Genomic DNA, 55,642 nt, shown 5'->3' with positions numbered 1-55,642 from the left:
CGTAGCCCTTGTGCTGGTCGCCGGTCCGGGCCACCACCGCTTCGCGGGAGCAGTCGCAGTAGTAGGCCCGGCCGGCGTCCTTCAGCGTGTGGACGGCCTCGGCGTGCTTGTCGGCGTTGGCTGACTGGAAGTAGGGGCCTTCATACTGCCCGCCGTCCATCCCGAGCCATGCCAGGGCGCGGATGATGCCCTCGGTCCATTCGGGGCTGTTGCGGGAGGCGTCGGTGTCCTCGATCCGCAGCACGAGCGTCCCGCCCGACTGCGCGGCCATCGCCCAGTTGAACAGCGCCGAGCGGGCGCCGCCGACATGGAACATGCCGGTCGGTGACGGGGCGAAACGTACGCGGATCGAAGAGGTCGAAGACATGCCTCCCAGCGTAGAGCGCGCGGGCACCCGCTCGCGCCGGGATAATCAGGGCTTCCAGGACGGATCGCGCCCGGACATCCCGAGGACGCGGTCGAGCAGCGGCGCGTCGTCCGGCACGGCGACCTCCGGACCGAGCGCGCCGTACTGGCGGCTGATCTCCGCGGTGGAGGCGACCTGCTGCCAGGCGGCCTGGAGCACCGGCTCCGGGAAGGCGGGCCCGCGGCCGGTGGCGACGGCGAGGTCCCAGCCGTGCAGGACGCACTCGCCGAGCACGATCCCGGCGATGAATCCGGCGGGCATGCCCTCCTTGTTGCCGGTGAGGCTGGTGTTCCCCTCCCAGGCGGCGGGGTCCTGCCATGCCTGTGCGGTCCGGCCGGCCTGCTCCGCGAACCGCTCGGCCCAGCCGGGCTCGGCGGTGAAGTCGTGGTCCTCCCCCGGCCCGGTGGGCGGCGTCCTGCGCGCGGCGCTCTCGCCCCGCGCGCTCCAGAAGATCAGATGGTTGAGAAGCGCCCGCACGTCCCAGTCCGGGCAGGGAGTGGGCGCGTCCAGCCTCTCTTCGGGGACCTCCAGGACGATCCGTGCCGCGGCCTGCGCGGCGGGGACCATCTGGCTCCGGATATCCATGATCTCTTCCTCGCTCATCCGTTCGAACACATCTGCACGCTAGAGCGGGTCCGCGGCGCGGGTCTTGAACAAACGCGACACCGATTAGCCTGAGCCGGTGGAACGATCCCTACCCGGCGGGACGCGGGGCATCCTGCACGCGCGGACGGGGCTGGAGCGCTTCCGGATCGAGCGGCTCGAACCGCCCGCCGCGCTCGCGCCGTTCGTCGCGAACTTCTGGGTGCTGCACTGGGATCTGCGGGGGCGCCCGCCGCACCGCCAGCGGGTCCTCACGCGCCCGTCGGTCCACCTGACGTTCACCAGCTACCTGACCGCCGGGACGACGCGGGCGCGCATCGCGGGAGTCGTGCGGGACGGTTTCGTCGAGGAGATCCACGGCGAGGGGCGCGTCGTGGGGGCCGCCTTCCGGCCGGGCGGGTTCAGGCCGTTCATGGACGCGCCGGTGTCCACGCTGACCGGCCGGTTCCCTGGAGTGGACGAGGTCTTCGGCGAGGAGGGCCTGACGCTCGCCGAGGAGGTCTTCGCGATCGCCGACGCCTACGAGGCGGTCGGGCGGCTCGCGGCGTTCCTGTCCGGGCTGCGTCCCGAGCCCGATCCGTCCGCCGCCAAGGCCGCCGCGGTCGTCGAGCGGATCGCGGCGCGGCCGGGCCTGGTGCGGGTCGGCGAGCTGGCCGCGGACGTCGGGCTGAGCACGCGGAGCCTGCAGCGCCTGTTCCACGAGTACGTGGGCATCGGCCCCAAATGGGTGATCCGGCGGTTCCGCATGCAGGAGGCCGCCGAGCGGGCCGCGTCCGGAACGGGGGTCGACTGGGCGGACCTGGCGGCCGAGCTCGGCTATGCCGACCAGGCGCATTTCACCCGCGACTTCACCGCCGCCGTGGGGACCCCGCCCGGCCGCTACGCGCGGGAGGCGGGCCCGGACGCGGAGACCGGGCCTGGCAGTATCGACGCATGAGCGCCCCCACCCCCGGCCCCTTCGACGACCTCGCCGCGTTCCGGGCGCTCGCCGCCGAGCGGCTCGGCTCCTTCGCGCACACGACGGTCCCCGACGCGCCCGGTCTGTACCGCGCCGGCGTCGTGCTGTGCGCGGTCGAGCACGACGGCGTCCCGTCGGTGATCGTCATCAGGCGCGCCTACCAGGGACGGAACGCGGGCCAGTGGGGGCTGCCGGGCGGCCGCATGGAGGACGGCGAGAGCCCCGAGCAGGCGGCGCTGCGCGAGCTGCACGAGGAACTCGGCCTGACCGCGGGCCCCGCGGACGTGCTCGGCAGGCTCGACGACTTCCCCGCCGCCTCCGGCTTCGCGATCACACCGGTCGTGGTGGTGCTGGACGACCCGGGGCCGCTCGCACCGAGCCCGGACGAGGTCCACTCCGTCCACCACACGAGCCTGCGCCGGCTCGCCGCCGACGACACCCCGGTCTGGGTCCCGCAGCCGGGCGGCGGGCGCCTGCTGCAGATGTGGCTCGGCCCCGAGTGGCGCGTCCACGCGCCGACCGGCGCGATGCTGTGGCAGTTCCGCGAGGTGGTGCTGCTCGGCCGGCCCGCCAGGGTCGCCGGCTTCGCCCAGCCCGACTGGACGCGCCACTGAGCGTCAGAACGTCCCGCCGTCCACGACGACGCGCTGCCCGGTGACGTAGGACGCGGCGTCCGAGACGAGGAACCGGACCACGTCGGCGACCTCCTCGGGCGTGCACACGTGCCCGTAGGGGGACGCGGCGTCCTGCTGCCGGATGTCCTCGATCCCGGCCGTGGCGCGGACCAGCCGGCGCCCCATCTCGGTGTCCACCAGGCCGGGCGCGACCACGTTGACGTGCATGCCGTTGCCGCGCTCCTCCTTGGCGACCACCTGGGCGAGCGCCTCCATCGCGGCCTTGCCCATCGCGTAGGGGCCGCCGAACGCCGGCATCAGGTCCGTGGCGACGCTCGACACGAAGACCAGGTCGCTGCGCTCGGCGCGCCGCATCAGCGGGATCAGCGCCTGGCTGAGGTGGTGCGGGCCGAACGCGTGCACGCGCATGACCCGCTCCAGCTCGGCCGGGTCGGTGTCGGCGACGCTGTTGCCGCGGCTGGCTATCCCGGCGCTGTGCACGAGGATGTCCAGCCCGCCCAGCTCCGCCTCCACCTGAGCGGCCAGGGAACGGCACTGGGCGAGGTCGTCGACCGAGGCGCGGAACGCGCGGCCCCGCGCCCCGGCCGCCTCGATGTCGGCGACCGTCTTGCGCGCGGCCTCGTCGTCGCGCCGGTAGGCGACGGCGACCCGGGCGCCGTCCGCGGCCAGCGCCAGGGCGATGGCCCGGCCGATCCCCCGGCTTCCTCCGGTGACCAGGGCCGTACGGCCGTCGAGAGAACTCACGCGACACTCCTTCGTCGGGCTGCTTGCGGCGGTCCCATCCTGCACGGCCGCGCGCCCCCGCCGTAAGCGGCCCCTGACACAACCTAGTCCGCGATCTTCGCCTCGATGACGTGGTAGGCGGTCTCGCGCAGCGGCCCGGTCAGGGAGACGGCCGTGAGTCCCGCGCTGTCCAGCAGTTCCCGGAACTCGGCCTCGGTGCGTTCCCGGCCGCCGGTCGCCACGAGCATGTTGAGATCGTTGTTCACGATCCCTCCCGACCCAGGCGTGACCATCTCCGGCATGACCTGCTCCAGAAGGAGCACCCGGTCGCCGGGGCCCATCGCGGCCCGGCAGTTCCGCAGGATCGCCGCGGCCTTCTCGTCGTCCCAGTCGTGGATGACGCTCTTGAGCACGTAGGCGTCGGCGCGTTCGGGGACGGCCTCGAAGAAGTCGCCCGGCACGATCTCGGCCCGTTCGGCCACGTCGGCCAGGGTGCCGGAAGCGTCGGCCAGTCCCGACGGCAGGTCGAACAGGACGCCGCGCAGGCCGGGCACGGCCAGCAGGATCGCGGCGAGCAGCGTGCCGTCCCCGCCGCCGAGGTCGGCGACCGTCCCGTAGCGGCCGAAGTCGTGCGCCTCGATGACCGCCGGCGCGACGTCGCGGGTGTGCTCGGCCATCGCCCGGTTGAACGTCACCGAAAGCTCCGCGTCCGAGGCGAAGTACTCGAACGGCGTGCTGCCGGTCACCCGTTCCCATGCGTACTCGCCCGTGCGGACCGTTTCCGCCATGTCGCCCCACGTCCGCCATACCTGCGGGCCGCAGAAGAGCCTGATCAGCGAGCGGATCGAGTCGGGGGCGTCCGCGCGCAGCCGCCGCCCCTCCTCGGTCAGCGCGAACAGGTCCGGCTCCTTCTGCTCGACGACGCCGAGGCCGGTGAGCCCGCGCAGCAGCCGGTGCAGGGACGGCGCGTGGGTGCCGGTCGCCTCCGCCAGTTCGGTGCTCGACCTCGGCCTGTCATCGGTGAAGGCGTCCGCCACCCCGATCTCGGTGGCCACGTGAATCATCTGCGCCGGCATGAACCCGAAGGCCAGGTCCATCAGTGGTGATCTCGGCATGGTCGACTCCCTTCCTCGCCCTCCCCACGCTAGGAGGCCCTCGGAAGGGGCGTCTTGGACGAATGGAACCTCGGGCCGCCCGGCCCCCGGCTCACCCGGAGCGAGCGCGCAGCCAGGCCGCGGCGGCCCCGAGGTGGTCGTCGGTCAGGCCGGTGAGCGGGTCGATCTCCACGAGCAGGTGGTCGGCGACGTCCGGCTCCCCCGCGATGCAGTCGGTCGCGTCCGGCTCGTCCTCGAACCAGACGAACGGCCGGCCCTCCGCCCACCTGGCCACGTGCCGGGCCTTCCACGCGCCCAGCGTGCGCCCCTCGGTGATACCGGGGAACCGCGGGATCGGCACGAACGGCAGCTCCGGAAGCCCGACCCGGGGGGCGATCCACACGTTGGCCTGGTGGCCCCAGTAGCTCGCCCATGCCAGTTCGGCGCCCGTGGACTCGGCCAGGTCGAGCAGCGCCGCGCCATGCCCGGGATGGAGCCACAGTTTGTACGTCACACCGTTCGGGGAGCACTCATGCCGCTGGAAGCCGCGGTGCGGCCGCTCGAACGGGTTGAGCACTCCGTCAACGTCCAGCAGAACCACCGGCGACGACCCCATACACGGACCGTACGACATCAGGGGCCGCGCGTCGAAGGCCATTTGCCCCGCGCATTACCGCGCGTGGTCTTACGCCGCCGTCAGGCGGGCATCCTCCCCGCATGTGCCGCCTGTTCGGGATGACCACGGGAGGGCCCCGCGTCCGCGCCACCTTCTGGCTGCTGGACGCCCCCGACAGCCTGCGCGCCCAGAGCCGCCGCATGCCCGACGGGACGGGCCTCGGCTGGTTCTCGCTCGGCGAGGAGCCCGTCCGCGACCGCGCCCCCGTCGCCGCGTTCCGGGACGCCGACTTCAACGCCGAGGCGCGGCACGTCGTGTCGCACACCTTCATCTCCCACGTCCGGTACGCCTCTACCGGCGCCCCCGACGTCCACAACTCCCATCCCTTCGTCATGGACGACCGGCTGTTCGCCCACAACGGGGTGGTGCGGGGCGTCGACGTCCTCGACTCGTGGCTCACGGACGTGGACCGGGCGCTGATCCAGGGGCAGACGGACTCGGAGTTCATGTTCGCCTACATCACCGCGGAGATCCGGCGGCGGGGCGACACCGCGTCCGGGCTGATCGCGGCCGTCCGGCGCATCGCCGCCGAGTTGCCGATCTTCGCGTTGAACATCCTGCTGGCCGAGTCGGGGCGGCTGTGGGCGCTGCGCTATCCGGACACCCACGAGCTGTGGGTGACCACGCCGCACCTGACCGAGCCGGGCGCGGAGCACCATCTCGGCGCCGGCCGCGAGCAGGGGCGGGTGAAGGTGGCCGCGCACCGGGAGCCGACGCCCGCGTGCGTCCTCGCCAGCGAGCGTCTGGACGACGACCCCGGCTGGCGGCTGCTCGACGCCGGCGAGTTGCTCCTGGTGGACGGGATGGAGGCGTCCTCGCTGTTCCCGTTCGACGCGCCCGCGCACCCGCTGACGGCCGCCGACCTGTCGGGGGCGGAGTCCACCTCGCAGGCATGATCGACTGTCACACCCGGGACATAGAGTGGACGGCCGAACCTGCTGAGGAGTCCCTGATGACGCAAGAGCTCACGCTGATGGCCGTCCATGCCCACCCTGACGACGAGGTGCTGGGAACCGGCGGCCTGCTCGCCCGCAGTGCGGCCGAGGGCGTCCGCACGGTCCTGGTCACCTGCACCAACGGGGAGCAGGGCGACGACTCCGGCGGTGTGAAGCCCGGCGAGCCCGGGCACGACGCCGAGGGGGTGGCGCGGCGCCGCCTCGCCGAGCTCCGCGAGTCGGCCTCCCTTCTCGACATCGGCCACCTGGAGCTGCTCGGCTACCGCGACTCCGGTATGGACGGCTGGTCCACCAACGACGACCCGGCGGCGTTCGCCAACATCCCGCTGGAGGAGTCCGCCGGGCGGCTCGCCGCCCTGATGGAGCGCTACCGGCCGCAGGTGGTCGTGACCTATGACGAGAACGGCGGCTACGGGCACCCCGACCACATCCAGGCCCACCGGATCGCGCTCGCCGCCGCCGAGCAGACCGGCATTCCCGACAAGCTCTACTACACGGCCATTCCACGGTCGGGGATCAAGCAGATGTTCGAGGCCGCCCGGGCGGCGGGCATGGACCTCGGCTTCGAGCCGCCCGAGGACTTCGGCACCCCGGACGAGCTGATCACCAGCGCGCTCGACGTCTCCGCCCATTTCGAGGCCAAGCGCGACGCGCTGCTGGCGCACGCCAGCCAGGGCGAGAACATCTTCCTGCTGAAGCTGCCGGAGGAGATGCAGAAGGCGGCGTTCTCGTCGGAGGCGTTCATCCGCCACCTCAGCCGGGTCGAGGCGCCGGGCCGGGAGGACGACCTGTTCGCGGGCCTCAGGTAGCGCGGCGCCGCGCCCGGAAGTGGTCGCGGACGTCCTGCCGCAGCAGGTAGCCGAAACCGGCCCGCTCCAGGCGCAGCGCCAGCCCCGCCTCGTCGGCGCCGAGAGCGGCCGCGGCGGCACCCAGCCGCCAGTCGTGCTCGGCCAGCCGCCTGAGCAGGTACCCGCGCCTGACCTGCGCTTCCGAGAGGCGGAACGTCTTGAGGTAGGCGACCTGGCCGTCCCCGCCGGTGATGACCTCCCCGATGTGGTTCTCCCTGCCCAGCGCGAACGAGGGCAGGAACCTCGCCAGTTCGAACCCGTGCAGCGACTGCACCGCCTGGCGCGACCCGTCCTCGTCGAACAGGCGCCCGGCCATGACCTCGTCGTGGAAGGCGGCCCACTCCGCCTCGCGCATCTCCGCCGCGGCGCGCAGGTCGCCCAGCGTCCGGACTCCCGCGGCGTCGATCGGCGCGGACAGGTCGCCCGCGGGCGCCCCCAGCAGGCCGTACATGTAGATCAGCTCGCCGAAGAGATCCTCGACCAGCGTCGGGTGCAGCGCGCGGTAGTCGTCGGGGTGCGGCACGACGAACGCGCTGGCCAGGGCGTCGGCGACGTACACCAGCACGCCGCATTGCCCGGGATGGATCTCGAAGATCCGCAGCGCGTCCTCCAGGCCGCGCACCCGCCAGCCGAGGTAGGTCTCCTCGCAGCGCGGCGACAGCCCGTGCGCGACCGCCCTGCGCGACCACTCCTCCCACGCGATCTCCGGGCCCCCGAAATGCAGCGCCAGATAGCCCTCGACCGCCAGGTGCAAAGGGAGGAACCGCAGCCTGTCCTTGCCCGCCTTCCTGGCCATCCGCCGCGTGAACCGGACGGGCATGCGCGGCGGGGCCGCCCGGGTGTCGCGCTCCAGGAGGCGCGCCCCGTACGAGGCCGCCTGCGTCTGGTCGCCGTCGCTCCACGTCGCGACGAAGGCGTGGGGGACGAATGACACGTAGGCGGCGTCGCCCACGTCCACGACCGTCACCGGCTCCTCGAACACCTTCCGGTGCAGCCGCAGGTAGGGCACGGGCTCGTCCCGCACGAGCGGGACGAGCCTGATCGAGCCCCACACCTGCGCGGGCCTGGTCCTCAGCCCGTCCAGCGTGATCGTCATGCGCGCTCCCCGAGGAAGCGGGCGGTCCGGTCGGCCAGGTGCGCCCGCAGCTTCGGCAGGCCGACCCGCCCCTCGGCGAACCGGGCCAGCTCGACCAGTGCCGGAAGGTCCTCGGCGTCCCGCACGCCCGCGGTCGGCACGCCCGGCGCCAGCCGCCGCACGTCGAAGTCGTCCGCGTCGTACACCGGGTTGAGGTGCACGATCATGACCCGCTGCCCCGGGGCGCGCCGGTGGCCGGGGTCGAGGCGCGTCCGCCAGACGCGCAGGACGTCCGCGGCCAGCCCCGGCGGCGCGTTGTCCCAGCCGTCGGAGACGATGAGGAGCCGCTCGGGTCCCGTCTCCAGCGCGTCGATGATCCGGTGGCCGAGTGGCGTCGGTCCGGACGGGTACACCAGCAGCTCATCGGTGCGTCCCGACGTCCACAGCGGCGTGTACTCCTTGGCGAGCGCCTCCAGCAGGTAGTGCGCGGCGAGCGCGACCGCCAGCGGGCGCCTGCGCTTCTCCCCCGAGCCCAGCGAGGAGTAGCTGTCGTCCAGCACGGCCGTGACCCGTCCCCACGAGCCCCGCGCGGCCCCGGCCACGCGCCGCGCGGCGGTGCGCAGGGCCTGGGACACCTCGGCCCGCCGCCGGGCCCGGTCGTCCAGCGGCAAGGCCAGCACGTACGACGCGAGCCTCGTCAGCGGCATCTCGCCAAGGTCGGCCCGCACGGCCTCGACCTTCGCCTCCCGCGCGCTCTCCTGGAGGCGCAGCCGCTCCAGCCGCGTCATCCGGTGCTGGATCCGCTCGAGGAAGACCTCGCGCGGGATCTTGTGCTTGGCGGCGAACCCCTCCGCGACCGTGTACGGGAGCTCGTAGATCGCGGCCTGCTCGTAGTGCGCCCGCCGCCACTGCTCGTAGAGGGGCGTCTGGAACGCCTTGACGCCCGACGGCGCGAACAGGAACGCGGGCTGCTCGCCGTGGAGCCGCAGGTGCGCGTGGCGCACCACGTCCTTCACCGCCGTCCGGTACTTGACGGAGTCGAACGCCGGGTCGCGACGTCCGGCCATCCAGTCGCGGATGACGGCGCGCGTCCGCCGGTTGTTCACACCGAGCCTGCGAAGGTCACGAAACAGCCTGTACACCCGCTGCGGCGGCATCCCCTCCAGCCGCCGGGCAATCAGCCGACCCTCGCCGCGCCGCCGCTCGACCTCCACGTCGCCCGCCCGCACCAGCAGGTTGCGGATGATGATCGCCGCATTGTGGTCGTTGACGTCCAGCGCGAGCACCGCCGCGTACATGTCGCGGTAGTTCTCCAGCATGTACTCGTGCAGGAACTCCAGGCTGAGCCGCTGCTCGCCCGAGTCATGGTGGAACTCCCGCTGCCCCGTGGACGTGATCGCCGCGTTCACGAACATCAGCACGTCCTCGCACGCGACGAGGTCGGCGAACGTCTCGCTCATCACTCCCCCGGTCCGTCAAAGGCGCCGGCCGGGGAATGGGGGCACGAACAGCGAAGCATCGCTTAATAGGCAAGTTCCGGAAGTCGCACCGGAGTCCCGCGGCCGGCACCCGCACCGTAGCACCGCATTTCTCGCGAAGCCCTCCATTAACGGCGAGTGCCCGGGGCCGGGTCAGGGCCGGTAGGTGCCGAAGTACCACTCGTTGCCGTCGGGGTCGCGCGCCGCGTAGTCGCGGGAGCCGTAGTCCTGGTCGGTCAACTCGCGGAAGACCTCGGCGCCGGCGGCCTTGGCGCGGTCGTGGTGGGCGTCGGGGTCGTCGATGGCGACGTAGACGGCGGCCTTCGCGGTCGCGGCGGCCCCGAACATGATGAGGCCGGTGTCGTAGCGCATCTCGGCGTGGACGATGGTGCCCTCGTCGTCCTCGTGGACGTTCACGGGTTCGAAGCCGAACGCCTTCTCCAGCCACGCGAGCGTCCTGGCCGGGTCGGCCGACCGGATCAGCGGGTAGAAGGTGCGGCGGATCTCGCTGGTCATCTCATCCCTCCCTGAAGTCTGGGATGCCCAGTCTGCGGGGAGCGGATCCGCCCGTCTTGGACGAATGTGACCTCGGCCTCCGGCGTCAGCGGCGGGCGGCGTCGCGTTCGGCGGCCAGGCGGCGGGTCTCCGGGGAGACGGGGGCGCCGAGGATCGCCGCGACGACGTCGATCAGGTAGCTGGTGAACAGGCGGTCGTCGGTGCGGGGGCCGGAGCGGGCGCGGCGGGCCAGTTCGATCGCGGCGTACAGGATGGCGGTGAACCGGCGGTGCAGCCGGGCCGCGTCCTCCTCCAGGAGGGGTTCCACCAGGGTCCGCCAGCGGCACAGGCTGTCGCGGGGATCGTCCAGGACCGCCACGGGCACGACGGGGTCGGGACGGTTCAGCACGTCCGCCCAGATCTGCAGGTAAGCGCGGCCCGACGCGTCGGCCAGGCACGCCGCCACGGGCCGGACGAGGGCCGCGGCCAGGGGGCGGACGCCCTGCTCGCCGTCCTCGTAGGCGTCGAGCAGGGCGTGGCGGCGGGCCTCGATCTCGGGGGCGTGCCGGGCGAAGATCGCGCGCAGGATCCCGGCGCGGTCGCCGAAGTGGTACTGGACGGCCGTGGCGTTGCGCGCGCCGGCCTCCTGGAGGATCTCCCGGAGGCTGACGGCGTCCACGCCGCGGGCGGCGTAGAGGGTCTCCGCGGCGTCCAGCAGTCGTTCCCGTGTGTCACTCATTGCCGATCGCATGCTCCAGGGCCTCGGCGAACCGCTCGCGCGCGGCCTCCCGGCGGGTGGGCAGGTGGCCGGACGGCCACAGTCCCTCGACGGGCTCGACGTCGCGCAGCAGCTGCCGGGCCACGGTGATCTTGTGGACCTCGGTGGGGCCGTCGGCGATGCCCATCGCCTCGGCCCCCATCATCATGGCGGCGAACGGCATCTCGTTCGACACGCCGAGCGCGCCGTGCAGGTGCATCGCGCGCTGGACGACGTCGTGGTAGACCTTCGGCATCGCGGCCTTCACCGCGGCGATGTCCTTGCGGACGGCCCTGTAGTCGCGGTGCTTGTCGATCAGCCAGGCGGTGCGCAGCACGAGCAGCCGGAACTGCTCGATCTCGATCCAGCTGTCGGCGATCTTCTCCTGGGTCATCTGCAGCTTCGCCAGCGGCCCGAAGCGGGTCCGCCGCGAGACCGCGCGCTCGCACATCATGTCGAACGCCTTGCGGACCTGTGCGATCGTCCGCATCGCGTGGTGGATGCGGCCGCCGCCGAGGCGGGTCTGGGCGATGGCGAACGCGCCGCCCTCGTCGCCGAGGAGGTTCTCGGCCGGCACCCGGACGTCCTCGTAGCGCAGGTAGCCGTGGGAGCCTTCGCGCTCGCCGCCGACGCCCACGTTCCGGACGGTGACCAGCCCGGGCGCGTCGGCAGGCACGAGGAACATCGACATCCCCTCGTAGGCCGACACGTCGGGGTTCGTCACGGCCATCACGATCAGGAAGGTCGCGTGGCGGGCGTTGGAGGAGAACCACTTCTCGCCGTTGAGGACCCAGCCGTCCCCGTCGCGGACGGCGCGCGTGGTGAACAGGGTCGGGTCGGCTCCCCCGTGCGGCTCGGTCATCGAGTACGAGGAGGAGATCTCGCCGTCCAGGAGGGGACGCAGGTAGCGCTCCTTCTGCTCGGGCGTGCCGAAATGGGCGATGATCTCGGCGTTGCCGGAGTCGGGCGCCTGGCAGCCGAACACCGACGGTGCCCAGCGGGAACGGCCGAGGATCTCGTTCAGCAGCGCGAGCCTCACCTGCCCGTACCCCTGGCCGCCCAGTTCGGGACCCAGGTGACACGCCCACAGGCCCTTCTCGCGCACCTGGTCCTGAAGGGGGCGCACGAGCCGCTTGTAGCGGGGGTCGGCCTTGTCGTAGGGGTCGCCGAGCACCAGGTCGAGGGGTTCCACCTCGTCCCGGACGAAGGCGTCCGCCCAGTCGAGAAGTTCCTGGTAGGCGGGGTCGGTCTCGAAGTCCCAAGCCATGGCGAGCCTCCTCGGTCGTGTTCCTCGATAATTGATGCACCTCAGTAAGTAATGCAAGTGCATGACTGTTACTCTCCGGTACATCGAGCGTCGGAAAGGGACCCGCCGTGCAGCCTGAGCAGATCGACCGCGCCCTCGTGGACTTCGACGTCCTGGCCGGTTGGATGGAGGCCCGGGGCCTGCCGGGCGGCCCGTTCGAGGACGTCGAGCGGCTGGCGGGCGGCACCCAGAACACGCTGGTCCGGTTCCGGCGGGGCGGCCGCGACTACGTGCTCCGGCGCGGTCCCGGCCACCTGCGCGCGAAGACGAACGAGGTGCTGCGGCGCGAGGCCCGCGTGCTGGGGGCGCTCGACGGGACCGACGTCCCCGCGCCGCGCCTGATCGCGGCCTGCCCGGACGAGACCGTCATGGGCGGCGCGGTCTTCTATCTGATGACCCCGGTGGACGGCTTCAACGCGTCGGTCACGCTGCCCGAGCTGCACGCGCGCGACGCGTCCGTCCGGCGCGAGATGGGGCTGAACGCGGCGAGGGCGCTCGCCGCGCTGGGAGCCGTGGACCACGAGGCGGTCGGGCTCGGCGACTTCGGCAAACCCGAGGGCTTCCTGGAGCGGCAGGTGGGCCGCTGGATGTCCGAACTCGACTCCTACGGCACGCTGGACGGCTATCCCGGACCGGACATCCCCGGCCTCCACGACGTCGCGCGGTGGCTGGAGGAGCGCCGTCCCAGGACGTGGCGCCCGGGGATCATGCACGGCGACTACCATCTGGCCAACCTGATGTACTCCTTCGACGGGCCGGAGGTCGCCGCGATCGTCGACTGGGAGATGAGCACGATCGGCGACCCGCTGCTCGACCTCGGCTGGCTGCTGGCCACGTGGCCCGACCGCGCCGACCAGAGCGCCGCCCTGGCCGGACCGCTCGGCGCCGCGGGCGGCCTGCCCACCGCCGAGGAGCTGGTCGAGGTCTACGCCGAGCGCGCGGACGCCGTCGACGGGCGCGACCTGTCGTCCATCACCTGGTACGCGGTGCTGGCCTGCTTCAAGCTCGGCATCGTCCTGGAGGGCACGCACGCCCGCGCGTTCGCGGGCAAGGCGCCCAGGGAGACCGGCGACCTCCTCCACTCGATCACGCTCGGCCTCTTCACCCGCGCGCACGGCTTCATCGGCTCCTGAGCCCCTCGCGCCGGAGACCGGGAACTGCCAGGATCTCTCGCACGAGGAGGTGCGATGGAGATCCGTGAGGGCGGGCTCGGCGACGCGCCGGCGATGCTGGCGATGCTGGACGGGGCGGTGGCATGGCTCGCCGCCAACGGCCGGACCGGGCAGTGGGGCAGCGAGCCGTGGTCGCGGGACCCGCGCCGCGTCGAGCGCATCACCGGCATCGCCCGCGACGACGAGATCTGGGTGGCGGAGGTCGGCGGGCGGCCCGCCGGCGTCATGGCGGTCGCGCCCGGGCCCCCGCACTACGTCGCCCCGGCCGAGGAGCCGGAGCTGTACATCACCCTCCTGGTCACCGATCGCGCGTTCGCCGGGCACGGGGTGGGCGGCGCGCTGATCGCCAAGGCGAGGGACGAGGCCGAGGCGAAGGGCGTCGGCCTGCTGCGCGTCGACTGCTACGGCGGCGACGACGGGAGGCTCGTGGAGTACTACCGCGGCAACGGGTTCGAGACCGACGCCGCCTTCACCGTGGGCGACTGGCCGGGACGGGTTCTGTCCCAACGTATCGCCAGGTAGACGGCCTGCTGCTTGCAAATCCGCACGACGCGTCGCAGCCTGGAAGCGACCGGTGCGAACGGGGCAGTCGGTGACGCCCTTACGCCGCACGGACGGCGACCGAGCCGCTCGCCTCGTTCCGCCGGTCGAAACCCTCATGTCGCATTCCCGCCAGCCAGACGGCCCTGCCACTGGGCATGCTCGGGACATGCACAGGAACTTCCGCTTCGGCGTGGTGGGCGAGTCGATCCGCTCGGGCGCGGACCTGGCCGACACGGCCCGCCGCGCCGAAGAGCTGGGATACGACGTCCTGACCTTGCGGGACCACTTCGTCACCGAGCCGTTCGGCGACCAGCTCGCTCCCATGGTGGCGCTGGCGTCCGCCGCGTCCGCGACGAGCACGCTGCGGCTGGGCACGATGGTGCTCTCCAACGACTTCCGGCACCCGGTGATGCTCGCCAAGGAGGCCGCGACGCTCGACCACCTGTCGGCCGGGCGGTTCGAGCTGGGCCTCGGCGCCGGCTGGCTGCGCGAGGAGTACGAGGCCGCGGGAATGCCGTTCGACCGGCCCGGGACGCGGGTCGGGCGGCTGGCGGAGTCGCTGCGGATCCTGCGCGCCCTGCTGAGCGGTGAGAAGACCACGTTCGCCGGTGAGCACTACACGGTCGACGGCCTGACGGTCTTCCCGCGCCCGGAGCGGCGCCCGCCGCTCGTCGTGGGCGCGGGCAGCCGGCGCATGCTCGGCATCGCCGGCCGCTACGCCAACACGGTCGGGATCCTCCCCCGCGCCCTGCCCGAAGGGGCGATCTCGGACGAGGTCTCCGAGCGCCTCCCGGACACCATCGCCCGCAAGGTCGACTGGGTCCGCGAGGCCGCCGAAGGGCGGGACGTCGAGCTGAGCATGATGGTGACGCCCGCGTTCGGACCCGACCCCCGCCGCGCGGCCGCGAAGGTCGCGGTGACGCGCGGCTGGGGCACGTCGTCGGCCGAGCTCGTCCTCGGCATGCCGTCCCAGTTCGTGGGCCCGCCCGAGCACATCGCCGAGCAGATGCTGTCCCGCCGCGACCGCTTCGGCTTCACCTACTACCAGGTCTCGGACGCGGTCATGGAAGCGTTCGCCCCCGTCATCCCCCTTCTGACCTCATAGAGGGATCGGCGAAGCCGGCGTTCATGGCAAGGCTCAGCTCCGGTTCGGTGAGCCGCTCGCCCTCCAGGGCGTCGACGATGCGGCCGCGCTGGAAGACCACGACGCGGTGGCACAGCTCCACCAGCTCCGCCAGGTCGCTGGAGGCGATCAGGACCACCTTCCCGCCGGCGGCGAGGCCGCGGAGGATGCCGTGCAGCTCCGTGCGGGCGCCGACGTCCACGCCGCGCGTCGGATCGTCCAGGGCGAGGACGGCCGGGTCGGCATCCAGCCATTTGGCGAGGACGGCCTTCTGCTGGTTTCCGCCGGACAGGTTCCCCGCCCGGTCGTGGACGTCCCCGCGCACCCGCAGCCGCTCCATGTGGCCACGGGTCCGCTCGACGAGGCGGGACCGGCGCGGCATGACCCCGCCGCGGCCCTGCCCGAGCCAGCTCACGGACGTGATGTTCTGCCAGAGCGCCCTGTCGAGCATCAGCCCGCCGCCCTTGCGGTCGCCGGAGATGTAGGCGACCCCCGCGGTGACGGCGTGCCGGGCGGAGCGGGGCGTCCGCCCGTCCGGCAGCCGGACCGTGCCCGACGTTGGCCGGGCCCGTCCGCACACCGCGTCCAGCACGGCCAGGTGGCCGGAGCCCTGCAGGCCCGTCAGTCCGACGATCTCGCCGCCCTCGGCGGTGAGGGAGACCTCGCGCAGCCGGCCGGGCACCTTCACGCCGGTCAGGACGACCGCCGCCCCGCCGGGGCGGCGCGGGGCGGCGGTCGCGGCCGCCGCGGGCCGGGCGGGCTGCCCGAGCATCGCGGTGACCAGCGAGTCCAGGCCGACGTCGGCCGAGGGCTCGCCCGGCAGTACGACCCGGCCGTCCCGCAGGACGGTGACCCGGGTCGCCACCCGCATGACCTCCTCCAGGAAGTGCGAGATGTACAGGACGGCGAGGCCCCGTTCGGCCAGCCGCCGGGTGACGGCGGCGAGCCGCGCGGCGGCGTCGCGCGGCAGCGCCGAGGTGGGCTCGTCCAGGATCAGGACGCGCGGGTCCTGCAGCAGCGCACGGCAGATCTCCAGGAGCTGCCGGTCGGCGAGGGGCAGCTCGCCCACCCTGGCGTGCGGCGGCGGGTCCAGGCCCAGCTCGGCCAGGACGGGCCCGGCCAGGCGCCGCATCTCCCGCTTGCTGACCAGGCCCCCGCGCCGCGGCGCCCCGTAGGGGAAGAGGTTCTCCAGCACGGTCAGGTCGTCGTAGGTCATCAGCTCCTGCGACACGATCGCGACGCCCTGCGCCGCGGCCTGCCGCGCGTCGGCGAACCTCACGGGGGCGCCGTCCAGCTCGACGGTGCCGCCCTCGGGCCGCACCACCCCAGAGATGACCTTCACGAGGGTGGACTTGCCGGCGCCGTTCTCGCCGACGAGCGCGTGCACCTCCCCCGCATCCAGGGTGATGCCGACGCCGTCGAGGGCGGTGACCCCGCCGTAGTGCTTGACCAGGCCGGAGGCGACCAGCATCTCAGCGGGCCTCCTTGAGGGGGCGCATGCCGGCGCCGGGGCTCGCGAGGAGCCGGTCCAGCTGCGGCTTGTACCACTGGTAGGCGTTCCGCACCGACTGCTGCCGCTTGATGATCTCGTCGATGTTGGAGGAGTCCATGACGAGGCCCGGCGTCTTGAACCAGCCGTCCGGCAGCTTGCCGTCCTTCTCCCGCACCGACGTGATCAGCGTCGCGGTCGCGACGTAGCCCTTGAGGTAGTGCTCGGGGTCGACGCCGGCGAAGTTGGTGCCCTTCTTGATGTAGTCCAGGGTCTTCGGGTCGACGTCGAAGCCCGCGGTGAGGTACGTGCCCTTCTTCTGCTCCTTGAGGCGGCCGAGGTTGTAGCTGTCGGCGTCGCCCACGCCGAGGAACGCCAGCGCGGCCGGGTTCGCGTTCACCTGCGACTGCCAGGCGCCGTAGTTCTGAGCCGGGTCGCTGTAGGTCTGGAACGGGCCGAGGACGCGGACGCCCGGCGCGAGCTTCGCGAACGTGTCCTTGATGCCCCTGGCCCGGCTGTCGAGGACGGGCGTCCCGGGGTTCGGCACCCCGACGACCACGGTGCCCTTGGCGTCCTTGCCGAGCTTCTTGACCGTCGCCTCGGCGAGCAGCCCGCCGAGCTCGTAGTTGTCGTTGCCGACGTAGTAGCCGACCCTGCTTCCGTCGGTCGGCGCCGTGTCGAGCGCGACGATCGGGATGCCCTTGGCGACGGCCTGGGCCGCGGGCCTGGTGAAGATCGGCGGGTCGAGGTTCTCCAGGACGATGCCGTCCGGGTGGGTGACGGTGAGGTTCTGGAACAGCTGCTGCTCGGCGGGCCCGTCGGTGTTGGGCGGGCCGACGACCTTGAAGTCGATGTTCCCGGCCTGCTGGGACGCCTCCGTCGCGCCCTCGTACATCTCCCGGCGAAGTTGAGGCTGTAGTTGGCGACGGCGATGCCCATCCTGAGCCGCTCGCCCTTGCCGGAGCCGCCGCCGTCACCGCAGGACGCGGTGGCGAGGGCGGTGCCGAGCACGAGGGCGAGGGCCGCCGCGACGGGCCCGCGGGGACGCGGGGTCATGGGGTCCTCCCTGATGAGCGCAGGTCACGGACGCGGCGCAGCAGCGGCGCGGCGCCGACGGCGACGAGGATCACGCCGCCGGTCGCGAAGGTCGTCCAGTTGATGGGGACCTCGAAGAACACCAGCGCCGCGGTGACGACGCCGAGGATGAGGGTGCCGGCCGCGGCGCCGAGGACGGAGCCGGTTCCGCCCTTCAGCGGGGTGCCGCCGATGATGGCCGCGGCGATGGCCGTGAGCTCGTAGCCCTGGCCGATGGTCGGGTCCCCGGCGATGAAGAACGCCAGGGCGAGGACCGCCGCGACGCCCGCCATGAGTCCCGAGAGGGCCAGCGCGGCGACGCGGGTCCGGGTGACGGGCAGCCCGCCGAACTCGGCGGCCTCGGGGTTGGAGCCGATGGCCCGTACCCGCGCGCCGAACCTCGTCCGGGTGAACACGACCGTCAGGACCACGACGGCGAGCGCGAACACCAACACCGCGTTCGGGACGCCGAGCGACTCGCCGTCGCCCAGCACGGTGAAGAACGCGTGGTCCTGCGGGAGATCGGTGATCTGCTTGCCCTCGGCCAGCGCCAGTCCCACGCCGCGCAGCAGCATCGACGTGGCGAGCGTGACGATGAACGAGGGCAGCCGCAGATACGTGGTGACGGCGCCGTTCAGGGCGCCGACGAGCGCGGTCAGCGCGAGCACCGCGAGAGCGGCGGCCCACGGGTTCCAGCCGTCCCGGATGAGCAGGGCGCCGGCGACGACGCCCATCGCGTACATCCCGCCGACCGACAGGTCGACCTCCCGCATCGCCAGCGCGAACACCATCCCGCAGGCCATAAGCCCGACGTAGACGGAGTTGTGCGCGGTCGTCAGCAGGTTTCCGGTGCGCAGGAAGTCCGGCTGGAGCAGCCCGACACCGAGCACCAGCACGATGAGCACGCCGACGACGCCTGCCTCGTCGGGGATGGGCCGGCGGGCCCGGGGGCGCCGCGCCGGGGACGCGTCCTTGTCGTTCTCCGAGGCCGGCTCGGCCACGGGCTTTCGTACGGACATGCGGCGAGCATGTGACCCGCGCCACGCCGCCACAAGGAAGCCGTTTCATCCAGTGAAAACGGTGCCTTGCCCGGCGCCCGGGCGTGGCGCACGCTGCCGTTCATGAGCGAGACGCCGTCAAGCGACGGACCACAGCGGATCGCACTCGTGACCGGCGCGGCGGGCGGGCTCGGGCGGGAGTTCGCGATCGCCCTGGCCGAGCGCGGGCACCGGGTCGCGGGCCTCGACCTCGCCGACCTGTCGGGCACCGCGGACGCGGTCGGCGACCGCTTCCACCCCGTGCGGGCGGACGTGACCGACCCCGACGAGGTCGAGGCCGCCGTGGAGGAGACCGCCGCCCGCTTCGGCGGCCTGCACATCGTCGTGAACAACGCCGGGATCTACCCGCCGCTGGAGTTCGAGGAGACGACGCTGGAGGACTGGCGGCGCGTCATGCGCGTCAACCTCGACGGCCCGTTCCTGGTGTCGCGGGCGGCGCTGCCCCACCTGAAGGCGGCCGGCTGGGGGCGGATCGTCAACATCGCCTCCGCTGTGGTGTTCCTCGGGCCGCCCGACCTGGTCGCCTACACCACGTCCAAGGCCGGCCTCGTCGGGTTCACCCGGGCCCTGGCGAGCGCGGTCGGCCCCCACGGGATCACGGTGAACGCGATCGCGCCGGGCCTCACCCGGACCGTGACGGCGGCGCGCACGACGGGCGCGGACGGCGGGTTCGAGCGCGTCCGCAATCTGCAGGTCGTGCGGGCCGTGGAGGAGCCGCGGGACCTGCTGTCCACGCTGCTGTACGTGTGCGACGAGGGCAGCGGCTTCCTCACCGGCCAGACGATCAACGTCGACGGCGGCTCCGCCAAGCACTGAACCGCCGAGGAACGAGAAAGGCACCGTATGAGGCCGATCGAGGCGCTGCTGGAGATCGTCCGCGACGAGGACGTGACGCGGATCTTCGGCAACCCCGGCACCACCGAGCTCCCCCTGATGGACGCGCTGGTGGGCGCCCCCGACCTGCGGTACGTGCTGGGCCTGCAGGAGGGGTCGGTGGTGGCGATGGCCGACGGCTACGCGCGGGCGTCCCGCCGCACGTCGATGGTCAGCCTGCACATCGCCGCGGGCGTCGCGAACGGGCTGATCGGGATGCTGAACGCGCTGCGGTCCCGGACCCCGATGGTGATCGTGGCGGGCCAGCAGGACCGGCGCCACCTCCTCCAGGACCCCATGCTGTCGGGCGACCTGGTCGGGCTCGCGTCCGCGGCGACCAAGCAGGCGGTCGAGGTGCAGCACGCCCGCGACCTCCCGGTCGTGCTCCGGCGCGCCTTCGCCCTCGCGGCCCGGCCCCCGGCGGGGCCCGTGCTCGTGTCGGTTCCCATGGACCTGCTGGAGGAGGACGCCGACGTCGCGGTGCCCGCCCGCTCCCCCGTGACCGGCCCGGGAGCGGCCGAGGCGGGCGACGCGGCGGCACTGCTGGCCCGCGCCGAGCACCCGGTGATCATCGCGGGGGACGGGGTGGGCCGGGCGGGCGCGGTGGCCGAGCTGGTCGCGGTGGCCGAACGGCTCGGCGCGGCCGTCCACCACCAGCCGATGAACGACGGCATCGCCTTCCCCACCGGGCATCCGCTCTACGCCGGGATGCTGGCCCCCCGCAACGCGGCCATCCGCGAGACGCTCGCCGGATACGACGCGGCCCTGATCGCCGGATGCCACGCGTTCATGCCGCACCACTACACTCCCGGCCCGGCCGTCCCCGACGGGCTCGCCATCGTGCAGGTGGACGAGGACCCCGCGGAGCTCGGCCGGAACTTCGCCGTCCGGCACGGCCTGACGGGCGATCTGGCCGGGACGCTCCGGGCGCTGGCCGGCCATCTCGACGGGCTCGTCCCGCCCGCGCGGGAGCGCGCCGAGCGGCTCGGAGCCCGGCACGCGCGGGCGAGGCGGGAGGTGGAGGAGACCTCCCGCGCGGCGTACGGACCGTCCCCGATGGACCCGCGCGCCGCCGCCCACGCCGTCGCGGCCGGCCTGCCCGACGAGGCGGTGGTGGTCGAGGAGGCCATCACCGTCGGGCTGAGGCTGCGTGCGGTGCTCCGCCAGAACATCCCCGGCTCCTACGTGCACACGGTCGGCGGCGGCCTCGGCTGGGGCATCGGCGCGGCGGTCGGCACCCGGATGGCCGAACCGGACCGGCCCGTGGTGGCGGTGCTAGGCGACGGATGCGCGATGTTCGGCCTGCAGGGGCTCTGGAGCGCCGCCCGGTACGAGGTGCCCGTGGCGTTCGTGGTCATGAACAACGGCGAGTACCGCACCCTCAAGGACACCCTCGACCAGGGCGGCGGCGCCTCCGCCGAGCACGGCCGGTACGTCGGCATGGACCTCGCCCCGCCCGCGCTCGACTGGCAGAGCGCCGCGCCGCTGTTCGGCATCGACGCGGTGCGGGCGGGATCGGCGGACGAGCTGCGCGACGCGGTCGCCTCCGTCAAGGACCTGGCCGCGCCGCTGCTGATCGAGGCGCCCGTCACGGGGCACGGGGCGGACCGGTGACCGGGGTCGCCGCGCGCTTCCCCGCCCTTGCCGGCGGGACCGATCGCGGACACCATCGGGGCATGGACGTGCGGGCGACGGGCGGGGAGCCGCCACGATCGGTGCTGGCGCGCGGGCTCAGCCTGCTGGACGCCTTCGGCTCCGCCGACACCGAGCTGAACCTGACCGAGCTGGCGGCCCGCACCGGGCTGCCGAAGCCGACGGCGCACCGGCTGCTGGGCGAACTCGTCCGGTGGGGCGGGGTCGAGCGCACCGCGTCCGGCTACCGGCTGAGCATGCGGCTGTTCGTCCTCGGACAGCGGGCGCCCCGCCCGCGCGGGCTCCGCGAGGCCGCGCTGCCCTACCTGGAGGACCTGTACGAGGCGACCCACGAGAACATCCACCTGGCCGTCCTGGACGGCACGGACACGCTCTTTTTGGAGAAGGTGACCGGGCGCCGGTCGATGCCGATCGTGTCCCGGGTGGGCGGGCGGCTTCCCGCGTACTGCACCGCGACCGGGAAGCTGTTCCTCGCGCTCGGGCCGCCGGGGCGGCTGGAGCGGGTGCTCTCGGCCGGGCTCGTCCACTACACCCCGCACACGATCGTCATGCCGGGGCTCCTGCAGCGGGAACTGGCCCGCACCGCCGACCGCGGCTACGCCGTCAACCGGGAGGAGTCCGAGGCCGGGGTATCCGCCGTGGCGGCGCCCGTCCTCGACCACCGGGGGCGGGTGATCGCCGCGATCTCCATCACCGGCAACGTGTGCCGTCTGGACCTGGACCGGCTCGCCCCGGCCGTGCGGACCGCGGCGCGGGCGCTCTCGCGGGAGCTGGCCCGCGAGAGCGCGGGCGCGCTGAAAATGGGGATTCCCCGGTGATCTTTCGATACCGGGGAATCCCCGTTTTCCATGCACCGGCAGCCCTGCGCCGGGTCTAGGAGAGGCCTTACGGACCGGGGGTGCGCGGGCTCACATTCGCGCTGTGAGCCGTTTCACGAATGGTCCGGCGGCCTCATGTCATGAGCCGAAAGGCTGGGGCATGCCCTTCTTCCCGGCGCCGGAGCCCCAGGACAGGACCTCCCACTTGACGCCGTTCAGGTGACCCTCGCCGGTGCCGGCGTTGTACTTGCTGCTCGGCTTCTTGCCGTCCAGCAGGTACCGGAAGGTGTAGGTGTCGAGGTCGAGCATGACGCCGCGGTGCGACGGCTCGCCCGGCCCGCGGTCGCCGACGAAGCCGGTGATGCTGCGGCCCTTGTAGGTGACCTTCACCTTGGTGTGCATGGGCCAGCTCGGGCTGGCGAACAGGCCCTTCTGCATCGGCTTGCCGCCGGCGGGGGCGCCGGTGTCGCCGTTCACGCCGGACCCGTCGTCCCAGAAGTAGGACGCCTTCGTCTTGCCGCTGAGCAGGGCCTTCGGGCCCTTCTTCACGGGCTTGGCGGTCTTCTTGGGCGCGGCCTTCGCGTCGGCCTTGGCCTCGGGCTTCGCGGGGGCCTTCGGCGCGGTGAACCCGCCCAGGGCTCCCTTGTCTGCGAGCCGTTCGGGGGACTTGTTCTCCTGCGCGGCCACGGCCTGCTGCGGCAGGAACTGCTTCTTGGGAGCGGAGTCATCGCTCGCGGCGGCGACACCGGCCACCATCATGCCCGCGAGGGCGGTGCCGGTGACGCCGGTCAGGATGACGTTGATCGCTCGCTGCTGCATGGGGATCCTTCGTTCGGGGTACAGGGCTGCCGCTCCGCACGGAAGGACACGCAGGTCACGCGCCTGTTCCGGGCAGGGGTGAGCGGCTCCGAGACTCGAGACTCGGGAGATGCCGCCGCGAGGGAGACCCGCTTTGGAACGATCCACGGGCATGGTGGACCGCGCCCGCGCCGAACCGCGCACGACCGGTCTCGGACGTGCGTGATGACACGGGCTTGGGTGAAGCGGGAAGGATGCCGACCGGGGGCTCACGGGCCCAGCACGGTGCGCGGCCGCTGCATGGTACGGCTGCGTTCGGCGAAAGGATCCCGCCTGGCGGGCGGGAAGCGGCGGTTATGCGATTGGCCGGGTCAACGGTTCTTTGACCCTGACCTGGGGATGACTATATACGGCATTACCGTGCTGTCGCCAAACGGGGGATTTCTTTACCTTTGGGAAGGTAGATCTTTTATCCCGGAAGTAGTCCGGAACGCCTTTCCCACAGGGCCTGAGGGCCTCTCGCGAGTGCCGTGCCCGGCCCAAAAAGGATCTTCACTCCGACGGCCTTGGCTCCGACGGCGCCCGCTGCGCGGGCACGGGAACGGCCCGGAGCGCATGGGCGCTGGAGATGGGTGTCCGCGCACCCTGGACCCGTCACAGCGTAGGGGTGACCGCGGAAAGGGGGCGGCCCGCATGGTCGGGCCGCGCGACGCAGCCGCAAACCCGCACGGCCATAGGCCGCGCGGGGGGAACGTCGTCGTCTGCCGTCAGTGCGTCGGGTAGACCGAGGGCACGAGCGGCGTCGGGCCGGTACCGCCGGTGAACACGGCGGGACTGGGCTGCGGAGGGATGTAAGGAGCCTCCGCGTAGGGCGAGTCCACATAGGTGGTCTCTGTGTAAGGGTTCTCCGTGTACAGAGGCTGCTGCCCGTAGGCAGGCTCCCCGTAGGGCAGGCCCGCCACGACGGGGCCCTGCGCCGCCGGGACGGCCTGAGCCACGGGCGGCGGAACGGGCGGCGGAACGTGCGATCCGTCCGCCCGGCGCTGCTCCGCCGCCGCGCCGCGGCGCTCGGCCAGCACGGCCATGAGCGCGCGGGCCGTCTCGGCGTCCATCCTCAGCAGGACGCTCGGCATCCCGGTCTGATCGACGAACGGGGATACCGAGGGCGGGGTCGGCGCCTGCGGGAGAGCCGCCCGCATCTCCTCGCGGAGATCCTGGGCAAGCCGCAGCGCCTGTCGGTCACTGTCGTTCAAGTGTGCGGTCATCGCGATCTCCGGGGAGTTCACGTGCGGGGGTCCGGGGCAATCCTGCTAGGGATGGCGTGCAGGTGCAAGAGCTGATGCACGTGCATTTCAAGAAAAATCCTTCCGTAACCCCCGCCCCGGTCGATCGTTCTCGATCACGCCGCGTCGCGGCCGCGGGCGGCCGGAACGGCTTGACCAGCACGGATCCGCATGATCGACCCGCTCCCTCTGGCGGATGACCACAGACGGTGTGCACGGTGCGTGCTCGTCCGGCCACTCAGGCGCCGTCCGGATCTCAGGAAAAAGCGGCACCCCGGTCACGGAAGAGAGACCTGGATCACACCGAGCGCCGGTCGACCCGCCGGTGCGGGCTGCGACATGGCGCCGCTGTGCTCACGCTTGGCTGCGGCCCTGCGTGCGCCATGCCATGGAAGGCATCCTGGACGAATGACAGAGACCCTGAGCGTCCAGGCCCTCAACAGGGCCACGCTGGCACGGCAGATGCTCCTCTCACGGGAGCCGATCCCCGCCGTTGAGGCGGTCGGACGGCTGTGCGGGATGCAGGCCCAGGAGCCCAAGCCGCCATACCTGGGGCTGTGGACGCGCCTCGAAGGGTTCCAGGTATCCGACCTGAACGCCGCCCTGCACGACCGGGCGCTGGTGCGCGCCACGATGATGCGCGCCACGCTGCACCTGGTGACGAGCGCCGACTACACGGCCTTCCGTACGGCGATGCAGCCGATGCTGGACGGCGGGCTGCGGGTGCTGGGCGACCGCGCCAAAGGGCTCGATCTGGAGAAGGTCGTCCCCGCCGCGCGTTCTCTCCTGGAGAGAGAACCACTGACGTTCAACGAGATACGCGCTCAGCTCCAGGAGCAGTTCCCGGAAGTCAACGACCGTGCCCTCGGCTATGCCGTCCGGCTGTGCGTACCGCTGGTCATGCTGCCCACCGAGGACAGGTGGGGCTTTCCGCGCACGTCGCGCTTCGCGCTGGCCGACTCGTGGCTGGAATCGGGACCGAACGCCGACGACGCCATCGACGAACTGATGCTCCGCTACCTCGCCGCCTACGGGCCGGCGTCCGCCGCAGACGCGCAGACGTGGTCCGGGCTGTCTTCGACCGGTGAGGCCCTGGAACGCCTTCGCCCAGATCTGCGCACCTTCATGGATGACCAGGGCCGGGAGCTGTTCGACGTACCGGACGCACCGCGCCCCAATGAGTACGTCCCCGCGCCCGCTCGGTTCCTGCCCGAGTTCGACAGCCTCGTCCTCGCCCACACCGACCGCAGGCGCGTCATCGCCGACGCCCACCGCCCTATGCTCACGACCAAGAACCTGCGCGTCCGCAGCGTCTTCCTCTGGGACGGGTTCGCGCACGGCATCTGGGAGACGGAGTACAAGCGCAAGGTCGCGACGCTCAGGTTGCGCCCGTTCGAGACTCTTCCCCAGACGGCGGTCGACGAGCTGAGGGCCGAAGGCGAAGCGATGCTGCGCTTCATTGAGCCGGACGCCAAGGAAACCGTCGTCACCGTCGAGGAATGACGAGGCCGCCTTCGGCCGCGCATACGACAGCCCCCGGACGCCGGCCCGGGGGCTCTCGGAGAGAGACTGGCGCTAGCCCGTGTCTCAAAGTCCCGGCTCGCTACGTGACTGGGACCGGGCGAACGCGGCATCGCTTCGCGATCTGCCCGGCGTCGATCGCCTCCGGCTTCGCTCCACCGGCCAGCTCACGCGTTCGCGCGTGGCCGAGTCCACTTCGAGACGGGCGCTAGCCGACGCCGCCCTCCCCGCGCATCTCCTCGACGACGACGCTCTGGTAGGCGCGGGAGGTGTCCGGGACGTAGCTCAGCCGCGCCAGCGCCTTGCCGTCATGGTCCCTGATCTCGAAGTGGTAGCCCTCTCCTGCCTCGCCCAAGTGCGCCGCGGCCTGGTCGTGCCTGAGCCGGCACATGGTGTCGACCTTCTCCAGTGCGACCTTCAGGCTCCCCGCATCGCTGATGAGCCGCGCGGGCTCACTCGTCTCCCAGATCTCGAACATCAGTCGTGTCCTGTCGGCGGTCGGTCGGAAGGAACGGGCGGGGCATTCCAGACGTCTGGGACAGCTTGCGCCTCTCTCGTGGATCTTTCAATCAACCTAGATATCGGATTGATCACTATTCGAAGTTGTCCACGCTCATAGTGTCATGTCCGCATGTGACGGCGGTCCACCCGCCGCCGTCCAAGTCCGGTTCTGTCCGGTCGTCCGTTCCAGGCACCGGCCACCCCGTCACCGCCGGATGGGAGGATCGTCAACCGAGCGACGTCGGACGGCAGGAGGGGCGGTGCGGAACACCTGGCGGCGCGGCCGGACGTCCGAGACAGCGGCCGCCCTCACGGCGGACGAGGCGGTGCGAGCGCTCGCCCGCGGCGAGAGCACCACGTTCCAGCGGCTCGTGGGCGAACTGACCAGCCGTCCCGACACCCCCGGCTGGACGGTCGCCGCCGACCACTGCCTCGCCGACCGGCTGCGGCGCGGGATCACCTCAGCCTGGCAGCGCGGCTGGCAGCCGGCCGACCTGGTGCGCTTCACGACTCGCCGGCACACGCCCCGCCACGCGCGCCTGTCCACCGACGCGATCGCCGACGAGATGCGCCTCTACTCCCCCGGCACCGTCAGCGACCGCTGGCACGAACAGTTGGCCGCCCTCCAGGCCGATGTGTGGTGGCCGGACGACGGCCCCCACCCGTCCCACTGGTGCCGTCGAGAAGGCGTCGACCGCGCGGTCTACGTCACGTGCGCCATCGAACTCATACATCTCCTGGAGACCCTCCCGAAGCTTCCTCCCGTCACTCAGCCCCCGGGGGCAGGCAAGCCTGGCGGGTCAGAGGCAGGCAGGTCGGGCAGAAACGCCGATACAGACGAGAACTCCACGAGGAGGCCCCGTCCCGGCCGGGATACGCCCAGTGGCTCCCAGGGAGAGGGCAGACGCGCGGAGGCCGACCAGCGGATCCTGGGACGCGTCCGCGCGCTTCTGGCCAAGGCCGAGTCGACCGAGTTCCCCGAAGAGGCGGAGGCGCTCAGCGCGCGCGCCCAGGAGTTGATGGCACGCCACAGCATCGACCAGGCGCTGCTCGCCGCACAGACAGGCGACATGGGCGGCCCCGACGGGCGCCGCATCGCGGTCGACAGTCCTTACGACGCGCCCAAGGCGGTCCTGCTGACGGTGGTGGCCGAGGCCAATCACTGCCGCGCGATCTGGCATCGGGAGCTGGGGTTCTCCACCGTCCTCGGGTTCCCGGCCGATCTGGCCGCGGTGGAGATTCTCTTCACGTCCCTGCTGGTGCAGGGGACGTCCGCCATGGTGCACGCCGGCCCCAGGCGCGACGCGCGCGGACGGTCACGGACGCGTTCGTTCCGCCATGCGTTCCTCAACGCCTACGCCGTCCGCATCGGGGAGCGGCTGCGGGGAGCGGCGGACAGGGCGGCCGCGGACGCCGGCGGGAAGGATCTGCTTCCCGTGCTGGCGGCGCGCGACCAGGCCGTCGACCGGGCCGTCGACACCATGTTCCCCAACCTCGCCAAGGGGCGGGCGGGTTCGGTCTCCAACTATGAGGGCTGGGTGGCCGGGCGGGCGGCCGCCGACCTCGCCAGCCTGAACGGGCGCTCCGAGGTCACCGGGGCGTTCCGCGGTCCGTAGCGCACGGGGTCCCCCCGGGGGGCGAGGGGGACGTCCGGCCATGTGTTCTCTTCTTCCTTGTCTCGCGGATGATCGGGAGCGAGTCAGTCCTTCTTGCGCCGGGTGTTGCCGCCCCGGCCGCGCAGCGGCACTCCCGCCTCCTTCAGGACGTTGTAGATGAACCCGTACGACCGGCCGGTCTCGGCGGCCAGGTCGCGGATGCTCTCGCCGGCGGCGTACCGCGGAGCGAGTTCGGCGGCGAGCCTGGTGCGTTCGGCACCGGTGACGCGGGTGCCCCTCGACAGTGTTCGAGCCACGGGGACCTCCTGATTCCGAGGCTGGGCGGCGGGGCCCGTCCCCGCAGCTCACAGCAGTGTTGATCTCCCCAACGTACACATTCCCCCTGATTGCGCCGTCGATGCCGCGCGAATCACCGCGAATTCGGCCGAAGCTGGTCTTTTCCATGGCGAACGGCGTGTCGTAGCTAGACAGACGTGTCTGTCACCGCCGCCTCTCGGCCGATCCGCCGGATCACCCGCTCCGGTGGCCCCAAGACCGGAACCACGCCTCCCCCATGAGCCCGACCGGACTCCCCACCCCGAACGGCCCCGGATTTCACAGCCGCCCTAGACGGCGTCCCGGTTATCCACAGAACCTCGTTCTACTGCCCCTCGCTCGGGCGGCCCCGCATGCTGGGCGCGTCCCGACAGACGAGGAGGAGTCCCCATGGCCACGATCACGTTCCCGGTCCCGTCCACCACCACCTCACGGTTCGCCGTGGCCGCCACCAACATCCCCGACAGCCCCGCCACCCTCCTCAGAACCGCGGAGGGCCCCTACCTCGCCCACATCGCCGGACGCCTCGGCACGCGCCAACTCCAGATCGCCCGCGAAGACCTCACCTCTCTCCGCTGGGACCCAGGGCAGATCGAGGCGGCCCGACCGGACGACCGGCAGCTCGCACGAGCCTTCAACGACGCCGAGCAGTTCGCCGTCGTCACCGCGTTCACCCCGGTCACCGACCAGCCCAGAGCGGCTCAGGTGGCCCGCGCCGCCGCGTACGCCATAGCCGAGGCCACCGGAGGGATAGCCGCCGACCTGGTCACGGGCCACGTCCTGACGCCGTCCACCCAGGAGAGGACGCGCTTCGTCCTCGCCGACCGATGGCTGGGCGACGTCCTGCCACCGTTCCGCGCCAACGGCCGCTGCACCGCCGCCGACCCCGCCGTGGACCCGGAAGGCGTCAACGGCTGCGCCTGCCTCCGGCTGCGCACCCGCGGCCTGCGCCGCTTCGGCCTACCCGAACTCCAGATCACCGACGTCGCCTGCCCGCACGACCTCACCGCCCTCAACGTCCTGCGCACCACCGCCCGCCACCTCCTGACCGACCACTGGACCTGGCTGGCCACCGGCCCGGCCGTCCGAGACCGAACGATCCCCGACGTCCTCGACCTGACCCAGAGCGACTTCAACGACTTCTGGGGCACCACCCGCCGCGTCCCCCTGACTCCGCCCTCCCCCTTCCAGGTCCACCTCTCCCCACTGACCTCCCGCCTCATCACGGTCGGCCCACCCGGCCACTTCGAAGGCACGATCAACGACTGGCTCTGGGGCGACACCCTCCCGCTGGGCCCCCACGACACCCAAGAAACCCCCGCATCCCACCCCCTCCCGACAGCCGCCTAAGCCCGACCCCAAACAAGCCACCACCACCCACCAAGCACCCCCAAAGCGAGAACCTGTTCTACAAGTGATCGCGGGCCCTCCCGTTGCGGCACCGAAGACGCAGCGAGGTCTCCGACGGGCGCTTCTTCAACCAAGAAGCCCAACCCCCCGTAGACCTCCTGACCGCCCAGGCCCTGTCCCAAAGCGGCCTCGACCACACACGAGAAACGCACACCCCGCCCAGCACAGCGACCCCGGAGGCAAGCAAACCCATCCAGATCACGAACCAACGCCGCATCACCCAGCCCCGCCCACACAGCAAGCCACCAAACGAACGACCACCGGGCCTTCGAACCACGGCCTAGGGGGTGACGAGCCGGTTCGACCTGAAGGCATGTGGGCTGTGCTGGAGCCGCTACCCCCGACCCACAGGCCACCAGCGGCGTCCGCCGGAAGGGAGCGGCCGGCAGTTCAGAGTCGGCATCAAAGGCCAGGGGCAGTCTGCAACGGGACGTGCCCGCGCAGCACGGGGCCCTGGCAGACCGTGTACGGACTGTTCCGCCGATGGCAGCGCGACGGCACCAGGGGGCGCGTCTTGCCCCACCCTCCAGACCCGGCGGACGCGGCGAGGCTGATCACCTGGGATCTGAACGTGGACTCCACCGTCGCGCAAGCCCAACCCGCAGCGTAGGACAGCATCGCGATCCCTACGCACTCCACGGGCAGATGCCCCCACACAGAAGATCCGCAAGTCCGAACTCACCCCACACCTCGACGCCGACCGCGGAGCCACCCTTCGCGCCGGACGCGGGCCGTGGCCTGATTGGCGCCGCCTATGCGCGCGCGGCGCGACGCCGGCACGTGAAGCACACGCCCCAGCCAATGAGCAAGGAAGACCTGGACGCAACGGACGACCAGGGCCTGTCTCGAAGTGACCTCGGCCACGCGCGCGAACGAGCGACCGGACCGACACCGCGAAGCCGGAGGCGAGCGAAACCGTCCAGACCGCGAAGCGACGCCGCGTTCACCCAGGCCCGCTCACGCAGCAGGCCTGGGCGAACAAAGCGCACCGCTAGGCGAACGAGGCTGACCGCCAAGCGAACGAAGCGCGCACACCCGTCGTCACCGGTGAGGAGGGCGGCACCGAAATCGGCACCCTGTTCGTCAACGGGGGGGTCGGCACGCTCGATAAGGAGACCCTCGACGAGGTCATGGACGTCCTGGACGGAGGCGGTCAGGCGAACAACGTGGGCGGTCTCAGACGAACAACGCGCACCCCGCCAGATGAACGACGTGCGCCGTCAGGCGAACGACATGCGCCGAGACTTTGGAACATGGCTAGGGCGACATCGGCCGACTTCGCAAAGGCGCCCTGCGGCTCGCTGCGCGATCAGTTTCAGTGGGAGCGGCCCGCCGCGCTGCCTCAATCGCTGGTGCCGCAGTGATCCGATGATCGGAAGTTCCCGCACCGGCCCGGCCAGGAAGCCACGTGCGCATACTCGTCGCGCACAGCCCGGTCTGACACCGAGGGTCAGAACGAAGCCGATCTTGGATGCTTCACGATGCCCGGGCCTTTCTCTCGAGCGGTACCGGCGGCACTAGGTCGGGATTCCTCGCTGAGACGCGCGGAGGCTGTGACGGAAGCGCCTGACGATCACTTCAAGACAGGCGTCAGACCGGCGCGGTCCTCATCTCGCTGAAGTAGTGTGACCGGCCAGCCGAAACATCGCCCCCACCCCAGGCTCTCCACGAGTGGACGGCATGCTGCTCCGCGGGCAGCGGGCAGCTACGGGCTGCGCAAGGGGGGCGTCGGCTTCGTGAGTGGGAAAATCGAACAAAGCGCGGTACCAAGTCGATTCCGACAAGCCTGACTACGCCGTCAGTCCAGCCCGTGGAACGGGCGAATTTCGCGACTCCGCACTCGCCAGGAGCAACGACCACTCGCCTTGCCGGTCGGCTTAGGCGGGGCGAACATGCGGGCTGGTCCGGGCTTTAGTCGCAGTGACAGCGAGTGACAGTTTTGGGACCGGGTCGTCACTCGAGCATGCCACTGCGGGGGGCTCCCCAAGTAGTCCGATCATGTGCTGATCATGCAGGTGTCATTGCTCGTGGATGTCTTATCACCGCTCCCCCTCATCCCGCATCCCTATGAATTCACGGGAAATTCGCGCGTGGGCCACCCCCGTCACCGCCCCGGGGAGACAGAGACCGACATTTCAGGATGATTTGGGATATGAGATCCATATCAGTCGCGGGCATCGCGGCGGCGGCACCGCCTGATCACGAGAGCCGACTGTGGCTAATGTTCAACGCTCTGTAGCCAAAGTGGCTACGATCGGCATTCACACGGTGACCGACGCGATCCCCCGGGGCGAAGATGAACCGTTTCCTGGCACATCCCAGACTCGCCGTCGCCTTCGGCGAATGGCTCCGCTGCACCTGCGGGTTCCTGGGGTGCACGGCCATGGCCGGAGCCATCAGTATCGGCGCGGCGGCTCCGTCCAACGCGGCCGCCGGAACCGATCCTGAACCGCGCAATCACGTCCCGCCCGCCTGTCGCCATGCTGTCGGTGACCGGTACGCCGCGCATAAATGCAAGGAGGCATGGGTGGCGATGTACGAGAGGTCTCGGAGACGTTCGGGACGCGGCCGAGATTTTCCTCGCTGGAGCGACCGGCACGACCGGAGGCCCAAGAAGGAACACAAGGTTCCATCGCCGCATCCGCTTCAGGACCCGGCACCCCGTCCAGCCACGCCGCGTCGGCCGAGAGGCGCGCCACCGTCTCCCAGTCCCTCCCAGAGCACCCCCTTGCGCACATCCGCGGCGCCCACTCCCGTACGAGCACGCGAGCAGGCTGACGAACTCGAATCACGTCCTTCCTCGCTGCAGCCGGTCCTGCTTCTCGGCCTACTGCTTCCCGCCGCAGCGGCGATGTGCTACCCGTTCCGGCATCGCATCTACACCGCCGCCGCCGGCCTGTCCCCCGTCCCCGCGCCCAACGCTCAGGCCCCACAGCCCGCACGATTCACCTACCGACCCGTACTCGACCCGTTCGCCACGCCGGCCGCGGGCCTCAAAGGTCCGGGCGCCGCGTCCACCGCGCGCGTGCTGGCGTTGACCGCGCTCGACGTGCACGGTGACGACTCGCTGGTCGTCGTTCCTCGGCCCGACGCCATCACCCTCTTCGGGCTTGCCGAGGACGAACTTCTCGACGACGCCCCGGCAGGGCTCTTCATCCCGGGGAACCTCGACGCGGCGCTCGCTTACCTGGAGACCGAGCTCTCCATCCGCGAGAAGGAGGGCACCACGCACGGACGTCGTCTTCTCCTGGTGGCCGACTGCGCTCAGGAGGCCAAGAGGATCACGGCGCTTCTCGCGCGTCACCCCGGCGCCGTGTTCGCGGTCCTGCTCGGCCAGTGGACGGGCGACCAGGCCACGATCGACGACGAGGGCCGAGTCGAGGCGCCTCCCGCCGTGGCGACCAACTTCCCTTCGCACCTCCCGGCGATGTCCCGGACGGAAGCTCGTGACCGTCTTCTGAAGGTTCTGGCCCGGCACAAGGCCACCCAAAAGCCACCGCCCCGCCGCCGCTCGACCCCGCGGCGCAGTTAACGAGCACGCCCCTCCTCGCGTGAACGTCCCGTTGTTGAGATTGCGCCGGACGAACGCACACGGGGAGCGCATCCAGGCTCCACCGGCGTCGTTGCATTGCGTCCAACCTGTCCGGGCGACCCGCTGCGGCGGGGACCCCGCGGGTGGGTCCTAGGGCGTGAAGTGTTCTTGTCTCGCTATATCGGCTCTGATCGTGATGAGGCTTCTCAGGGCGCGCCCCAAAGGTGCGGTGTCCGGGGGCTGGTCGGCGTCACGGTCCAGAAAGGCAGAGCAGCGCAGGATCCAGGCACGGACCACGTCTTCGACGCGGGTCTCGGACCGGCGCGTCCGGTCGAGGGCCAGGTTCCGTTGCTCCTCCTGTACGTGACGGGTCAGGCCCTCGTCCGCGCTCAGTGCCTGGACTTCGGCAAGCGCGTAGCGGCCGAGCCTGTCCGTTGCCAGACCGCGTTCACCGGCGATCCGGTCGAAGGTTCTGCGCGGCCAGCCGAGGATGGTCGCCGCTCCGCCGGCGTCGACGGTTTCGGTGAGCGGTCCCTTCCTGGCGGTGACCACGCAGCGCACGAAGTCGGGATCGATCTGGTCCAGGTCGCGGAGCAGGTAGACCGGAAATCCGCGGAAGGTGCTGATGACGTCGAGGTCGCCTTGGGCCACCAGGACCTCGACGTCCCCGCGCTCGACGTCGAGGCCCACCCGGGACGCCAGCCGGGCGGCGGCCTTTGCCGAGCCGATCGGGGGCTCGTCACCGAACCTGGCGACGATCTCCTCACCGCGGCCGCGGGCCTCCTCGGCGAGAGCGGCGGACCACCGGTCCCCCTCGAGGTCGGGTTTCGGGAGCAGCCCGTGCTCCACGCCGAGGCGCAACTGCCACCGGGCGAGACCGAGAAGGGTGGCGAGCTGGTGGGCACTGTGATCGGCGCGCGTCGTCTCAGGCATTGCCTGGCCTTTCTTGTCGTGTCGACGTGGACACGACTCAGCCTTGTGGGTGGATGCCGCCACCACGGCTAGAACGTGGTTCTGTGGATAAGGGCATCCGGACGTCTGCATGGAAGGCTGAGGGCATGGACGCGATACGTCGGCTCGGAGTCGGTCTTGCCGCGCTGGGGCGGCCGGCCTACATCAACGTGGGAAGCGCCGGGGAACTGCCGCCTGGGCGGACCGTGGGGGCGATGCGAGAGGCGACCTGGAGCGTCCTCGACGCCGCCTATGCGGCGGGCGTTCGATCGGTGGACACTGCGCGCTCCTACGGCCGGGCAGAGGAGTTCCTTGGGGGCTGGCTGGCAGCACGAGCTCCTGAAGGGGTCCGCGTGTCCAGCAAATGGGGCTACGCCTACGTCGGCGAGTGGAAGACCGATGCGAAGGTGCACGAGGTCAAGGAGCACAGCCTTGGCCGATTTCAGGCCCAGTATGAAGAGACGCGAAGTCTGTTGGGCGGGCACTTGGCCGTCTACCAGGTGCACTCGCTCACCGAGGAGAGTCCGCTTTTCCAGGACGTCCCCCTGCAGGAGGCTCTGGCTCAGCTGAGCTCTGATGGTGTTCGCGTCGGGTTTTCGACGTCGGGGCCACGGCAGGCAGAGACGATCAGGCGGGCCATGGGGTTGGAGGTGGCCGGACAGAGGCTGTTCAGCACGGTCCAGTCGACGTGGAACATCCTGGAGAGCTCTGCTGCGGGCGCGCTGTGCGAGGCCCATGACAACGGTCTGCATGTGCTGCTCAAGGAGGTGCTGGCCAACGGCAGGCTCGCTGTGCAGCCGCCCCAGGGGGTGCAAAACCTCGCGTCCAAGCACGAGGTGGGGCCGGACGCTTTGGCCCTGGCGGCGGCACTCGGCAACCCCTGGGCCGACACCGTGCTCATCGGCGCGGTCAGCCCGGCCCAGTTGCAGGCCAACCTCGCGGCGACGGATGTGCTCCTCGACGAGGGCGACTTGCAGGTACTGGCTCAACTGAACGTCCCGGCGGAACGCTACTGGGCCGAACGGGGCTCGCTCTCCTGGACCTGAGCGGTCGGACGAACCCTCGTGCCGTGGCACGATTTGAGCACGCCCCACCATGATCGGATATCCGTGTCCATGCAGCCCGAACCTCCCCAGATGATCGGCCCGTACCGCGTGGTCGCCCGGCTCGGTTCCGGTGGCATGGGCGAGGTCTTCCTTGGGGCGTCACCCAGCAGGCGGCTCGTCGCCGTGAAGGTCATCCGACCGGAACTGCTGGACGATCCCAGGTGGCGGGAACGGTTCCGCCGTGAGGTCACCTCGGCGCGCTCCGTGAGCGGCTTCTACACGGCGCCAGTCGTCGACGCCGATCCGGACGCCGCACAGCCCTGGCTCGCGACGCAGTACATCCGCGGCGTGAGTCTCTCCGAGGTGGTCCGGGAGAAGGGCCCGCTCCAGGAGCAGACGGCCTGCCGGCTGGGAGCCGGATTGGCGGAGGCGCTGATCGCGATCCACGGGGCGGGGATCGTCCACCGAGATCTGAAACCGTCCAACGTTCTGCTCGCCTCGGACGGGCCGCGGGTCATCGACTTCGGCATCGCCCGTCCTCTGGACGCGCTACCGCTCTCGCGCACGGAGATCCTGGGGACGCCCGCGTACATGTCGCCGGAACAGGCCCTCGGCGATCCCGTCCATCCGGAAAGTGACGTGTTCTCCCTCGGTTCGACGCTCGTCTTCGCGGCGACCGGCGCGGCACCGTTCGGCGGCGGGCACAAAGTTCGAGGACGGATCGTCTACGGCGAACCTGACCTCTCCCTCCTGCCGGACCCCATGTTGGGGCTCGTCACGCGCTGCCTGACGAAGGACCCAGGGGAACGTCCGACACCCGAACAGATCCTGGTCGCCCTGAGCACCCTGCTGGACGCGCATTACGGCGAGGAGTGGCCGCCCATGGACGTCGAGCAATTGATCGACGTCCAGGAACGAACACTGGTCGAGTTGACCGCAGAGCAGCCGACCTTGCATGAGCCGCACCAGTAGGGCCCCCGACCGATATGACCACTAGGTCATGGAAATGAGCGCTGAGATTCTTCTCACTTTCAAGGGGTTCAGCGGCACGGCGCAGCGCGGCCTCCGTGGCATCCTCTCCTGTCGCGCGAGATCATGAGGACGCTCCGCCGGTCGGTGAACGACCGTCGGGGCGGGTGGATTCTGGTCGGTCGCTGCCCGACCGTCCAGCTTTCTGCCCAGGCCAGCCGGACCAGGCGTTCCGGGCCGACTCGTCCCATTCCGATATACGGGCGAAAGGCTCGGGTCGCCGCGTCCGCGAGTACCGGCGGAGCGGGCATGACGAGGGGTGAAACGCCCGCGCGCCCGCCCTGCCGAACGGTCCGCCGTCAACGGGGACGGCCCGGATCAGCCCCTGTGATCACGTGGATACGATGAAACCGGAACGTCTACGCAGGTGTGGACGCAGTTGGGAGTGAGCGAGTATGTCGGATTTCGAGCTCGACCACGCGGGCGGCCGCATGCCTCTGGAGGTCAACGAGGCGACCGAGGGCCCCTCGGGGCTGGTCGTGGACAGCCTCCTCAAGGAGACGGGCCATGTCACGCTCGATCCGGGTTTCACCAACACGGCGTCCACCACGTCGGCCATCACCTACATCGACGGTGAGGCGGGAATCCTGCGCTACCGGGGCTACCCCATCGAGGAACTGGCGGAGAAATCGTCCTTCCTCGAAGTGGCCTACCTGCTGATCTACGGCGAACTCCCCACGGCCGACCAGCTGAGCGCGTTCACCGACAGCGTGCGCCACCACACGCTGCTGGACGAGAAGTTCCGCGCGTTCTTCTCCGCCTTCCCGCGCCGCGCGCACCCGATGGCCGTCCTGTCGTCCGCGGTCAGCGCCCTGTCGACGTTCTATCAGGACAGCCTCGACCCCTTCGACCCGGAGCAGGTCGACCGGTCGAGCATCCGGCTCATCGCGAAGCTCCCGACCATCGCGGCCTACGCATACAAGACGTCCAACGGCCAGCCGCTGCTCTACCCGGACAACTCCCTCGGGTACGTGGAGAACTTCCTGCGCATGATGTTCGGCCTGCCCACGCAGCCGTACGAGATCGACCCGGAGATCGCGCGCGTCCTGGACATGCTGTTCGTCCTGCACGCCGACCACGAGCAGAACTGCTCCACCTCCACCGTTCGGCTGGTGGGTTCCAGCCAGGCGAACCTGTTCTCCTCGGTGTCCGCGGGCGTCGACGCTTTGTTCGGCCCGCTGCACGGCGGCGCCAACCAGGCCGTCCTGGAGATGCTGGAGCGCATCCACGAGAACGGCGACAACATCGACTCTTTCGTCGAGCGCGTCAAGAAGAAGGAGCCGGGCGTCAAGCTCATGGGCTTCGGGCACCGGGTCTACCGCAACTACGACCCGCGCGCCGCCGTCGTGAAGAAGGCCACGGGCAAGGTCCTGGACGCCCTCGGCAAGTCCGACCCGCTTCTGGACCTGGCCATGCGCCTCGAAGAGGTCGCCCTCAGCGACGACTACTTCATCGAGCGCAAGCTGTACCCGAACGTGGACTTCTACACCGGCGTCATCTACAAGGCGATGGGGTTCCCGACGAACGCCTTCACCGTCCTGTTCGCCCTGGGCCGGCTGCCCGGCTGGATCGCCCAGTGGCGCGAGATGATGAACGACCCGGCCACGAAGATCGGTCGTCCGCGTCAGGTCTACGTGGGACCGGGCGAGCGCCACTTCGTGGAGCTTTCCGCCCGCTGACGGCGGGTTCCCGGGGTCCGTCCCCGGGACGGCGAGCGTCCGTGTGCGACGGGCGGGGCCCCACCCCGCCCGTCGCATGATCATCTTTTGGGGCGCCGCCGGGTTAGCCTGTGGGCGACGACTCCCCAGCGGAAGGCGCTCCCACCCATGCCCTCCATCGCCGAGAGCAGCCTCGTCAGCCTGGACTTCTGGTCGAAGCCGCAGGACGAACGCGACGAAATGTTCGCCTCACTACGAGCTGCGGACGGGCCGGTCTTCTGCCCCGTACCGGACGAGCCCGGGTTCTACGCGATCACCCGCTACGAGGACGTCGCCGAGGCCAGCCGGAACCCCCAGGTGTTCAGCTCGCAACCCACCGCGGTCAGCCTGGTCGACCCGCCCCCTCAGGTCGCCCCGTACAGCGGCTCCATGATCAGCATCGACGACCCCCGGCACGCGCGGCTCCGCCGGATCGTCTCCCGCTCGTTCACACCGCGCCTCGTCCAGCGGGTCACGGGGGACGTGACCGTCCTCGCCCGCCGCATCGTGGACGAGCTGACCGAACGCGGTCCATGCGACTTCGTCGAGCACGTTGCGATGCCGATGCCCCTGCAGATCATCTGCTCGATGATGGGCATCCCGGAATCCGCGTACGGCGACGTCATCGACGCGACGAACGTCATCATCGCCATCGGCGACCCCGACTACGTCAGCCCTGACGGCGACGACAGGACGGTGGTCCTCACCGAGAAGTTCTCGCTCCTGCACGCGCTCATGGCCGACCTCAGCCGGCTGCGACGTGAAACCCCCGCCGACGACCTCGTCACCGCGCTGACGCATGCGAACGTCGACGGGGAGGCCCTCGACGACCTCGACCTGGCCCGCTTCTTCTCGCTGCTGGTGGTGGCGGGCAACGAGACGACGCGCAACGCGCTGTCGCACGCCCTGACTCTGCTCACCGACAACCCTGGGCAGCGAGACGTCCTGCTGGCAGACCTGGACGTCCGGCTCCCGGCCGCCGTCGAGGAGATCGTCCGCTACTCCACCCCGGTGACGTGGATGCGCCGCACGCTGACCCGCGACCACGAACTGGGCGGCCACCCCTACCGCGCCGGCGACCGGGTGATCCTCTACTACAACTCGGCGAACAGGGACGAGAGCGTCTTCGAGGACGCGCGCGCGTTCGACGTCATGCGCTCACCCAACCCGCACTTCGGTTTCGGAGCCCCCGGTCCGCACTTCTGCCTCGGCGCGCACCTGGCCCGCCGCGAGATCACGGTGCTGCTCCGCGAGCTGTACACGCGGCTGCCGACCTTGCACGCCACCGCGCCGCCCGTCCGCCAGCGAACGAGCTTCATCAACGGGATCAAGTCCCTGGCCTGCGCCTTCTGACACCCACCGGAATGGCTTCTGCCGATCGCAGGTCCCGTCCGTTCCGTGACGCAGGCCGCGGTTATCCACAGAACCAGATTCTCCTCAGCCCGCCCGGCGGCCTCCTCGATGCTGGACCTCGCACGCCGGTCCAACGGCCACGAGGAGGCTGCAATGCGCGTCACCATCACGGTCCCCGAAGAGACGACCGCCGATTTCGTCGTCGCGACCGACAGGAACCCCGGTGACCTGCCGGCGGCGATCCTCCGGAGGTTCTCCGGCTCCTTCGCGGCGGCGTTGTCGGAACGGCTCGGCTCCCCCCGGCTCTCACTCGCCTGCCACCCCGCAGCGAGCTCACCGTGGGACCTCTCCGGGCTCACCGGCCCTGACGCCGACGACACCGAGAGGATCCGCCAGGCGACACAGCACATCGGCGTCACCTCAGTCCTGCCGGCCGGTGATCTGCCGTTAGGACCTCACCTCGCCCGCGCCGCAGCGAAGGCGATCGCCGAATCGGTCAGCGGCGTGCTCGTCGACCCCATATCGGGCCAGGTGCTGCCCGTCGTGCCCTTCGGAAGGTTCGACGAGTTCGCCCTCGCCGACGACTGGCTCGGCACCACCCTGCCGCCCTACAGGAACTCCGGCCGCTGCACCGCCGACGAGGACGACATCGACGGATGCACCTGCGTCTACCTCACGACCCGGGGTCTGTGCCGGTTCGGACTGCCCGAACTGCAAATCACCGGTGTCGCCTGCCCACACGACCTGGCAGCACTCAACGTCCTGCGCACCGCTGCCCAACGGCTGCTCCCACTCGGCAGGCACGCAGGAGAGCATGTTCTGCCGGCGGAACTGCTGCTGACGAGCGCCGACTTCTCCGCTTTCTGGGGCAACCGCGACCCAATGTGGGACGACGGCCCGCTCGCCGTACGCCTCATCGAAGTCACGCCCCATCGCCTGGCCATACGCCCGCCCGCAGACTTTCCGGGCACGCTGAACGAATGGCTGTGGGACGAACTCCCACCCATCCTGCATGAACTGGTCAGCTGCGAACCAGACCACGCCTTGGCGAGCCACCCGAGTGGCTAACGTCGTCGGGCATGGAGAACGAGCAGGCACCGGGATCGCTCGCGAGGGCACTGGCGGACGTAGCGGCAGAACGCGAAGCCCAGGACCGGATGTGGGGCGTCCAGGAGTTCCCCGACGGGACCGGCCCGGGTTTCACCGCACAGGTAGAGGAGGCGAAGCAGGAATGCGCCGTGGCATGGTCGCGTGGCGAGCTGACCTGGCGTCACATCCTCACCGAGGAGTTCTACGAGGCGCTGGCCGAATCCGGCCCGCGCAACCTCCGCAACGAACTGATCCAGACGGCGGCGGTCGCCCTCAAGTGGGTCCAGTCCCTAGATCGACGGCACGGCGGGACCGTGCACCAGACCGGGGACGGACACCGATCCGAGAAGCTCGTCCGCGACCGGATCCCCGAGATCATCCGGGAGGCGGGAAGGGCCCCCGAGACACGGACCGCGGCCCCTGAAGAGCAAGCGGCGCTGCTGCGCAACAAACTCTACGAGGAGGCCGGCGAGTACATCGCGACCGACGATCCCGCAGAGCTCGCCGACCTCCTGGAGGTACTACACGCCCTCGCCGCGCTCCACGGCCTCACACCTGAGCAATTGGAGCATCAGCGCGCCACCAAGGCGGCGGAACGAGGAGCCTTTACCAAGCGCCTCGTCCTCCGCCTCCCCCGCTAACCCCTGCGAGCGCAGCGGGCCCCAGCCCCCTGAGACCCAGCGCTCAAGGAATTCCTCAACCACAACTCCCTATCCAACGAGGCCACCGCAGCAGCCACCGTTGGTCATGATCACGTCCCGCACCCAGGCGGCACCCGACCGGAGTGAGAACGACCGCAGACCCCCCGCCCACCATGCGCCCGCCCCGGGACATCCGCGCACACCACGGCATCGACGGTGGCACCGGCCTCACAACTAACCCAAAGGAGATCGAGCTACCCCATGAATGGGCACGCCCCCAAACCGCAGACGTCAAAGTCCCACGCACGTAAGCACCACACCTGTGAAGACGCAGGCACCGCAGACGTGACGGACTGCCTGCTCGAGAAGGCGCCGCAGGCATGACGACACCACACGTAGAAACACCACACCGCCGAAGCGCCGCAGGCACGGAGACACCACACACGACCGCACCCGTCAAAGCGCCGCAGGCTTGAAAGCGTCAGGCCCCGGATGTGCCGGGCTCGTGGAGGCCGCGGACGTGGGGGTGGGTGCGGACGTGGGGTGAGGGTGGGCGGCGTTCTGGGGGCGCTGGGGGCGCTGGGGGCTCGTGGGAGTCAGGCGTTGGGGGGTAGGGGGGTGCCGGCTCCTCGGCGGCGTAGTGTCACCAGGTCGGTTCGGGCCGGCCCGGGAGGCTGTGGAGGGCGGGCGTCGCTGATTTGTTCTTGTTCGGGTGCGTCATTGGGTGTGGAGGACATCGACTGCCGTCGGTGTTCGGGGAGCGTGGTGGTAGCCGTGTCCTCCACCTCGAAGCCCGCGTCGGTGATCATGTCGAGGTCCGCCTTGCCGGCCTGCCCCTCGCTGGTCAGATAGTCGCCCAGGAAGATCGAGTTGACCACATGCAGCGCGAGGGGCTGGAGCGTTCGCAGATGGATCTCCCGCCCGCCGGCGAGACGCACCTCCACGTCCGGGCAGACGAAACGCACCATCGCCAGGATGCGCAGGCAGCGCTGCGGGGTGAGGGCCCATCTCTCGGCCATTGGCGTTCCCTCGAACGGGATCAAGAAGTTCACCGGGACCGAGTCCACGTCCAGGTCACGCAACGCGAAGACCACGTCCACCAGGTCCGCGTCGCTCTCCCCCATGCCGGCGATCAGCCCGGAGCAGGCCGAGAGTCCTGCTTCCTTGGTCTGCCGCACGGTGTCGACCCGGTCGCCGAACTCGTGCGTGGTGCAGATGTCCGCATACGCGGCTTCGGCGGTGTTCAGATTGTGGTTGTAGGCGTGGACGCCGACCTCTTGTAGCCGTCCCGCCTGCGTGCCGGACAGCAGCCCGAGGCAGGCGCAGATCTCCACGTCCTCGTCGCGTTCCTTGATCGCGGCAATGATGCCGGCGACCCGTTCCACGTCCCGGTCGGTCGGGCCGCGCCCGCTGGCCACCAGGCATAGGCGTTTGGCGCCCCCGGCCACGCCCGCTTCCGCCGCCGCGGCCGCCTCCTCGGGCTTCAGCCAGGTGTAGGTGAGGACCTCTGCCTTCGACCCCAACCGCTGCGAGCAGTACGAGCAGTCCTCAGGACAGAGCCCCGACTTCAGGTTGACCAGGTAGTTCAGCTTGACCCGGCGCCCGAACCAGTGCCGGCGTACCTTGCCGGCGGCGGCCACCACGTCGAGCAACTCGTCATCGGAGGTTTCCAGTACCGCGAGCGCCTCGGCCCGGGACAGCGGCTCACGGCGCAACCCCTTGCCGACCAGAGTCTCCAGCAGGTCCATGGCGCCGATCATCGCCTCCTGCGCACGCCACGCCAAGACTCGCGCCGTACAAGAAGGTCGATCAAGATCTGTCGATCACGGCAGCGCGAGGCGCACGCGGTCACCGCACGCCGAGATTGCGTACGAAGGCACGGTTAGGACGTCATGCATGTGTCGCAGCACTCCCCCGCCGGCGGCCCAGCTGCCACAGCCACCACCGCAGGGGCGCGGGCGCGGCGAGCAGGTAGACCAGCGCGAACACCAGCACCGACCCCACCTGGCCCATCGCCCGCGACCTGGCCGGACGGGAGGCTTCCACGCCCCCGACGAGAGCCCGTCTCAATGGTTATCGCTGGCCTTCGCCACCGCGCGTGCCCGCCCGCCTGCCCACTCTGCAGCGGCGCGCTCAAGGCTTTGGAGATTCGGAGCCGATGTCAACGCCGCACAAGCCAGCGCCGCTCGGCGCCGTCACGACGGCCGCGCAGGCCATCGTCCTCGAAGCATCTCAGGACGACGCGTCCCCCTTCCCAGCCCGGGCGGAAGCCGACGACGCTTGGCGCCTCCAGACCGAGCCTGACCGTTCCCCTCGAATTCCCGGGTGAGGCACCCCTTGCTTCTCCACGCTGCGGAAGCCGGCGTTGCTCGGCGCCCCTGGGCAACCGCGCCCGGCCGTCCTCTTTGAGGCCATCGCAGGACGACGCCCCCGCCTCCCCGACATTCCGACGCCGCTCGGCGGCCTCCTAGGCGGCCGCACCCCGACGCCCCCTCGGTAACCCTCTCAGGTTGCCGCGTCTCGTACACGCTGCGTTACCGACGCTGCTTGGTGCCTGCAGGACGATCGCGCTCCGGTGTTGTGCTTAGGGACCATCTCAGGGTGACGCGTTTCCCGCTTCTCGCCGGTGCTGGGGGCGTTTGTTGCTTCCGAGCCGGTCCGGCCGGTCTCCTTGAGGAGCGTCTCCGGTGACGTGTCCCCTGGTTCTCCATTCTTGCGGAGGCCGGTGCTTGGCGCCTCTTGGCGATTGCGTCTGGGCGTCCTCGTTGGGGACTGGGTCGGGGTGACGTAGTTCCTGGTTGTTCTTGATTTGGGCGCCGGGTTTGTGCGGTGTGGCTGTGGCGGGGTGGGTTGGGGCTAGGGCCAGACCTGGTGGAGGGTCCAGGGGCCGGGTTTGTGGGGGGCGATTACCTCGGCGATCGCGGGGCCGTCCGGTGTCGCCACCTGGAGGCGGTAGAACCTCGCCTGGCCTGGGGCCTGCCATTCTTCCAGGACTCGGCGCACGTGGTAGCGGCCTCGGGGGCCGGTGATCTGGGAGGGGCGGCCCGTGGGCGTGGTCTCCGCCGAGACCGGTTCATCGATCAGCACGAGACGACAAGCTAGCCCGAACACTTGTTCGAAGCGAGCGACACGCCGGGATGGGTGCGTACCTGGCTCCTGGCACGGGGACGGGAATGTCGGTGGGGCTCGCTAGTGTCGCGCTTCGGAGGACGATGAACATGGCGACATACACTCTCATCCCGGGCGCGGGCGGACAGGCCTGGTTCTGGCATCGTCTGGTGCCTGAGCTGCAGGCGCGGGGGCATGACGTCGTGGCCGTGGAGCTTCCCGCGGGTGATGACTCTGCGGGCCTGTCGGAGTACGCCGACACGGTCGTCGAGGCGATCGGCGGCCGGACGGACCTGGTCCTGGTGGCGCAGTCGATGGGCGGCTTCACAGCACCGCTTGTCTGCGAGCGACTGCCGGTCGATCTGCTGGTGCTGCTCAACGCCATGGTCCCCTCGCCGGGCGAGACGGGCGGTGACTGGTGGGGGAACACCGGGCAGGCGAAGGCGATGTCCGACCAGGCCGTCCGCGAGGGACGGGTCCCGTCCGCGGAGTTCGACGTCGAGGAGTGCTTCTTTCACGACGTGCCGGACGAGGTGAAGGCCGTAGCGTTGTCGCAGGAGTCCGCGCAGTCGTCCACCCCGTTCGCAGAGCCTTGGCCCCTGCACAAGTGGCCCAGCACACCGACGGTGTTTCTGCAGGGGCGCGACGACCGCCTATTCCCGCTGGAGTTCCAGCGGAGGGTGGTGGGCGAACGGTTGGGGATTCCGGTGGAGGAGATGCCCGGCGGACACCTCGTCGCGCTGAGCCGGCCCCGGGAGCTGGCCGATCGCCTGGAGGCGATTCGCACGCGATGATGCGGCGCGGCCCTTGATCGGCGCAGGCCCGCCTATGCGCGATCCGGAGTTACCGGCTGCTCGGAAGCTCCGAGGCGGGCGACCAGGGCGGCGGTCAGAGGGTAGGGGCGTTCGTTGGGGAGCAGGGCTCTGGCTTGAGGTGTCCGGCCGGCCTTGCATAGTCCCTGGATCTTGCGGACCAGCGGGGTGAGGTCTTCGATGCCGAGTATCCAGTCATCGACGTAGCGGTCGACGATGTGGCGGCTGAGGCCTATCTGGATGCTGCGTGCTTCGAGTTTCCGGCCGTCTAGGGAGCGTTCGGGGTCCCATTGGACGTGCACGACCGCCTTCGCGAAGCGGCGGCGCCAATCCTCAGTGCTCCGGAAGACGCGGCGGTCGGGATCGGTCGGGACGGCCAGACCCAGCGCTTCTTCCCAGCCGGCCCGGCTGATACGGACGGCGAGGATCGTCTCCTGACCGGGTTTGCGCGCCCAGTCGCTGCGGGCCATGAGCCACAGGAACGACGGTTTGATCCAGGTCATGCGGCTCCGGGAGAACGGCGGGACGAACGTGCCGCTCCTCGCGGCCGGGACGCCGATCTCGGGTGCGTAGGCCTGGTAGACGGTGATCGAGTCTCGGTCGTAGCAGGCGCGGATCTCGCGTGTGCGCATGATCTGGCCAGCGTGGCGCGGGGGCGCGCCGTGACTCAAGCGGTTTTCCGGCGGCGGTGGGCCTTCTGGCGGCACGCGGGGCCGCAGAAGCGGGCGGGGCGTCCCGTCGGCGCGGCGGCGAGCGGCTTCCCGCACACCTCGCACCCTCTTTCGTTACGTTCCCGGGGCCCCGTTTCGTCGTCTTTCGTTACGGTGCGGAGGGCGTCGCACGCCAGAGCCGTCATGCGTCCGGGGCCGCCCTCGGGGCGGCGCCGGCGTTCCATCACCATGGCCCCGACCATGAGGGAGCGGACGTCCTGGACGTCCACGTCCGGACGGACCGCGCCGGCCGCCTGCGCCCGCCGCAGCAGCTCACCGAGAGCCGAGGTGAACCGCTCGTCCATGCCGCGGGCGTCGAGCGTTCCCAGGTCCGCGGCCAGGGCGTCGCACAGGGCGTGGTTGAACATCGCGCGCTCCACGACCCACATGAGGTAGCCGTAGAAGGCCTCCCCCGGCTCGTCCGCGTGGACGAGGGCCTCCGCCTCGTCCACGATCCGCTCGATTCGTTCCGTGACGACCGCCTGGAACAGGGCCTCCTTGGTCGGGAAGTGCCGATAGACGGTCCCGGCCCCGACACCGGCCCGGCGGGCGATGTCGTCGAGCGGGACGAGGCGGCCGTCGGCGGCGAAGGCCTCGAACGCCGCCTCGAGGATGCGTTCACGGTTCCGGCGCGCGTCCGCGCGCTGGGGCCGTCCGCTCACCCGGCGCCTCCTTCATCGATTGACAAGCGGGGCGGACGTTCCGGTAACGTCCTAAACGGGTTGCTCGTTCCGATTATAGGAGGACCGATGACGGCGGTGGACGAGGCGCGGGCGGGGCTCGGCAGGATCGGCGTCGGGCTCGTGACGCCCATCGCGCCTGCCGGCGAATGGCGGCGTGCGGCGCAGCGCGTGGAGCGGGCGGGCTACGGGGCGATCTGGGTGAACGAGGCCGTCGGCGGCCGGGAGGTGTTCACGCAGTTGAGCGTGATGCTCGCCGCCACGGAGCGGATCGTCCTCGGCTCGGCCATCGCGAACCTGTGGGCGCGGCACCCCGCAGCCATGCAGGGCGCCGCGTCGGTCCTGGCCGACGCCTACCCCGGACGGCTCGCGCTCGGCGTGGGCGTCAGCATGGGGGCGATCGTGGAGCGGAGCGGGCAGAAGTGGACGCGCCCGCTGAACCGGATGCGCGAGTACCTCGACGGCATGGACGCGGCCGTCGAAGCGGCACCGGTGCCCGAAAAGCCCTTCCCCCGGCTGCTGGCGGCCCTCGGCCCGAAGATGCAGGAACTGGCTCGGGACCGCGCGGACGGAGCACTTCCCGCCGCGATGCCTGTCGAGCACACCAGGCAGGCCCGGGAAAGGCTCGGCGACGACAAGCTGCTCGTCGTCCTGCAGACCGCCATCCTCGAGACGGATCCGGTGAAGGCGCGCGGTCTCGCGAGAGGGACCCAGATGCTGGAGCTTCCGGGATCCCCCTACGTCCGCTCGCTCAAGGCGCTCGGATACGAGGACGAGGCGATCTCCGGCGGCGGCTCCGACGAGGTCATCGACGCCTGCTTCAACTGGGGCGACGAGGCCGCGATCGCCGAACGGATCCAGGGGCACCTCGACGCGGGAGCCGACCATGTCTGCGTCACGGTCTTCACCCCCGACCTGGCCTCGGCGGCCGACCAGTTCGAACGTCTGGCCCCGGTCCTGCTCTGACCGTCGCACCGATCCGCGCAGACCAGAACTGGGTCAGCGGGGGCGGACGAGGCCGGTCTCGTAGGCGGTGATGACCAGCTGGGCCCGGTCCCGGGCGTGGAGCTTGGCGAGCAGGTGGCCGATGTGGGTCTTCACGGTGGCGGGGCTCAGGTGGAGGTGCTCGGCGAGTTCGGTGTTGGACAGGCCGCGGGCGATGAGGGTGAGGACCTCGCGTTCGCGGTCGGTGAGGGCGTCCAGGCCGGCCGGCGGGGGCTGCGCGGGGCCTGGGCGGCGGACGAACTCGGCGATCAGCCGCCGGGTCACCGAGGGGGCCAGCAGCGACTCGCCCGACGCCACGACGCGGATCGCCGACAGCAGGTCGGCCGGAGGGGTGTCCTTCAGCAGGAAGCCGCTCGCCCCGGCCCGCAGCGCCGAGTAGACGTAGGTGTCCAGATCGAAGGTGGTGAGGATCAGGACGCGGATGTCCGGCAGGTCGGTGCAGATGCGCTGGGTGGCCTCGATGCCGTCCATCTCGGGCATGCGGACGTCCATGAGCACGACGTCCGGGCGTTCCCGGGCGGCCAGCTCGACGGCCTCGGCCCCGGTGCCGGCCTCGCCGACGGTGCGCAGGCCGGGCGCGGTGTCGATCAGGACGCGGAAGCTGCCGCGCAGCAGGGCCTGGTCGTCGGCGACGAGGACGCTCAGATCCAACGGGGTTCCTAGGAGTCGTACGGGAAGGCGGCGGACACGGCGAAGCCGCCTTCGGGACGCGGGCCGGCGGTGAAGTCGCCGCCGTACATCATGACGCGTTCGCGCATGCCGATGAGACCGTGCCCGCCGCCGCCCGGCAGGACGCGGGTCCCGGGCCCGTCGTCGGTGACGTCGATGCGCATCCGCAGCCCGTCGGCTCTGACACGGACGCGGCAGCGCGCGGGGGCCGCGTGCTTCACGACGTTGGTGACCGCCTCCTGGACGATGCGGTAGGCGGAGAGCGCGACGCCCTCGGGGAGCTCCCCCGCGTCGACGTCCAGGTCGACGTGAACGCCGGCCATGGCGGCGCGTTCGGCGAGGCCGGTCAGGTCGGCCAGGCCCGGGGACGGGGTGAGGTCGGCGTCGGCGGCGCCGGTGCGCAGGACGCCGAGGAGGTGGCGCATCTCGGCGAGCGTGCCGCGGCTGGTGGTCTCGATGACCCGGAGCGCGTCGAGTGCCTCTTCGGGACGGGCCTCGGCGACGTGGACGGCGACGCCGGCCTTGACTGCGATGAGGCTCATGCTGTGCGCGACGACGTCGTGGAGCTCGCGGGCGATGCGGAGCCGCTCGCCGGAGACGGCCTGGTCGGCGAGGCGGCGGGCGTCGTGCGCGGCGTGGGCGCGGCGTTCGCGGACGACGCGGCCGAGCGTCCAGGACGCGCCGAGGACGGAGGCGCCGAGCAGGAGCCGTCCGAGGATCTCGGCCTGCGCTCCGACGGGGCCGACGACGGCGCCGGCGAAGATGAACACGGCGCTGACAACGCCGATGAGCAGGGTGGGGACCCAGCGGCGGCGGCGCCGGGTGAGCGCGACCTGGTAGAGGGCGAACCCCGCGGAGGCGTAGGTGTCCCAGGGCAGGTCGAGGAGCAGCGCGGCGGTCGACGCGGACAGGACGGCGGCGAAGACCGGGACGGGCCACAGGCGCCGCACCGCGAGGGGCAGCGCCGCAGCGGCGCCGAGCGGGACGGCGAGGAGCGGCGAGGCGCCTGTGCCCGCCGGCAGCGCCAGCAGGACGAGGGCGTAGAGGAGCGCGGCCCCAGCGTCGAGGCCGATGAGGCCGCGCCGGCTGAGCCGCGGGAGCGGGGAGCGCAGCTCGGATTCGTCCACGTCAGGAAAGGTAGCGGCACGGCCGGCGCCCGCGCCTCATGCCGGCGGCCGTCATACCGGGGGCGGAGGTGGCGGGATGGTCTCGGAGCACGGTCGCACGCGCGGTCCCCGCCCGCGTTCCGATGTGCTGAAGGGCGGTGGCGTACGACGCTCGACGGCATGATCGAGGTACGCGAGCTGACCAAGCGCTACGGCGGCACGACCGCGGTGGACCGCCTGTCCTTCACGGTGAGGCCGGGGACGGTGACGGGGTTCCTCGGCCCGAACGGGGCCGGCAAGTCGACGACGATGCGGATCGTGCTGGGCCTGGACCGGCCCGCGTCCGGCGAGGCGCTGGTCAACGGCGGGCGGTACACGGCGCTGAGGCGGCCGATGCGCGAGGTGGGAGCGCTGCTGGACGCGGGCGCGGTGCAGGGCGGGCGCCGGGCGTTCGACCATCTCGGCTGGCTGGCGCGCAGCAACGGGATCGGGACGCGGCGGGTGACGGAGGTCCTGGAGCAGGTGGGGCTCGCCGGGGTCGCGCGCAAGCGGGTCGCCGGGTTCTCGCTGGGGATGCGGCAGCGGCTCGGGATCGCCGCGGCGCTGCTGGGCGATCCGGGGGTGCTGATGTTCGACGAGCCGGTGAACGGCCTCGACCCCGACGGCGTCCGCTGGATCCGCGAGCTGATGCGGGCGCTGGCCGCCGAGGGCCGGACGGTCCTGATCTCCAGCCATCTGATGAGCGAGATGGAGCTGACGGCCGACCGGCTGGTCATCATCGGGCGCGGGCGGCTGATCGCGGACACGTCGGTGCGGGAGCTGGCGGACCGGTTCCGGCGCGGGGTGCTGGTCCGCTCGCCCCGTCCCGCGGAGCTGACCGCCGTGCTCGCCGCGGCGGGCGGCCTGGTCGAGCCCGCGCCGGGCGGGGCCCTCACGGTCACCGGGCTGGACGTCGCCGCCATCGGCGACACGGCCGCGGCGCACGGGATCCCGCTGCACGGGGTGACGCAGCACAGCGCCTCTCTGGAGGAGGCCTACATGGAACTGACCGCGGAGAGCACCGAGTTCGGGGCGGTGGCGCCGTGATCGACGCGCTCTCCGCGGAGTGGTACAAGCTCCGGACCGTCCGCTCGACCTTCGCCGTCCTCGGAACGGTCGCGGCGTTCATGCTTCTCTGCGTCCTGTGGTCCTGGTACGTGACCCGCTACTGGGACGGTCTGCCGGCCGCGCGGAAGGCGACGGCGACGGCGGCTCCGGCGGAGCAGCCCCTGGCCGTGGCGCTGCCGGTGTGCGCGGTGGTGCTGGGGGCGCTGACGATCACGTCGGAGTACTCGCACTGCATGGTCCGGACGACGCTGGCCGTGCTGCCGAACCGCATGGCCCTGTACGCGGCGAAGGGCGGGGTGGCGGCGGCCGCCATGCTCGCGGTGTCGCTGGCGGCGCTCGCCGCGGGAACCGCCGCCGGGAACGCGATCGTGGGCGATCGTCCCGTGGCCACGTTCCAGGGCCCGGTGGCGGACGTCGCGGTCCACCTGCTGTGGCTCGGCCTGACCACCGCGGCGATCACGCTCATCGCCTTCGCGCTGGGCGCCGTCCTCCGCTCCACGGCCGCGACGATCACGGCGGGCACGGTCGTGCTGTTCGTGGCGCCCGGCCTCACCCGGCTGCTGCCGCCGCCGTGGGACGAGCGGATCTCCTCGGCGCTGCCCGGCAACCTGTCCAACCAGATCGCGGCCGCGCCGGGCTCGCCGACCGACCACGGTGTGCTGGCGCCGCCCGCCGCGTTCGCACTGCTGGTGACGTACGTGGTCGTCGCGCTCGCGGCCGGCGCCTTCGCGTTCACTCGGAGGGACGCGTGATCGCCCACGCGGTCGCCGCCGAGTGGCGCAAGCTGCGCTCGATCCGCTCGACCTACTGGGTGCTGGCGGTGGCGGCGGCCTTCACCGGGTTCACGGTGCTGCTCGCGATCCAGATGGCGCACGTCTGGGACGGCCTCTCCGCCGACCGGCGCGACGAGTTCCTGCTGCGCCCCCTGCAGGAGCTCAGCACGTGGGTGGCGTCGCTGTGCCTCGCGGTGCTCGGCGCGCTGTCCGTCACGTCCGAGTACCGCACGGGGATGATCCGCGCGACCCTCACCGTGCTCCCGAGGCGGCACGTGCTGGTGCCGGCCAAGGCGGTGGTGGTCGGGACGGTCGCCCTGGTCGCCGGGGAGGCCGCGACGGTCGGCTCGTTCCTCGGGACCCGGCTCGTCATCGGCGACCGCCCGTTCCCGGACCAGCGCGCCTCCATCGTCCACGACCTGCCCGGCTTCCTCGTCGAGGGGACGGCGGTGCCGGTGTTCGCGCTGCTCGGCCTGGCGCTCGGGGTGCTGCTGCGCTCCACGGCGGGGACGCTCGTGTCGCTGGTGTTCGTATGGCACGTGCTGCCGCTGCTCGTCTTCCACCTGCCGCGGCCGTGGAGCGAGCGTGCCGGCTCGGTCCTGCCCGGCGGCCTGCCCGCCCAGATCGCGGGGCTCGGCGCGGACAACTCCATCTACGGCGACCTGCTGTCCCCCGGCGCGGCGACGGCCGTGCTGCTCGCGTACGCGCTCGTGCCGCTCGGTCTCGCGGCCCTCGTCATCTCCCGGCGCGACGCGTGAGGCCCTGAAGCCATCGACGGCGGCGTCCCCGTGCGGGGCGCCGCCGCTCGTTTCCGCAGGGCTCGTCGTCAGGCGGCTCAGCCGGCCTGCAGGGAGCTCGCCCGGATCGCCAGGCGTTCGCGGAGCATGTCGACGGCCTCGTCGATGCGGGGCGCGGCGGCCTGCGCGCGCACGCGGCGGCCGTCGAACTCGACGACGGCCTGGGCCAGGGCGGGGCGCGGCAGCGACCGGTCGGCCACCACGCTCAGCGTGACCTGGACGGACGTGACGCCGCGGGCGCCGGCGAGCGCGTCGCGGACGGCCCTCTCGGCCGCCGCGCGCTCGTGCGCCGAGACGTCGCCCGAGGTCAGGAATCGGATCTCCGGTCGTTCACGGGTCGCGTTCATGTGTTCTCCCAGATGCGAGGGGCGTGTTCGCCTGACGGAGCGGCGGCCGCCACCACCACTCTGAAGGGAGAACGCCGCGGGCGCCCGAGATCGCGCCCGCGCGGGACGAGAGCTTCATCACTCGGCCGGCCTAGCGCGCGGCGCGTACCGCGGGGAATGTTCGCCAAATAAGTGGTCAGGGACATTCACGAGGACGGCTACCGCCCGCGAAATGGCCTGTCAGGATTGGCCGCCCGCATTGCCGGAGAGCACTCCCAAATTCGTGCGCCATCCATGGGCCGGGGAAATGACCATCGGGCCGACTCCGGCGGCAACGACACCGCGACGTTCCGCATCCGCACCGCCACCGACCGCACTGTTCACGCCGCTACGCAGCGGCTTCGCGCAGGTCAAGAGACGTTCGGAGGCGCCCGGTCCGCAAGGCGGTATTGCTACTACCCAAAAACGCCCGCGCATCCTCTAACATAGGGCGGTGCCGTTCCGCCCACGAGCAGACCCGTCGACTGGCTGGTGACCCCTTGCCCCAGGATTCAGCTGCCCCAACACCTCCGTCCGAAGGTGATCCGGCCGGACGGCTGATCGATTATCCGCGCCGCGGCGGGCCCACCGTCCTGCGCATTCTCCTCGGGGCGCAACTGCGGCGGCTGCGCGAGTCGCGCGGAATCTCCACCGAGCAGGCGGGCTACGAGATCCGCGGCTCGCATTCCAAGATCAGCCGGATGGAGCTGGGCAGGGTCGGCTTCAAGGAGCGCGACGTCGCCGATCTGCTCACCCTGTACGGCGTCGCCGACCCCGCGGAGCGCGCCCCGCTGCTGGCGCTCGCCAAGGAGGCCAACACCCCCGGCTGGTGGCACCGGTACGGCGACATCCTCCCGAGCTGGTTCGAGGTGTACCTGGGCCTGGAGGAGGCCGCCTCCCTGCTGCGCACCTACGAGTTGCAGTTCGTGCCCGGTCTGCTGCAGACCGAAGACTACGCACGCGCCGTCATCCGGCTCGGGTACTCCGACGCCAGCGATGAGGAGGTCGAGCGCCGCGTCCAGATCCGCACCACCCGGCAGGAGCGGTTCACCTCCCCCGAGGCACCGACGCTGTGGGCCGTGCTGGACGAGGCGGTCGTTCGCCGTCCGCTCGGCGGCCGCGATGTGATGCGCGACCAGATCCGGCATCTGATCGAGGTGTCGGAGCTGCCCAACGTGACGCTGCAGATCGTCCCGTTCGGTGCGGGAGGGCACGCCGCCGCAGGAGGCCCGTTCACCATCCTGCGCTTCGCCGAGCCCGGCCTGTCCGACGTCGTCTACCTGGAGCAACTCACCAGCGCGCTCTACCTCGACAAGCCGACCGACGTCGACACCTACATGCGCGCGATGAACAACCTGTGCATCACCGCGGAGCGTCCCGACGAGACCTCGCGTTACCTCACCCGGGTCCTGAACGAGCTGTGACCCGTGCGCCTCAGGGCGCGCCGCCGTTCAGGACGCGCTGGTCCCGGCTACGGCTTCCGCCGCGGAACTCCGCGATGACCTCGCCGCCGGGGACGCGGCGCACCGTGACGTCGTAGATGCCGCTCCGTCCGTACCGGGTGAGTTCGGCGGCCGTCGCCTCCAGAACGTCCCCGCCGCGCGCGCTCGCGACGAACACCACGTCGGCGGACGCTGCGACCGTCACGGAGTCATAGGTGTTGCACGCGTAGGCGAATGCCGAGTCGGCGAGCAGGAACAGGTAGCCGCCGTGGGCGATCCCGTGGCCGTTCACCATGGTCTCGGCCACCGTCATCCGCAGCCGCGCCCGCCCTGGCGCGATCTCGGTGATCTGCATGCCGAGGTCCTGCGCCACCTTGTCCTGCGCGTACATCGTCTCGGCGCACCGCCGTGCCACCTCCGCCGCATCATCCACCACGCCAGGGTAGTGAACCGGGGAAGGGCTGCCCTGGCTCGCGGGTTACAGGGGTGCGCCCTTATGGACATGGCGAAATGAGGAGAAAACCATGCTGTACGGCAAGGAACACGTCGACCGGTACCGGGCGACCGACGGTGCGGAGGGGCACGACTGGCAGGGCACCGTCACCCTCCTGCTCACCACGACGGGACGGCGCAGCGGCAAGGAGCGCACGACACCGCTCATCTACCAGACGGAAGGCGACGCCTACCTCGTCGTGGCCTCCAAGGGCGGAGCGGACGAGCCGCCGCTCTGGTACCTCAACCTGCAGGACAACCCCGAGGTGAAGGTGCAGGTGAAGGGCGACAAGTTCACCGCGCGGGCCCGCACGGCGACGTCCGAGGAGAAGCCTCCGCTCTGGCGGAAGATGGCCGCCACCTGGCCGGCCTACGACGAGTACCAGGAGAAGACGGACCGCGACATCCCCGTCGTCGTCCTCGAACGCGTCTGAGGCGCCGGACCGCGCGGTCCGCTTTCGCGTCGCGGCCGGGACGTGTAGCGTCGGCGTAGAACACCCATTCGACCGCCGTCCGTCCGAAGCAGCCGAGGTGCCGAGGTGCCGACGTCCCAGAGTGCTGACGCCAGAGACAGGGCTGACACCGGACACCGGGCCGGCACCCCGGATCCGGCTGACGGCGACGGGCAGGCGAAGGCGGACGGCGGGCCCGGCGCCGAGCCGCTTCCACCGCGGCTGCTGAAGCGCTGGGAGATCGGCGCGCCGGACGCGGCGACCCCGCTGGCCACCGGGCCGGGCCACCGGAGCTGGCGGGTCGACACGGCGGGCGGAGCGTTCTTCCTCAGGGAGCACGCCGGTGCCGACCGGCGCCGCGTGCTGTTCCAGCACGGCGTCACGACCGCGCTCGACGCGGCGGGACTCCCGGTGCTCGCGCCCGTGCCGGCGCGCGGCGGCCGCACCCTGGTCACCGCCGCCGGCCGCGGATACGTCCTGTACCCGTGGGTGGGCGGCCGCGGCCGCGGCGGTCTGGAGCTGACGTTCGCCCAGTGCGAGGCCCTCGGCGAGCTGCTCGGAAGGCTGCACTCGGCGCTCGACGAGCTCACGCCGCCCGTCCAGCAGAGCATGCTCGTGCCCGCGCCGCGCGCCGCCGACGCGGCCGCCGCCGTCGAGACGATGCTGCGCGACGTCCCGGACGGCGGGGACGGCACCGACTTCGACGCGCTGACCGCGCGCCGCCTGCGGGAGCGCCGCGATCTGCTCAACGAGTTCGCGGGGCACCAGCCGCCCGACATCGAGGTGAGCACGGTCGGGCACCTGCACGGCTCCTTCCACGCCGGGCACCTGCGCTACGGCGGGTCCGGCAACGTCACGGCCGTCCTCGGCTGGGACGGCCTGACCACGGGCCCGGTCGCCGGGGAGGTCGTGCGCTCGGCGGCGCGGCTGTTCGCCTGCGAGGACGAGCGCGGCCTCGACCTCGACCGCGTCGAGGCGTTCGTGCGCGGGCACCGCTCCGCCTTCCCGCTGGACGCCGGGCAGATCCAGTCGGCCGTGCACCGCGAATGGTGGGAGCGGCTCTGCGACGTCGGGCCGCTGAGGCACCGCTACCTGGGCGAGGACGGCGCGGGCGAGGACGGCGCGGGCGAGCGCGGCGCCGCCACGCTCGTGAGCTGGTGGTCGGCGCATCTCGACCGCACCCTCGACGCCTTCGCCGTGCCCTACACCGCCGTGTACGGCGACGCGCCCGGCGACAGCCCCGCCTACGGCTGACCGGCCCGGCGGGCCGCCGCCGTTCGGAGGGCGCGGCGACGCATCCCCGCCTCCGGGCGGGTAGGGACCTATGCGGATGCGCATCGGGCAGCGATGTGCGAATGTTGTCCCCGCACAGTTCTGTATCGAGCAGTCCAAAAGGAGGGGCAGATGACTCAGGTCGCAGTGCTCGGCACCGGGATCATGGGCGCGGCGATGGCCCGCAACCTGCTGCGGAACGGCCACGGGGTCGCGGCCTGGAACCGCACGGCCGCCCGCGCTGAGCCGCTCGCCGC

The 55,642-nt window shown here is 71.3% G+C and carries 56 protein-coding genes (1 of these 56 cut by a window edge); 29 read left to right on the top strand and 27 right to left on the bottom strand.

The window, feature by feature from the left end; translation table 11 throughout:
• Window positions 1–367 carry the 5' end (the start) of a glutamate--tRNA ligase gene (gltX, locus tag AB0C84_RS34745; RefSeq protein ID WP_361074621.1) on the bottom strand. Its footprint begins 1,034 nt before the window's first position, so the window shows 367 of its 1,401 coding nt (coding positions 1–367); the start codon lies at window positions 365–367; its stop codon lies beyond the left edge, outside the window.
• A 45-nt stretch (window positions 368–412) separates the two neighbouring features.
• Window positions 413–991: a TIGR03086 family metal-binding protein gene (locus AB0C84_RS34740; protein WP_361074619.1), complete on the bottom strand. Its 579-nt coding sequence runs from the start codon at window positions 989–991 to the stop codon at window positions 413–415.
• Between the two features lie 97 nt (window positions 992–1,088).
• Here AB0C84_RS34740 and AB0C84_RS34735 point away from each other — a divergent pair, with 97 nt between their 5' ends.
• Together AB0C84_RS34735 and AB0C84_RS34730 are read left to right on the top strand one after the other, a co-directional pair.
• Entirely contained in the window at window positions 1,089–1,946 is an 858-nt protein-coding gene (locus AB0C84_RS34735; protein WP_361074617.1) for a DUF6597 domain-containing transcriptional factor, read from the top strand.
• Window positions 1,943–2,581, top strand: a complete 639-nt coding sequence (locus AB0C84_RS34730) for a CoA pyrophosphatase (RefSeq protein ID WP_361074615.1) — start codon at window positions 1,943–1,945, stop codon at window positions 2,579–2,581. Before AB0C84_RS34735 ends, AB0C84_RS34730 begins: the two co-directional genes overlap by 4 nt.
• A gap of 3 nt (window positions 2,582–2,584) precedes the next feature.
• Here the strand turns inward: AB0C84_RS34730 and AB0C84_RS34725 are convergent, their stop codons facing one another.
• The 3 genes from AB0C84_RS34725 to AB0C84_RS34715 form a co-directional block, all read right to left on the bottom strand.
• A complete protein-coding gene (locus AB0C84_RS34725) occupies window positions 2,585–3,346 on the bottom strand; it encodes an SDR family oxidoreductase (RefSeq protein WP_361074613.1) in 762 nt (253 codons plus the stop codon).
• An 83-nt stretch (window positions 3,347–3,429) separates the two neighbouring features.
• Complete coding sequence (locus AB0C84_RS34720) at window positions 3,430–4,440, bottom strand: methyltransferase (protein ID WP_179848394.1); 1,011 nt, start codon at window positions 4,438–4,440, stop codon at window positions 3,430–3,432.
• A 91-nt stretch (window positions 4,441–4,531) separates the two neighbouring features.
• Entirely contained in the window at window positions 4,532–5,035 is a 504-nt protein-coding gene (locus AB0C84_RS34715) for an HAD domain-containing protein (RefSeq protein ID WP_179848393.1), read from the bottom strand.
• Window positions 5,036–5,136: 101 nt separating this feature from the next.
• Between AB0C84_RS34715 and AB0C84_RS34710 the strand changes: the two genes are divergently transcribed.
• Complete coding sequence (locus tag AB0C84_RS34710) at window positions 5,137–5,991, top strand: class II glutamine amidotransferase (RefSeq protein WP_361074610.1); 855 nt, start codon at window positions 5,137–5,139, stop codon at window positions 5,989–5,991.
• Window positions 5,992–6,047: 56 nt separating this feature from the next.
• Entirely contained in the window at window positions 6,048–6,860 is an 813-nt protein-coding gene (locus AB0C84_RS34705) for a PIG-L family deacetylase (protein WP_258945198.1), read from the top strand.
• On the opposite strand, the gene AB0C84_RS34700 is transcribed toward AB0C84_RS34705, so the two are convergent.
• From AB0C84_RS34700 to AB0C84_RS34680, 5 genes are all read right to left on the bottom strand, one after another.
• On the bottom strand, window positions 6,853–7,995 hold the full coding sequence (locus AB0C84_RS34700; protein WP_361074608.1) for a hypothetical protein: 1,143 nt from the start codon (window positions 7,993–7,995) through the stop codon (window positions 6,853–6,855). The genes AB0C84_RS34705 and AB0C84_RS34700 overlap by 8 nt on opposite strands.
• Window positions 7,992–9,434, bottom strand: a complete 1,443-nt coding sequence (locus AB0C84_RS34695) for a hypothetical protein (protein ID WP_361074606.1) — start codon at window positions 9,432–9,434, stop codon at window positions 7,992–7,994. The genes AB0C84_RS34700 and AB0C84_RS34695 overlap by 4 nt, the downstream gene beginning before the upstream one ends.
• Window positions 9,435–9,605: 171 nt before the next feature.
• The gene (locus AB0C84_RS34690) at window positions 9,606–9,968 is read right to left on the bottom strand and encodes a VOC family protein (protein WP_361074604.1); all 363 of its coding nucleotides are present in this window, start codon (window positions 9,966–9,968) and stop codon (window positions 9,606–9,608) included.
• A gap of 85 nt (window positions 9,969–10,053) precedes the next feature.
• Complete coding sequence (locus AB0C84_RS34685) at window positions 10,054–10,686, bottom strand: TetR/AcrR family transcriptional regulator (RefSeq protein ID WP_246396292.1); 633 nt, start codon at window positions 10,684–10,686, stop codon at window positions 10,054–10,056.
• Window positions 10,679–11,971: an acyl-CoA dehydrogenase family protein gene (locus tag AB0C84_RS34680; protein ID WP_361074602.1), complete on the bottom strand. Its 1,293-nt coding sequence runs from the start codon at window positions 11,969–11,971 to the stop codon at window positions 10,679–10,681. Before AB0C84_RS34680 ends, AB0C84_RS34685 begins: the two co-directional genes overlap by 8 nt.
• 107 nt (window positions 11,972–12,078) lie before the next feature.
• Here AB0C84_RS34680 and AB0C84_RS34675 point away from each other — a divergent pair, with 107 nt between their 5' ends.
• The 3 genes from AB0C84_RS34675 (at window position 12,079) to AB0C84_RS34665 (ending at window position 14,830) form a co-directional block, all read left to right on the top strand.
• A complete protein-coding gene (locus tag AB0C84_RS34675; RefSeq protein WP_308206566.1) occupies window positions 12,079–13,143 on the top strand; it encodes a phosphotransferase family protein in 1,065 nt (354 codons plus the stop codon).
• A gap of 54 nt (window positions 13,144–13,197) precedes the next feature.
• On the top strand, window positions 13,198–13,704 hold the full coding sequence (locus AB0C84_RS34670; RefSeq protein WP_361074599.1) for a GNAT family N-acetyltransferase: 507 nt from the start codon (window positions 13,198–13,200) through the stop codon (window positions 13,702–13,704).
• Window positions 13,705–13,891: 187 nt separating this feature from the next.
• Window positions 13,892–14,830 (top strand): TIGR03621 family F420-dependent LLM class oxidoreductase, encoded by a 939-nt coding sequence (locus tag AB0C84_RS34665; RefSeq protein WP_361074597.1) that lies wholly within the window; start codon window positions 13,892–13,894, stop codon window positions 14,828–14,830.
• On the opposite strand, the gene AB0C84_RS34660 is transcribed toward AB0C84_RS34665, so the two are convergent.
• The 3 genes from AB0C84_RS34660 to AB0C84_RS34650 form a co-directional block, all read right to left on the bottom strand.
• A complete protein-coding gene (locus tag AB0C84_RS34660; RefSeq protein ID WP_361074595.1) occupies window positions 14,808–16,319 on the bottom strand; it encodes a sugar ABC transporter ATP-binding protein in 1,512 nt (503 codons plus the stop codon). The genes AB0C84_RS34665 and AB0C84_RS34660 overlap by 23 nt on opposite strands.
• 1 nt (window position 16,320) lies before the next feature.
• Entirely contained in the window at window positions 16,321–17,232 is a 912-nt protein-coding gene (locus tag AB0C84_RS34655; protein WP_361074593.1) for a sugar ABC transporter substrate-binding protein, read from the bottom strand.
• A gap of 157 nt (window positions 17,233–17,389) precedes the next feature.
• The gene (locus AB0C84_RS34650) at window positions 17,390–18,430 is read right to left on the bottom strand and encodes an ABC transporter permease (RefSeq protein ID WP_361074591.1); all 1,041 of its coding nucleotides are present in this window, start codon (window positions 18,428–18,430) and stop codon (window positions 17,390–17,392) included.
• Window positions 18,431–18,532: 102 nt separating this feature from the next.
• On the opposite strand from AB0C84_RS34650, the gene AB0C84_RS34645 reads away from it, so the two are divergent.
• The 3 genes from AB0C84_RS34645 (at window position 18,533) to AB0C84_RS34635 (ending at window position 21,813) form a co-directional block, all read left to right on the top strand.
• On the top strand, window positions 18,533–19,285 hold the full coding sequence (locus AB0C84_RS34645) for an SDR family oxidoreductase (protein WP_361074589.1): 753 nt from the start codon (window positions 18,533–18,535) through the stop codon (window positions 19,283–19,285).
• Between the two features lie 27 nt (window positions 19,286–19,312).
• Window positions 19,313–20,956 (top strand): thiamine pyrophosphate-binding protein, encoded by a 1,644-nt coding sequence (locus tag AB0C84_RS34640; protein ID WP_361074587.1) that lies wholly within the window; start codon window positions 19,313–19,315, stop codon window positions 20,954–20,956.
• 62 nt (window positions 20,957–21,018) lie between these two features.
• Window positions 21,019–21,813 (top strand): IclR family transcriptional regulator, encoded by a 795-nt coding sequence (locus tag AB0C84_RS34635; protein WP_361074585.1) that lies wholly within the window; start codon window positions 21,019–21,021, stop codon window positions 21,811–21,813.
• 138 nt (window positions 21,814–21,951) lie between these two features.
• Here the strand turns inward: AB0C84_RS34635 and AB0C84_RS34630 are convergent, their stop codons facing one another.
• Both AB0C84_RS34630 and AB0C84_RS34625 read right to left on the bottom strand, forming a co-directional pair.
• Window positions 21,952–22,632 carry a hypothetical protein gene (locus AB0C84_RS34630; protein WP_179848377.1) on the bottom strand — a complete coding sequence of 227 codons (681 nt, stop codon included), beginning with the start codon at window positions 22,630–22,632 and terminating at the stop codon, window positions 21,952–21,954.
• Between the two features lie 746 nt (window positions 22,633–23,378).
• Window positions 23,379–23,876, bottom strand: coding sequence for a hypothetical protein (locus AB0C84_RS34625; protein ID WP_179848376.1), 498 nt, complete (start codon window positions 23,874–23,876; stop codon window positions 23,379–23,381).
• 426 nt (window positions 23,877–24,302) lie between these two features.
• On the opposite strand from AB0C84_RS34625, the gene AB0C84_RS34620 reads away from it, so the two are divergent.
• A complete protein-coding gene (locus AB0C84_RS34620) occupies window positions 24,303–25,397 on the top strand; it encodes a winged helix DNA-binding domain-containing protein (protein WP_361074582.1) in 1,095 nt (364 codons plus the stop codon).
• A gap of 226 nt (window positions 25,398–25,623) precedes the next feature.
• Here the strand turns inward: AB0C84_RS34620 and AB0C84_RS34615 are convergent, their stop codons facing one another.
• On the bottom strand, window positions 25,624–25,893 hold the full coding sequence (locus AB0C84_RS34615) for a hypothetical protein (RefSeq protein ID WP_361074580.1): 270 nt from the start codon (window positions 25,891–25,893) through the stop codon (window positions 25,624–25,626).
• A 283-nt stretch (window positions 25,894–26,176) separates the two neighbouring features.
• Between AB0C84_RS34615 and AB0C84_RS34610 the strand changes: the two genes are divergently transcribed.
• The gene (locus AB0C84_RS34610; protein ID WP_361074578.1) at window positions 26,177–27,532 is read left to right on the top strand and encodes a DUF2786 domain-containing protein; all 1,356 of its coding nucleotides are present in this window, start codon (window positions 26,177–26,179) and stop codon (window positions 27,530–27,532) included.
• A gap of 83 nt (window positions 27,533–27,615) precedes the next feature.
• Here AB0C84_RS34610 and AB0C84_RS34605 read toward each other — a convergent pair whose 3' ends face one another.
• The gene (locus tag AB0C84_RS34605; protein ID WP_021594883.1) at window positions 27,616–27,828 is read right to left on the bottom strand and encodes a helix-turn-helix domain-containing protein; all 213 of its coding nucleotides are present in this window, start codon (window positions 27,826–27,828) and stop codon (window positions 27,616–27,618) included.
• Window positions 27,829–28,237: 409 nt separating this feature from the next.
• Between AB0C84_RS34605 and AB0C84_RS34600 the strand changes: the two genes are divergently transcribed.
• Window positions 28,238–29,197 carry a hypothetical protein gene (locus AB0C84_RS34600; protein ID WP_361074576.1) on the top strand — a complete coding sequence of 320 codons (960 nt, stop codon included), beginning with the start codon at window positions 28,238–28,240 and terminating at the stop codon, window positions 29,195–29,197.
• Window positions 29,198–31,985: 2,788 nt separating this feature from the next.
• Window positions 31,986–32,789 (top strand): hypothetical protein, encoded by an 804-nt coding sequence (locus AB0C84_RS34595; protein WP_361074574.1) that lies wholly within the window; start codon window positions 31,986–31,988, stop codon window positions 32,787–32,789.
• A 150-nt stretch (window positions 32,790–32,939) separates the two neighbouring features.
• Here AB0C84_RS34595 and AB0C84_RS34590 read toward each other — a convergent pair whose 3' ends face one another.
• Window positions 32,940–33,788 (bottom strand): hypothetical protein, encoded by an 849-nt coding sequence (locus tag AB0C84_RS34590; protein WP_361074572.1) that lies wholly within the window; start codon window positions 33,786–33,788, stop codon window positions 32,940–32,942.
• 59 nt (window positions 33,789–33,847) lie between these two features.
• Between AB0C84_RS34590 and AB0C84_RS34585 the strand changes: the two genes are divergently transcribed.
• From AB0C84_RS34585 to AB0C84_RS34560, 6 genes are all read left to right on the top strand, one after another.
• Entirely contained in the window at window positions 33,848–34,786 is a 939-nt protein-coding gene (locus AB0C84_RS34585; RefSeq protein ID WP_361074569.1) for an aldo/keto reductase, read from the top strand.
• A 69-nt stretch (window positions 34,787–34,855) separates the two neighbouring features.
• A complete protein-coding gene (locus tag AB0C84_RS34580) occupies window positions 34,856–35,758 on the top strand; it encodes a serine/threonine-protein kinase (protein ID WP_361074642.1) in 903 nt (300 codons plus the stop codon).
• 452 nt (window positions 35,759–36,210) lie between these two features.
• Entirely contained in the window at window positions 36,211–37,494 is a 1,284-nt protein-coding gene (locus AB0C84_RS34575; RefSeq protein WP_179848367.1) for a citrate synthase, read from the top strand.
• A 147-nt stretch (window positions 37,495–37,641) separates the two neighbouring features.
• Entirely contained in the window at window positions 37,642–38,865 is a 1,224-nt protein-coding gene (locus AB0C84_RS34570) for a cytochrome P450 (RefSeq protein ID WP_361074567.1), read from the top strand.
• Between the two features lie 153 nt (window positions 38,866–39,018).
• Window positions 39,019–39,933 (top strand): hypothetical protein, encoded by a 915-nt coding sequence (locus tag AB0C84_RS34565; protein ID WP_361074565.1) that lies wholly within the window; start codon window positions 39,019–39,021, stop codon window positions 39,931–39,933.
• 11 nt (window positions 39,934–39,944) lie between these two features.
• Window positions 39,945–40,595: a nucleoside triphosphate pyrophosphohydrolase gene (locus tag AB0C84_RS34560; protein WP_361074563.1), complete on the top strand. Its 651-nt coding sequence runs from the start codon at window positions 39,945–39,947 to the stop codon at window positions 40,593–40,595.
• 596 nt (window positions 40,596–41,191) lie between these two features.
• Here AB0C84_RS34560 and bioB read toward each other — a convergent pair.
• The 3 genes from bioB to AB0C84_RS34545 all read right to left on the bottom strand — a co-directional run bounded on the left by bioB (window position 41,192) and on the right by AB0C84_RS34545 (window position 43,682).
• On the bottom strand, window positions 41,192–42,343 hold the full coding sequence (gene bioB, locus AB0C84_RS34555; RefSeq protein WP_361074561.1) for a biotin synthase BioB: 1,152 nt from the start codon (window positions 42,341–42,343) through the stop codon (window positions 41,192–41,194).
• Between the two features lie 142 nt (window positions 42,344–42,485).
• Entirely contained in the window at window positions 42,486–42,641 is a 156-nt protein-coding gene (locus AB0C84_RS34550) for a hypothetical protein (protein WP_361074559.1), read from the bottom strand.
• Window positions 42,642–43,451: 810 nt separating this feature from the next.
• Window positions 43,452–43,682: a hypothetical protein gene (locus AB0C84_RS34545; RefSeq protein ID WP_179834375.1), complete on the bottom strand. Its 231-nt coding sequence runs from the start codon at window positions 43,680–43,682 to the stop codon at window positions 43,452–43,454.
• A gap of 125 nt (window positions 43,683–43,807) precedes the next feature.
• Here AB0C84_RS34545 and AB0C84_RS34540 point away from each other — a divergent pair, with 125 nt between their 5' ends.
• A complete protein-coding gene (locus tag AB0C84_RS34540) occupies window positions 43,808–44,497 on the top strand; it encodes an alpha/beta hydrolase (protein ID WP_361074557.1) in 690 nt (229 codons plus the stop codon).
• Between the two features lie 32 nt (window positions 44,498–44,529).
• On the opposite strand, the gene AB0C84_RS34535 is transcribed toward AB0C84_RS34540, so the two are convergent.
• On the bottom strand, window positions 44,530–45,147 hold the full coding sequence (locus AB0C84_RS34535) for a DUF4291 domain-containing protein (protein WP_361074555.1): 618 nt from the start codon (window positions 45,145–45,147) through the stop codon (window positions 44,530–44,532).
• Window positions 45,148–45,182: 35 nt separating this feature from the next.
• Window positions 45,183–45,887 carry a TetR/AcrR family transcriptional regulator gene (locus AB0C84_RS34530; protein ID WP_361074553.1) on the bottom strand — a complete coding sequence of 235 codons (705 nt, stop codon included), beginning with the start codon at window positions 45,885–45,887 and terminating at the stop codon, window positions 45,183–45,185.
• 87 nt (window positions 45,888–45,974) lie between these two features.
• Between AB0C84_RS34530 and AB0C84_RS34525 the strand changes: the two genes are divergently transcribed.
• Window positions 45,975–46,871: a TIGR03620 family F420-dependent LLM class oxidoreductase gene (locus AB0C84_RS34525; protein WP_361074551.1), complete on the top strand. Its 897-nt coding sequence runs from the start codon at window positions 45,975–45,977 to the stop codon at window positions 46,869–46,871.
• 33 nt (window positions 46,872–46,904) lie between these two features.
• Here AB0C84_RS34525 and AB0C84_RS34520 read toward each other — a convergent pair whose 3' ends face one another.
• Both AB0C84_RS34520 and AB0C84_RS34515 read right to left on the bottom strand, forming a co-directional pair.
• Complete coding sequence (locus AB0C84_RS34520) at window positions 46,905–47,561, bottom strand: response regulator transcription factor (RefSeq protein WP_179848360.1); 657 nt, start codon at window positions 47,559–47,561, stop codon at window positions 46,905–46,907.
• Between the two features lie 8 nt (window positions 47,562–47,569).
• Window positions 47,570–48,706, bottom strand: a complete 1,137-nt coding sequence (locus AB0C84_RS34515; RefSeq protein WP_361074549.1) for a histidine kinase — start codon at window positions 48,704–48,706, stop codon at window positions 47,570–47,572.
• A 159-nt stretch (window positions 48,707–48,865) separates the two neighbouring features.
• On the opposite strand from AB0C84_RS34515, the gene AB0C84_RS34510 reads away from it, so the two are divergent.
• Genes AB0C84_RS34510 through AB0C84_RS34500 form a run of 3 tightly spaced genes read left to right on the top strand, consistent with a single transcriptional unit; the run spans window position 48,866 to window position 51,323 of the window.
• On the top strand, window positions 48,866–49,771 hold the full coding sequence (locus AB0C84_RS34510; protein WP_258945231.1) for an ABC transporter ATP-binding protein: 906 nt from the start codon (window positions 48,866–48,868) through the stop codon (window positions 49,769–49,771).
• Window positions 49,768–50,544: an ABC transporter permease gene (locus AB0C84_RS34505; RefSeq protein WP_361074546.1), complete on the top strand. Its 777-nt coding sequence runs from the start codon at window positions 49,768–49,770 to the stop codon at window positions 50,542–50,544. The genes AB0C84_RS34510 and AB0C84_RS34505 overlap by 4 nt, the downstream gene beginning before the upstream one ends.
• On the top strand, window positions 50,541–51,323 hold the full coding sequence (locus AB0C84_RS34500; RefSeq protein ID WP_361074544.1) for an ABC transporter permease: 783 nt from the start codon (window positions 50,541–50,543) through the stop codon (window positions 51,321–51,323). The genes AB0C84_RS34505 and AB0C84_RS34500 overlap by 4 nt, the downstream gene beginning before the upstream one ends.
• A 77-nt stretch (window positions 51,324–51,400) precedes the next feature.
• Here the strand turns inward: AB0C84_RS34500 and AB0C84_RS34495 are convergent, their stop codons facing one another.
• The gene (locus AB0C84_RS34495; RefSeq protein WP_179848356.1) at window positions 51,401–51,709 is read right to left on the bottom strand and encodes a hypothetical protein; all 309 of its coding nucleotides are present in this window, start codon (window positions 51,707–51,709) and stop codon (window positions 51,401–51,403) included.
• A 575-nt stretch (window positions 51,710–52,284) separates the two neighbouring features.
• Here AB0C84_RS34495 and AB0C84_RS34490 point away from each other — a divergent pair.
• Window positions 52,285–53,151, top strand: a complete 867-nt coding sequence (locus AB0C84_RS34490) for a helix-turn-helix transcriptional regulator (protein WP_179849931.1) — start codon at window positions 52,285–52,287, stop codon at window positions 53,149–53,151.
• Between the two features lie 10 nt (window positions 53,152–53,161).
• Here the strand turns inward: AB0C84_RS34490 and paaI are convergent, their stop codons facing one another.
• Entirely contained in the window at window positions 53,162–53,602 is a 441-nt protein-coding gene (gene paaI, locus AB0C84_RS34485) for a hydroxyphenylacetyl-CoA thioesterase PaaI (protein WP_361074542.1), read from the bottom strand.
• A gap of 91 nt (window positions 53,603–53,693) precedes the next feature.
• On the opposite strand from paaI, the gene AB0C84_RS34480 reads away from it, so the two are divergent.
• From AB0C84_RS34480 to AB0C84_RS34470, 3 genes are all read left to right on the top strand, one after another.
• Window positions 53,694–54,095: a nitroreductase family deazaflavin-dependent oxidoreductase gene (locus AB0C84_RS34480; RefSeq protein ID WP_258945234.1), complete on the top strand. Its 402-nt coding sequence runs from the start codon at window positions 53,694–53,696 to the stop codon at window positions 54,093–54,095.
• A gap of 105 nt (window positions 54,096–54,200) precedes the next feature.
• Complete coding sequence (locus AB0C84_RS34475; protein ID WP_361074540.1) at window positions 54,201–55,367, top strand: phosphotransferase; 1,167 nt, start codon at window positions 54,201–54,203, stop codon at window positions 55,365–55,367.
• A gap of 150 nt (window positions 55,368–55,517) precedes the next feature.
• Window positions 55,518–55,642, top strand: a 125-nt coding sequence (locus AB0C84_RS34470; RefSeq protein WP_361074639.1) for an NAD(P)-binding domain-containing protein, incomplete at its 3' end; no start/stop codon positions are given.

Origin of the sequence: Actinomadura sp. NPDC048955 (assembly GCF_040649435.1) — a bacterium.
In the GTDB taxonomy this organism is placed as follows: Bacteria; Actinomycetota; Actinomycetes; order Streptosporangiales; family Streptosporangiaceae; genus Spirillospora; species Spirillospora luteofluorescens.
Note: the sequence above shows the minus strand (reverse complement) of the source record. Positions and strands in the feature narration are given on the sequence as shown.

Coding starts and splice junctions, on each gene's coding strand:
- AB0C84_RS34740 (WP_361074619.1), bottom strand. CDS start 991: ATGGATATCCGGAGCCAGATGGTCCCCGCCGCGCAGGCCGCGGCACGG.
- AB0C84_RS34730 (WP_361074615.1), top strand. CDS start 1,943: ATGAGCGCCCCCACCCCCGGCCCCTTCGACGACCTCGCCGCGTTCCGG.
- AB0C84_RS34720 (WP_179848394.1), bottom strand. CDS start 4,440: ATGCCGAGATCACCACTGATGGACCTGGCCTTCGGGTTCATGCCGGCG.
- AB0C84_RS34715 (WP_179848393.1), bottom strand. CDS start 5,035: ATGGGGTCGTCGCCGGTGGTTCTGCTGGACGTTGACGGAGTGCTCAAC.
- AB0C84_RS34710 (WP_361074610.1), top strand. CDS start 5,137: ATGTGCCGCCTGTTCGGGATGACCACGGGAGGGCCCCGCGTCCGCGCC.
- AB0C84_RS34705 (WP_258945198.1), top strand. CDS start 6,048: ATGACGCAAGAGCTCACGCTGATGGCCGTCCATGCCCACCCTGACGAC.
- AB0C84_RS34700 (WP_361074608.1), bottom strand. CDS start 7,995: ATGACGATCACGCTGGACGGGCTGAGGACCAGGCCCGCGCAGGTGTGG.
- AB0C84_RS34695 (WP_361074606.1), bottom strand. CDS start 9,434: ATGAGCGAGACGTTCGCCGACCTCGTCGCGTGCGAGGACGTGCTGATG.
- AB0C84_RS34690 (WP_361074604.1), bottom strand. CDS start 9,968: ATGACCAGCGAGATCCGCCGCACCTTCTACCCGCTGATCCGGTCGGCC.
- AB0C84_RS34685 (WP_246396292.1), bottom strand. CDS start 10,686: ATGAGTGACACACGGGAACGACTGCTGGACGCCGCGGAGACCCTCTAC.
- AB0C84_RS34680 (WP_361074602.1), bottom strand. CDS start 11,971: ATGGCTTGGGACTTCGAGACCGACCCCGCCTACCAGGAACTTCTCGAC.
- AB0C84_RS34670 (WP_361074599.1), top strand. CDS start 13,198: ATGGAGATCCGTGAGGGCGGGCTCGGCGACGCGCCGGCGATGCTGGCG.
- AB0C84_RS34665 (WP_361074597.1), top strand. CDS start 13,892: ATGCACAGGAACTTCCGCTTCGGCGTGGTGGGCGAGTCGATCCGCTCG.
- AB0C84_RS34660 (WP_361074595.1), bottom strand. CDS start 16,319: ATGCTGGTCGCCTCCGGCCTGGTCAAGCACTACGGCGGGGTCACCGCC.
- AB0C84_RS34655 (WP_361074593.1), bottom strand. CDS start 17,232: ATGTACGAGGGCGCGACGGAGGCGTCCCAGCAGGCCGGGAACATCGAC.
- AB0C84_RS34650 (WP_361074591.1), bottom strand. CDS start 18,430: ATGTCCGTACGAAAGCCCGTGGCCGAGCCGGCCTCGGAGAACGACAAG.
- AB0C84_RS34645 (WP_361074589.1), top strand. CDS start 18,533: ATGAGCGAGACGCCGTCAAGCGACGGACCACAGCGGATCGCACTCGTG.
- AB0C84_RS34640 (WP_361074587.1), top strand. CDS start 19,313: ATGAGGCCGATCGAGGCGCTGCTGGAGATCGTCCGCGACGAGGACGTG.
- AB0C84_RS34635 (WP_361074585.1), top strand. CDS start 21,019: ATGGACGTGCGGGCGACGGGCGGGGAGCCGCCACGATCGGTGCTGGCG.
- AB0C84_RS34630 (WP_179848377.1), bottom strand. CDS start 22,632: ATGCAGCAGCGAGCGATCAACGTCATCCTGACCGGCGTCACCGGCACC.
- AB0C84_RS34625 (WP_179848376.1), bottom strand. CDS start 23,876: ATGACCGCACACTTGAACGACAGTGACCGACAGGCGCTGCGGCTTGCC.
- AB0C84_RS34620 (WP_361074582.1), top strand. CDS start 24,303: ATGACAGAGACCCTGAGCGTCCAGGCCCTCAACAGGGCCACGCTGGCA.
- AB0C84_RS34615 (WP_361074580.1), bottom strand. CDS start 25,893: ATGTTCGAGATCTGGGAGACGAGTGAGCCCGCGCGGCTCATCAGCGAT.
- AB0C84_RS34600 (WP_361074576.1), top strand. CDS start 28,238: ATGGCCACGATCACGTTCCCGGTCCCGTCCACCACCACCTCACGGTTC.
- AB0C84_RS34585 (WP_361074569.1), top strand. CDS start 33,848: ATGGACGCGATACGTCGGCTCGGAGTCGGTCTTGCCGCGCTGGGGCGG.
- AB0C84_RS34580 (WP_361074642.1), top strand. CDS start 34,856: ATGCAGCCCGAACCTCCCCAGATGATCGGCCCGTACCGCGTGGTCGCC.
- AB0C84_RS34575 (WP_179848367.1), top strand. CDS start 36,211: ATGTCGGATTTCGAGCTCGACCACGCGGGCGGCCGCATGCCTCTGGAG.
- AB0C84_RS34570 (WP_361074567.1), top strand. CDS start 37,642: ATGCCCTCCATCGCCGAGAGCAGCCTCGTCAGCCTGGACTTCTGGTCG.
- AB0C84_RS34565 (WP_361074565.1), top strand. CDS start 39,019: ATGCGCGTCACCATCACGGTCCCCGAAGAGACGACCGCCGATTTCGTC.
- AB0C84_RS34560 (WP_361074563.1), top strand. CDS start 39,945: ATGGAGAACGAGCAGGCACCGGGATCGCTCGCGAGGGCACTGGCGGAC.
- bioB (WP_361074561.1), bottom strand. CDS start 42,343: ATGGACCTGCTGGAGACTCTGGTCGGCAAGGGGTTGCGCCGTGAGCCG.
- AB0C84_RS34540 (WP_361074557.1), top strand. CDS start 43,808: ATGAACATGGCGACATACACTCTCATCCCGGGCGCGGGCGGACAGGCC.
- AB0C84_RS34535 (WP_361074555.1), bottom strand. CDS start 45,147: ATGCGCACACGCGAGATCCGCGCCTGCTACGACCGAGACTCGATCACC.
- AB0C84_RS34525 (WP_361074551.1), top strand. CDS start 45,975: ATGACGGCGGTGGACGAGGCGCGGGCGGGGCTCGGCAGGATCGGCGTC.
- AB0C84_RS34510 (WP_258945231.1), top strand. CDS start 48,866: ATGATCGAGGTACGCGAGCTGACCAAGCGCTACGGCGGCACGACCGCG.
- AB0C84_RS34495 (WP_179848356.1), bottom strand. CDS start 51,709: ATGAACGCGACCCGTGAACGACCGGAGATCCGATTCCTGACCTCGGGC.
- AB0C84_RS34480 (WP_258945234.1), top strand. CDS start 53,694: ATGCTGTACGGCAAGGAACACGTCGACCGGTACCGGGCGACCGACGGT.